Annotated in this window: 55 protein-coding genes and 1 tRNA gene (1 of these 56 running past the window's edge); 28 read left to right on the forward strand and 28 right to left on the reverse strand. The window is 66.3% G+C overall.

Annotated features, from left to right (window positions below):
- Window positions 1-96 precede the first annotated feature (96 nt).
- The 11 genes from ACLBYA_RS20270 (at window position 97) to ACLBYA_RS20320 (ending at window position 10698) form a co-directional block, all read left to right on the forward strand.
- Window positions 97-1428 (forward strand): aromatic ring-hydroxylating oxygenase subunit alpha, encoded by a 1332-nt coding sequence (locus ACLBYA_RS20270; RefSeq protein WP_447711229.1) that lies wholly within the window; start codon window positions 97-99, stop codon window positions 1426-1428.
- Window positions 1421-1750, forward strand: coding sequence for a hypothetical protein (locus ACLBYA_RS20275; protein WP_447711230.1), 330 nt, complete (start codon window positions 1421-1423; stop codon window positions 1748-1750). The genes ACLBYA_RS20270 and ACLBYA_RS20275 overlap by 8 nt, the downstream gene beginning before the upstream one ends.
- A 3-nt stretch (window positions 1751-1753) precedes the next feature.
- The gene (locus ACLBYA_RS20280; protein ID WP_447711231.1) at window positions 1754-3013 is read left to right on the forward strand and encodes an amidohydrolase family protein; all 1260 of its coding nucleotides are present in this window, start codon (window positions 1754-1756) and stop codon (window positions 3011-3013) included.
- The gene (locus ACLBYA_RS20285; RefSeq protein WP_447711232.1) at window positions 3003-3431 is read left to right on the forward strand and encodes a nuclear transport factor 2 family protein; all 429 of its coding nucleotides are present in this window, start codon (window positions 3003-3005) and stop codon (window positions 3429-3431) included. The genes ACLBYA_RS20280 and ACLBYA_RS20285 overlap by 11 nt, the downstream gene beginning before the upstream one ends.
- The gene (locus ACLBYA_RS20290) at window positions 3428-4567 is read left to right on the forward strand and encodes an acyl-CoA dehydrogenase family protein (protein ID WP_447711233.1); all 1140 of its coding nucleotides are present in this window, start codon (window positions 3428-3430) and stop codon (window positions 4565-4567) included. Before ACLBYA_RS20285 ends, ACLBYA_RS20290 begins: the two co-directional genes overlap by 4 nt.
- Before the next feature lie 53 nt (window positions 4568-4620).
- Window positions 4621-5397 carry an acyl-CoA dehydrogenase family protein gene (locus ACLBYA_RS20295; RefSeq protein ID WP_447711319.1) on the forward strand — a complete coding sequence of 259 codons (777 nt, stop codon included), beginning with the start codon at window positions 4621-4623 and terminating at the stop codon, window positions 5395-5397.
- A gap of 198 nt (window positions 5398-5595) precedes the next feature.
- On the forward strand, window positions 5596-6306 hold the full coding sequence (locus tag ACLBYA_RS20300) for a TetR/AcrR family transcriptional regulator (RefSeq protein ID WP_447711234.1): 711 nt from the start codon (window positions 5596-5598) through the stop codon (window positions 6304-6306).
- 221 nt (window positions 6307-6527) lie between these two features.
- Window positions 6528-7373, forward strand: coding sequence for a mycofactocin-coupled SDR family oxidoreductase (locus ACLBYA_RS20305; RefSeq protein ID WP_447711235.1), 846 nt, complete (start codon window positions 6528-6530; stop codon window positions 7371-7373).
- A 3-nt stretch (window positions 7374-7376) separates the two neighbouring features.
- Entirely contained in the window at window positions 7377-8447 is a 1071-nt protein-coding gene (locus ACLBYA_RS20310; RefSeq protein WP_447711236.1) for an NAD-dependent epimerase/dehydratase family protein, read from the forward strand.
- On the forward strand, window positions 8444-9424 hold the full coding sequence (locus ACLBYA_RS20315; protein WP_447711237.1) for an NAD-dependent epimerase/dehydratase family protein: 981 nt from the start codon (window positions 8444-8446) through the stop codon (window positions 9422-9424). The genes ACLBYA_RS20310 and ACLBYA_RS20315 overlap by 4 nt, the downstream gene beginning before the upstream one ends.
- Entirely contained in the window at window positions 9421-10698 is a 1278-nt protein-coding gene (locus tag ACLBYA_RS20320) for a hypothetical protein (RefSeq protein ID WP_447711238.1), read from the forward strand. The genes ACLBYA_RS20315 and ACLBYA_RS20320 overlap by 4 nt, the downstream gene beginning before the upstream one ends.
- Here the strand turns inward: ACLBYA_RS20320 and ACLBYA_RS20325 are convergent.
- From ACLBYA_RS20325 to ACLBYA_RS20405, 17 genes are all read right to left on the reverse strand, one after another.
- Window positions 10695-13082: a CaiB/BaiF CoA transferase family protein gene (locus ACLBYA_RS20325; protein WP_447711239.1), complete on the reverse strand. Its 2388-nt coding sequence runs from the start codon at window positions 13080-13082 to the stop codon at window positions 10695-10697. The genes ACLBYA_RS20320 and ACLBYA_RS20325 overlap by 4 nt on opposite strands.
- Before the next feature lie 2 nt (window positions 13083-13084).
- Window positions 13085-14044, reverse strand: coding sequence for an enoyl-CoA hydratase/isomerase family protein (locus ACLBYA_RS20330; RefSeq protein WP_447711240.1), 960 nt, complete (start codon window positions 14042-14044; stop codon window positions 13085-13087).
- Window positions 14045-14087: 43 nt separating this feature from the next.
- Window positions 14088-15218 carry a M24 family metallopeptidase gene (locus ACLBYA_RS20335; protein WP_447711241.1) on the reverse strand — a complete coding sequence of 377 codons (1131 nt, stop codon included), beginning with the start codon at window positions 15216-15218 and terminating at the stop codon, window positions 14088-14090.
- Entirely contained in the window at window positions 15208-16476 is a 1269-nt protein-coding gene (locus tag ACLBYA_RS20340; protein WP_447711242.1) for a M24 family metallopeptidase, read from the reverse strand. Before ACLBYA_RS20340 ends, ACLBYA_RS20335 begins: the two co-directional genes overlap by 11 nt.
- A complete protein-coding gene (locus ACLBYA_RS20345) occupies window positions 16473-17648 on the reverse strand; it encodes an amidohydrolase family protein (protein ID WP_447711243.1) in 1176 nt (391 codons plus the stop codon). The genes ACLBYA_RS20340 and ACLBYA_RS20345 overlap by 4 nt, the downstream gene beginning before the upstream one ends.
- Window positions 17649-17691: 43 nt before the next feature.
- Window positions 17692-18909, reverse strand: a complete 1218-nt coding sequence (locus ACLBYA_RS20350; RefSeq protein WP_447711244.1) for a cytochrome P450 — start codon at window positions 18907-18909, stop codon at window positions 17692-17694.
- Between the two features lie 11 nt (window positions 18910-18920).
- Window positions 18921-19115: a ferredoxin gene (locus ACLBYA_RS20355; RefSeq protein WP_447711245.1), complete on the reverse strand. Its 195-nt coding sequence runs from the start codon at window positions 19113-19115 to the stop codon at window positions 18921-18923.
- Window positions 19112-19762 (reverse strand): TetR/AcrR family transcriptional regulator, encoded by a 651-nt coding sequence (locus ACLBYA_RS20360; protein WP_447711246.1) that lies wholly within the window; start codon window positions 19760-19762, stop codon window positions 19112-19114. Before ACLBYA_RS20360 ends, ACLBYA_RS20355 begins: the two co-directional genes overlap by 4 nt.
- Before the next feature lie 120 nt (window positions 19763-19882).
- A complete protein-coding gene (locus ACLBYA_RS20365) occupies window positions 19883-20686 on the reverse strand; it encodes an SDR family NAD(P)-dependent oxidoreductase (protein WP_447711247.1) in 804 nt (267 codons plus the stop codon).
- On the reverse strand, window positions 20683-21507 hold the full coding sequence (locus ACLBYA_RS20370; RefSeq protein ID WP_447711248.1) for an alpha/beta fold hydrolase: 825 nt from the start codon (window positions 21505-21507) through the stop codon (window positions 20683-20685). The genes ACLBYA_RS20365 and ACLBYA_RS20370 overlap by 4 nt, the downstream gene beginning before the upstream one ends.
- Window positions 21504-22490: a cyclase family protein gene (locus ACLBYA_RS20375; protein ID WP_447711320.1), complete on the reverse strand. Its 987-nt coding sequence runs from the start codon at window positions 22488-22490 to the stop codon at window positions 21504-21506. Before ACLBYA_RS20375 ends, ACLBYA_RS20370 begins: the two co-directional genes overlap by 4 nt.
- A gap of 9 nt (window positions 22491-22499) precedes the next feature.
- On the reverse strand, window positions 22500-23336 hold the full coding sequence (locus tag ACLBYA_RS20380) for a coniferyl-alcohol dehydrogenase (protein ID WP_447711249.1): 837 nt from the start codon (window positions 23334-23336) through the stop codon (window positions 22500-22502).
- Window positions 23337-23338: 2 nt separating this feature from the next.
- The gene (locus ACLBYA_RS20385; protein ID WP_447711250.1) at window positions 23339-24649 is read right to left on the reverse strand and encodes an LLM class flavin-dependent oxidoreductase; all 1311 of its coding nucleotides are present in this window, start codon (window positions 24647-24649) and stop codon (window positions 23339-23341) included.
- A complete protein-coding gene (locus tag ACLBYA_RS20390) occupies window positions 24646-26397 on the reverse strand; it encodes an FAD-binding protein (protein WP_447711251.1) in 1752 nt (583 codons plus the stop codon). The genes ACLBYA_RS20385 and ACLBYA_RS20390 overlap by 4 nt, the downstream gene beginning before the upstream one ends.
- A complete protein-coding gene (locus tag ACLBYA_RS20395; protein ID WP_447711252.1) occupies window positions 26394-27332 on the reverse strand; it encodes a 3-carboxyethylcatechol 2,3-dioxygenase in 939 nt (312 codons plus the stop codon). The genes ACLBYA_RS20390 and ACLBYA_RS20395 overlap by 4 nt, the downstream gene beginning before the upstream one ends.
- Entirely contained in the window at window positions 27286-28941 is a 1656-nt protein-coding gene (locus ACLBYA_RS20400; RefSeq protein WP_447711253.1) for a bifunctional 3-(3-hydroxy-phenyl)propionate/3-hydroxycinnamic acid hydroxylase, read from the reverse strand. Before ACLBYA_RS20400 ends, ACLBYA_RS20395 begins: the two co-directional genes overlap by 47 nt.
- Window positions 28938-29813 carry an alpha/beta fold hydrolase gene (locus ACLBYA_RS20405; RefSeq protein WP_447711254.1) on the reverse strand — a complete coding sequence of 292 codons (876 nt, stop codon included), beginning with the start codon at window positions 29811-29813 and terminating at the stop codon, window positions 28938-28940. The genes ACLBYA_RS20400 and ACLBYA_RS20405 overlap by 4 nt, the downstream gene beginning before the upstream one ends.
- A gap of 110 nt (window positions 29814-29923) precedes the next feature.
- Here ACLBYA_RS20405 and ACLBYA_RS20410 point away from each other — a divergent pair, with 110 nt between their 5' ends.
- Window positions 29924-30646 carry an IclR family transcriptional regulator gene (locus ACLBYA_RS20410; RefSeq protein WP_447711255.1) on the forward strand — a complete coding sequence of 241 codons (723 nt, stop codon included), beginning with the start codon at window positions 29924-29926 and terminating at the stop codon, window positions 30644-30646.
- Between the two features lie 21 nt (window positions 30647-30667).
- Window positions 30668-32290 carry an FAD-dependent oxidoreductase gene (locus ACLBYA_RS20415; RefSeq protein ID WP_447711256.1) on the forward strand — a complete coding sequence of 541 codons (1623 nt, stop codon included), beginning with the start codon at window positions 30668-30670 and terminating at the stop codon, window positions 32288-32290.
- Window positions 32291-32352: 62 nt separating this feature from the next.
- Here ACLBYA_RS20415 and ACLBYA_RS20420 read toward each other — a convergent pair whose 3' ends face one another.
- The 3 genes from ACLBYA_RS20420 to ACLBYA_RS20430 form a co-directional block, all read right to left on the reverse strand.
- A complete protein-coding gene (locus ACLBYA_RS20420) occupies window positions 32353-33261 on the reverse strand; it encodes an enoyl-CoA hydratase (protein WP_447711257.1) in 909 nt (302 codons plus the stop codon).
- Between the two features lie 89 nt (window positions 33262-33350).
- A complete protein-coding gene (locus tag ACLBYA_RS20425) occupies window positions 33351-34496 on the reverse strand; it encodes a thiolase family protein (RefSeq protein ID WP_447711258.1) in 1146 nt (381 codons plus the stop codon).
- A gap of 17 nt (window positions 34497-34513) precedes the next feature.
- Window positions 34514-34927 (reverse strand): Zn-ribbon domain-containing OB-fold protein, encoded by a 414-nt coding sequence (locus tag ACLBYA_RS20430; RefSeq protein ID WP_447711259.1) that lies wholly within the window; start codon window positions 34925-34927, stop codon window positions 34514-34516.
- A gap of 185 nt (window positions 34928-35112) precedes the next feature.
- Here ACLBYA_RS20430 and ACLBYA_RS20435 point away from each other — a divergent pair, with 185 nt between their 5' ends.
- The gene (locus ACLBYA_RS20435; RefSeq protein WP_447711260.1) at window positions 35113-35877 is read left to right on the forward strand and encodes an SDR family NAD(P)-dependent oxidoreductase; all 765 of its coding nucleotides are present in this window, start codon (window positions 35113-35115) and stop codon (window positions 35875-35877) included.
- Window positions 35874-36608 (forward strand): SDR family NAD(P)-dependent oxidoreductase, encoded by a 735-nt coding sequence (locus ACLBYA_RS20440; RefSeq protein WP_447711261.1) that lies wholly within the window; start codon window positions 35874-35876, stop codon window positions 36606-36608. Before ACLBYA_RS20435 ends, ACLBYA_RS20440 begins: the two co-directional genes overlap by 4 nt.
- Here ACLBYA_RS20440 and ACLBYA_RS20445 read toward each other — a convergent pair.
- On the reverse strand, window positions 36594-37970 hold the full coding sequence (locus ACLBYA_RS20445; RefSeq protein ID WP_447711262.1) for a class I adenylate-forming enzyme family protein: 1377 nt from the start codon (window positions 37968-37970) through the stop codon (window positions 36594-36596). The two genes, ACLBYA_RS20440 and ACLBYA_RS20445, sit on opposite strands and share 15 nt — an antisense overlap.
- A 72-nt stretch (window positions 37971-38042) precedes the next feature.
- On the opposite strand from ACLBYA_RS20445, the gene ACLBYA_RS20450 reads away from it, so the two are divergent.
- Complete coding sequence (locus ACLBYA_RS20450; protein WP_447711263.1) at window positions 38043-38342, forward strand: 2Fe-2S iron-sulfur cluster-binding protein; 300 nt, start codon at window positions 38043-38045, stop codon at window positions 38340-38342.
- 34 nt (window positions 38343-38376) lie between these two features.
- On the opposite strand, the gene ACLBYA_RS20455 is transcribed toward ACLBYA_RS20450, so the two are convergent.
- Window positions 38377-39333, reverse strand: a complete 957-nt coding sequence (locus tag ACLBYA_RS20455; protein WP_447711264.1) for an LLM class F420-dependent oxidoreductase — start codon at window positions 39331-39333, stop codon at window positions 38377-38379.
- Window positions 39334-39604: 271 nt separating this feature from the next.
- On the opposite strand from ACLBYA_RS20455, the gene ACLBYA_RS20460 reads away from it, so the two are divergent.
- From ACLBYA_RS20460 to ACLBYA_RS20475, 4 genes are read left to right on the forward strand one after another with little or no spacing between them, the layout of a single operon-like run.
- Window positions 39605-40468, forward strand: coding sequence for an SDR family oxidoreductase (locus ACLBYA_RS20460; protein ID WP_447711265.1), 864 nt, complete (start codon window positions 39605-39607; stop codon window positions 40466-40468).
- Window positions 40465-41958, forward strand: coding sequence for a class I adenylate-forming enzyme family protein (locus ACLBYA_RS20465; protein WP_447711266.1), 1494 nt, complete (start codon window positions 40465-40467; stop codon window positions 41956-41958). Before ACLBYA_RS20460 ends, ACLBYA_RS20465 begins: the two co-directional genes overlap by 4 nt.
- Entirely contained in the window at window positions 41955-42257 is a 303-nt protein-coding gene (locus tag ACLBYA_RS20470) for a hypothetical protein (RefSeq protein WP_447711267.1), read from the forward strand. Before ACLBYA_RS20465 ends, ACLBYA_RS20470 begins: the two co-directional genes overlap by 4 nt.
- Window positions 42258-42284: 27 nt before the next feature.
- Entirely contained in the window at window positions 42285-43166 is an 882-nt protein-coding gene (locus ACLBYA_RS20475; protein ID WP_447711268.1) for a DUF1295 domain-containing protein, read from the forward strand.
- Between the two features lie 66 nt (window positions 43167-43232).
- Here ACLBYA_RS20475 and ACLBYA_RS20480 read toward each other — a convergent pair whose 3' ends face one another.
- Entirely contained in the window at window positions 43233-43496 is a 264-nt protein-coding gene (locus ACLBYA_RS20480; RefSeq protein WP_447711269.1) for a hypothetical protein, read from the reverse strand.
- Between the two features lie 158 nt (window positions 43497-43654).
- Here ACLBYA_RS20480 and ACLBYA_RS20485 point away from each other — a divergent pair, with 158 nt between their 5' ends.
- Window positions 43655-44233, forward strand: a complete 579-nt coding sequence (locus tag ACLBYA_RS20485; RefSeq protein ID WP_447711270.1) for a TetR/AcrR family transcriptional regulator — start codon at window positions 43655-43657, stop codon at window positions 44231-44233.
- Here ACLBYA_RS20485 and ACLBYA_RS20490 read toward each other — a convergent pair.
- Together ACLBYA_RS20490 and ACLBYA_RS20495 are read right to left on the reverse strand one after the other, a co-directional pair.
- Window positions 44224-44949, reverse strand: a complete 726-nt coding sequence (locus tag ACLBYA_RS20490) for an SDR family NAD(P)-dependent oxidoreductase (protein ID WP_447711271.1) — start codon at window positions 44947-44949, stop codon at window positions 44224-44226. The genes ACLBYA_RS20485 and ACLBYA_RS20490 overlap by 10 nt on opposite strands.
- A 16-nt stretch (window positions 44950-44965) precedes the next feature.
- A complete protein-coding gene (locus ACLBYA_RS20495) occupies window positions 44966-45733 on the reverse strand; it encodes a FadR/GntR family transcriptional regulator (protein WP_447711272.1) in 768 nt (255 codons plus the stop codon).
- 48 nt (window positions 45734-45781) lie between these two features.
- Here ACLBYA_RS20495 and ACLBYA_RS20500 point away from each other — a divergent pair, with 48 nt between their 5' ends.
- The 7 genes from ACLBYA_RS20500 to ACLBYA_RS20530 all read left to right on the forward strand — a co-directional run bounded on the left by ACLBYA_RS20500 (window position 45782) and on the right by ACLBYA_RS20530 (window position 54691).
- Window positions 45782-46939, forward strand: a complete 1158-nt coding sequence (locus ACLBYA_RS20500) for an acyl-CoA dehydrogenase family protein (RefSeq protein ID WP_447711273.1) — start codon at window positions 45782-45784, stop codon at window positions 46937-46939.
- Window positions 46936-47856 carry an acyl-CoA dehydrogenase family protein gene (locus ACLBYA_RS20505; protein WP_447711274.1) on the forward strand — a complete coding sequence of 307 codons (921 nt, stop codon included), beginning with the start codon at window positions 46936-46938 and terminating at the stop codon, window positions 47854-47856. The genes ACLBYA_RS20500 and ACLBYA_RS20505 overlap by 4 nt, the downstream gene beginning before the upstream one ends.
- Complete coding sequence (locus tag ACLBYA_RS20510; RefSeq protein ID WP_447711275.1) at window positions 47853-49022, forward strand: acyl-CoA dehydrogenase family protein; 1170 nt, start codon at window positions 47853-47855, stop codon at window positions 49020-49022. The genes ACLBYA_RS20505 and ACLBYA_RS20510 overlap by 4 nt, the downstream gene beginning before the upstream one ends.
- Window positions 49022-50047 carry an acyl-CoA dehydrogenase family protein gene (locus ACLBYA_RS20515; RefSeq protein WP_447711276.1) on the forward strand — a complete coding sequence of 342 codons (1026 nt, stop codon included), beginning with the start codon at window positions 49022-49024 and terminating at the stop codon, window positions 50045-50047. The genes ACLBYA_RS20510 and ACLBYA_RS20515 overlap by 1 nt, the downstream gene beginning before the upstream one ends.
- A 47-nt stretch (window positions 50048-50094) precedes the next feature.
- Entirely contained in the window at window positions 50095-51546 is a 1452-nt protein-coding gene (locus ACLBYA_RS20520) for a neutral zinc metallopeptidase (RefSeq protein WP_447711277.1), read from the forward strand.
- Window positions 51547-51553: 7 nt separating this feature from the next.
- The gene (locus ACLBYA_RS20525; protein ID WP_447711278.1) at window positions 51554-52174 is read left to right on the forward strand and encodes a DUF4333 domain-containing protein; all 621 of its coding nucleotides are present in this window, start codon (window positions 51554-51556) and stop codon (window positions 52172-52174) included.
- Window positions 52175-52408: 234 nt separating this feature from the next.
- Entirely contained in the window at window positions 52409-54691 is a 2283-nt protein-coding gene (locus tag ACLBYA_RS20530) for a hypothetical protein (protein WP_447711279.1), read from the forward strand.
- Between the two features lie 521 nt (window positions 54692-55212).
- Here the strand turns inward: ACLBYA_RS20530 and ACLBYA_RS20535 are convergent.
- The 3 genes from ACLBYA_RS20535 to ACLBYA_RS20545 form a co-directional block, all read right to left on the reverse strand.
- Entirely contained in the window at window positions 55213-55644 is a 432-nt protein-coding gene (locus tag ACLBYA_RS20535; RefSeq protein ID WP_447711280.1) for a hypothetical protein, read from the reverse strand.
- A 243-nt stretch (window positions 55645-55887) separates the two neighbouring features.
- Entirely contained in the window at window positions 55888-56061 is a 174-nt protein-coding gene (locus tag ACLBYA_RS20540) for a hypothetical protein (protein ID WP_447711281.1), read from the reverse strand.
- 161 nt (window positions 56062-56222) lie between these two features.
- Window positions 56223-56306 (reverse strand) — tRNA-Leu (locus tag ACLBYA_RS20545); it runs 3 nt beyond the window's last position.

Below are 56306 nucleotides of genomic sequence, written 5' to 3' on the forward strand. Positions count from 1 at the left end.
TAGTCAGATATGAGAATATGATTCTCGTAGCGGAGAAGACGACCTCGGGAGCACCCGGGGCTCGTCCCGGCCCATCGCACACAGGAGAGGTACACCGTGGCATTTTTCCCGAAACCGGCTGCCGGCAGCTGGACCGAGAACTGGCCCGAGCTCGGGACCGCCCCAGTCAATTACGAGGACTCGATCGACCCCGAGCACTGGAAGCTGGAGCAGCAGGCCATCTTCCGCAAGACCTGGCTGCAGATGGGGCGCATCGAGCTGATCCCCAAGAAGGGCCGGTACGTCACCCGCGAGCTGCCGTCCGTCGGACCCGGCGTGTCCATCATCATCGTCAACGACGGCGACCAGGTCCGTGCGTTCTACAACCTGTGCCGCCACCGCGGCAACAAGCTGGTGTGGAACGACTACCCGGGCGAGGAGGTCTCCGGCAGCTGCCGCCAGTTCGTCTGCAAGTACCACGCCTGGCGCTACGACCTCAAGGGCGATCTGACCTTCGTCCAGCAGGAGAGCGAGTTCTTCGACCTCGACAAGCAGGACTATCCGCTCAAGCCGGTGCGCTGCGAGGTGTGGGAAGGCTTCATCTTCGTCAACTTCGACGATGACGCGGTGTCCCTCGAGGAGTACCTGGGCGACTTCGGCCAAGGCCTGAAGGGCTACCCGTTCCACGAGATGACCGAGCACTACAGCTACCGCTCGGAGATCAAGGCCAACTGGAAGCTGTTCATCGACGCCTTCACCGAGTTTTACCACGCGCCGATCCTGCACATGAAGCAGGCGGAAAAGGCCGAAGCCGAGAAATTGGCCAACTTCGGTTTCGAGGCGCTGGCCTATGACATCAAGGGTGACCACTCGATGGTGTCGTCGTGGGGCGGCATGTCGCCGCCGAAGGATCTCAACATGGTCAAGCCCATCGAGCAGATTCTGCACAGCGGGCTGTTCGGGCCGTGGGACCGGCCCGACATCGACGGCATCCTGCCCGACGAGCTGCCGCCGGCCATCAACCCCGGTCGCCACAAGACCTGGGGTACCGACTCTTTCGAGTTCTTCCCGAACTGGACGCTGCTGTTCTGGGTGCCGGGCTGGTACCTGACCTACAACTACTGGCCCACCGGTGTGGACAGCCATATCTTTGAGGCCGACCTGTACTTCGTGCCGCCGAAGAACCTGCGCGAGCGGTTGTCGCAGGAGCTGGCCGCGGTGACGTTCAAGGAGTACGCATTCCAGGACGCCAACACCCTGGAGGCCACCCAGACTCAGATCGGCACCCGGGCCGTCCTCGACTTCCCGCTGTGCGATCAGGAGATCCTGCTGCGTCACCTGCATATGACCGCGCACCAGTACGTCGATCGGTATAAAGAAGCCAAGGCGGCCGGCAACGGGGCCTCGAACGGATCTGCCGGAACCAAGAAGGAATCCGCAAATGTCTAAATTGCCAGAGGAATTCGCCGACCTCGAGCGGTTCGCGGACTGGTGCCTGCCCACCGAGGAGGAGCGCTACCAGAAGCGGCTCAACTCCACGATGGACGAGATGCAGGAGCTCTACGACGCGGGAATGGCCCGCCTCGAGGAGATCATGGTGTACGTCGACGCCCGGTTCCCGCTCAAGGGCATGCCCGAGGACGCCAAGGCGCTGGTGCATCTGGGGCAGTCGATCGTGATGGTGAGCTTCCCCATCGAGGTGTGGAAGCAGCCGCGTGTGCTGGACAGCGGCGCGGCGTATATCAACCTCATCAAGGAGCCGGTGGTCTAGGCCGTGAGTGACGTACTGACCCTCAAAGCCGCGGGTCTGGTCGACGTCGATGCCGGGGCGATCATTCGCCCCGGCATCGTCCGTGTCCAGGGTGACCGGATCGTTGCCGTCGGAAGCGAAGCTGAATCATTCATCGGCTCCGCCGATGCCGGCGACATCATCGACCTGGGCGACGCCATTCTGCTGCCCGGCCTGATGGACATGGAGGTCAATCTGCTGATGGGCGGCCGGGGCGAGAACCCCGGACTGTCCCAGGTGCAGGACGATCCCCCGACCCGGGTGCTGCGCGCGGTCGGCAATGCCCGCCGCACCCTGCGGGCCGGGTTCACCACGGTGCGCAACCTGGGATTGTTCGTCAAGACCGGTGGTTATCTGCTGGACGTCGCACTCGGCAAGGCGATCGACGCCGGCTGGGTGGAGGGGCCGCGCATCGTCCCGGCCGGACACGCGATCACCCCGACCGGCGGCCATCTGGACCCGACGATGTTCGCCGCGTTCATGCCCGGCGCACTCGAGCTGACGGTCGAGGAGGGCATCGCCAACGGCGTCGACGAGATCCGCAAGGCCGTGCGCTATCAGATCAAGCACGGCGCCCAGTTGATCAAGGTCTGCGTCTCCGGCGGCGTCATGTCACTGACCGGTGAGGCCGGGGCGCAACACTATTCGGACGAGGAACTGCGGGCGATCGTCGACGAGGCGCACCGGCGCGGCCTGCGGGTGGCCGCCCACACGCACGGCGCCGAGGCGGTCAAACACGCGGTCGCCTGCGGTATCGATTGCATCGAGCACGGATTCCTGATGGACGACGAGGCCATCGCGATGCTCGTCGAACACGACCGGTTCCTGGTGACCACCCGCCGGCTCGCCCAGGCGATGGACGTCTCCAAGGCACCGAAGGTGCTGCAGGACAAGGCTGCCGAGATGTTCCCCAAGGCCGAGACCTCCATCAAGGCGGCCTACGAGGCCGGCGTCAAGATCGCCGTCGGCACCGATGCCCCGGCGATCCCGCACGGCAAGAACGCCGACGAGCTGGTCACACTGGTCGAGTGGGGTATGCCGCCGGCCGCGGTGCTGCGGTCGGCCACCACGATCGCCGCCGATCTGATCAACGCCAAGGATCTCGGACGGTTGACCGAGGGCTACCTCGCCGACATCATCGCCGTGCCCGGCGACCCCCTGCAGGACATCACCGTTACACGAGCGGTTACATTTGTAATGAAGGGCGGTAAGGTCTACAAGAATGAGTACGCCGATGGCTCCTAGCCGAACTGATGACCTGGTCGAAATCCAGCAGCTGCTGGCCAAATATGCGGTCACCATCACCCAGGGTGACGTAGAGGGATTGGTCAGCGTGTTCACTCCGGACGGCACCTACAGCGCGTTCGGTGATACGTATGCGCTGGAACGCTTTCCGGTGCTTGTCGACGCCGCGCCCAAGGGACTGTTCATGACCGGCACGGCGCTCGTCGAGCTGGAGGAGGGCGCCGATACCGCAAGCGGCACCCAGCCGCTGTGCTTCATCGAGCATTCCGCGCACGATATGCGGATCGGTTACTACCGCGACACCTACCTGCGCACCGAGGACGGTTGGCGGCTGCGGACCAGGGCGATGACCTTCATCCGCCGCAGCGGTGCGCACGACCACGGCAAACCACACGCGATCGGACGGCCTTCTGCGTGACCGAGCTACACGACCCCACGCAGTTCCGGGCAGCGCTCCAGGAGTGGCTCGGCGCAAACGATCTGACCGCGCCCGACGACGATTCATTGGAAGGTCACATCCGCCAGTTCGCGCGGGTGCAGAAGGCCCTCTACGACGCCGGCTGGAGCCGCTACGGGTGGCCCGAGCACGCCGGCGGACTGGGTGGCCCCGAGATGCTGCGAGCCATCGTCGGCGAAGAGGTGGTCGGCCGGCGCCTCGCCGAGCCCGGCCCGTACTCCATGCTCGAGGTGCTGGCACCGACCATGATCGATTACGCCTCCCCCGAGCTCGCCGCCGAGATGGTGCCCAAACTGCTCTCCGGCGAGGAGCAGTGGTGCCAGGGATTCTCCGAACCCGGTTCCGGAAGTGACCTGGCGTCGTTGACCACCCGCGCCGTCCAAGACGGCGACCGCTGGATAATCAATGGCCAGAAGGTCTGGACCAGCTTCGCGCAGTTCTCGCACCGGTGCATCCTTTTGACCCGCACGGGTGGCCACTCTGCTGAATCCCCGTCGCTTCGCTCGCCCCACCAGGGGATCACGGCGTTCTTCGTCGATACCGACACCCCGGGAATCTCCATCCGCCCGTTGCACACCATGCATGGTGTGGACGAATTCTGCGAGGTCTATTTCGACGATGTCGTGGTCGACGCCGGCCGCATGCTCGGAAAGCCCGGCGATGGCTGGCAATTGGCGATGGATCTGTTGCCCTACGAGCGCTCGACCTGCTTCTGGCAGCGCATCGCCTACCTGTACTCGCGGTTCGACGTGCTCATCGACGATGTGAAACGTCAGGGCCAGGCAGCGGATACCGACCTGGGCGAGGCCTATCTGGCACTGCACACCCTGCGCTGCCGCTCCCGGGCCACCCAGCATCGACTCGCGGACGGGCACAAGCTCGGCCCCGACACCTCGATCGACAAGGTCCTGCTGGCCGGTGCCGAACAACGCCTCTACGACACGGTCCGCGATCTGCAGCCCGGACTGATCGAACTCGACGACAACGAGTGGCGCACCGAGTTCCTGTACTCGCGGGCCGCCACCATCTACGGCGGAACGGCCGAGGTGCAGCGCAACATCATCGCGCGCCGCCTGCTGGACCTCGGTAAGGAGTGAACGTGGCGGGAAACTCGGACCTCGATCTGCTCGAAGACGGCCTGCGCAGGACCATGCTCACGAAGTCCGGCCCGGATCTCGATGTGGCGCTGGTGGAACTGGGCTGGGCCGACATGCTTGCCGACGCACCTGACCAGGCGATCGCCCTGGTGTTCCGGTTGCTGGGCGAAACCGGTTCGCACGCATCGATTCTCAACGACGTCGTGCTGCAGTCCTCGCGACGCCCGCCGGGCGGTCTCCCGGTGCTCCCGTACGCCGGCGGGATCCAGGTGGTGTGGGAGCGACCTGTCACCGATGAAATCGACAAGTGGGTGCTCGACAATTCCACGGCACTCGACGTCCTGGGCGGACTGCCGCTGCGGCGGGTGGACGAGGGCGAACTGCTGCGCTTGGCTGAGGCCCGCGTCGCGGTGTCCTGGTGGTTGGTCGGCTCCGCGCGAGCGATGCTCAGCCTCGCACGTCAGCATGCCCTCGACCGCGTCCAGTTCGGCAAGCCCATCGCCGGCTTCCAGGCGGTACGACACAGGCTCGCCGAGACCCTTGTCGCCATCGAGGGTGCCGAGGCGACGCTGCTGCTGCCCGGTGCCGACAACCCCGACCTGACCGCACTGCTGGCCAAGGCTGCCGCAGGCAAGGCCGCACTGACCGCGGCCAAGCATTGCCAGCAGGTGCTCGGCGGTATCGGGTTCACCGAAGAACATGATCTGCACCACCATGTGAAGCGGGTGATGGTCCTCGACGGACTGCTCGGAAACTCCCGCGAACTCACCCGTAAGGCCGGCGCCGGCCTGCGTGCCCGCGGCTCCGCTCCGCGCCTCGCACAGCTCTAGATCTCATCGCCGACGCTACGGTTTGTGCTGCTCCGCACCTGTTTTCGTGCCACAAATCGTAGTCTCGGCAGGAATCGCAGTTCAGGGAAAGCCGGTTTTCCGGTAGGTCTTCTGAAACTGCGGAAATGAGAATAGTATTCTCGTCATGAGAAAGCTAGAGTCTCCGACACGTACGTCGCGAGGGGGTGGAGCGAAGCAATGCCCAGGCATTCTCCGGTACAGTCCATTCATGTTCTCCCCACTGGTGAGGCGCCGGTGACCAGCGCAAGCGAGGAACCCGCCTGGAAGCAGCGTGCCGTCGAACGGTCCATCAAGACCGCGAAGCTGCGTGCTGCCCAACGCGTTCAGCGCTTCCTCGACGCCGCCCAGTCGATCATCATCGAGAAGGGCAGCACGGACTTCACCGTGCAAGAGGTCGTCGACCGTTCCCGGCAGTCGCTGCGCAGCTTTTACCTTCAGTTCGACGGTAAGCACGAGTTGCTGCTGGCGCTCTTCGAGGACGCGCTGAGTCGCTCGGCGGATCAGATCCGTGCCGCCACTGCGAGCCAGACCGATCCGATCGAACGTCTCAAGGTGGCCATTGAGTTGCTGTTCGAGTCGTCCCGGCCGGATCCGACGGCGAAGCGGCCACTGTTCACCGATTTCGCGCCGCGCCTGCTGGTATCGCATCCGTCGGAGGTGAAGGTGGCCCACGCACCCCTGTTGGTGCTGCTAACCGAGCTGATGGAAGATGCCTCCGAGGCCGGCCGGTTGCGGCCGACGATCAACCCGCGCCGGATGGCGGCGATGACCATGCAGACCGTCATGTTCGTCGCACAGTCCAGCGGTAGCGATGACGCCACCAACAAGCCCATCACCGCCGACGAGGTCTGGGATTTCGTGGCGCACGGCTTCACCACCGAGGACTGATCCTCACTTTCGTCGCACAACGCGGACGGATGCCGGACGATGATCCGGCGCCCGTCCGCGTTTTGTGTGCTCTCGGTGACACTCTCCGAGAATCATGTTCTTGTAAACAGAGAGTATAAATATCCCGATTTGAGTCTGTCGTTGACACGGGTACCCACCCGGTGACAGAGTGCTGAGCGAGTGCCAAGCAGGCCGCAGAACACGCTGAGAATCGAGGAACGATGGCAGGTCGGGTAGAAGGCAAGGTCGCATTCGTCACCGGCGCGGCACGCGGACAGGGTCGCAGCCACGCCGTCCGGCTGGCCGAAGAGGGCGCCGACATCATCGCCATCGACATCGCGGGACCGATCCGGCCCGGCGTGGAGACCGCCATCCCGGCCTCCACCCCGGATGACCTGGCCGAGACCGCCAACCTGGTCAAGGGCCTGAACCGCCGCATCGTCACCGCCGAGGTCGACGTGCGCGACGCCGCCGCGCTCAAGGCCGCCGTCGACAGCGGTGTCGAACAGCTCGGCCGCCTCGACATCGTGGTTGCCAACGCCGGCATCGGCAACGGTGGCGACCCGCTGCACGAGACCAGCGAGCTGGACTGGGACGAGATGATCGACATCAACCTGTCGGGTGTCTGGAAGTCCGTCAAAGCCGCTGTGCCGCATATCATCGCCGGTGGCCGCGGCGGCTCCATCATCCTGACCAGCTCGGTCGGCGGGCTGAAGGCCTACCCGCACTGCGGTAACTACGTCTCGGCCAAGCACGGCGTCGTCGGCCTGATGCGCGGCTTCGCGGTCGAACTCGGCCACCACAACATCCGCGCCAACACCGTGCACCCCACGCACGTCAACACGGACATGCTGCACAACGAGGGCACGTTCAAGATGTTCCGTCCCGACCTGGAGAACCCGGGCCCCGACGACATGGCACCCATCTGCCAGATGTTCCACACCCTGCCGATCCCGTGGGTCAACGCCGTCGACATCAGCAACGCCGTGCTGTTCCTGGCCTCCGACGAGGCCCGCTACATCACCGGTGTCACCCTGCCGGTGGATGCCGGTAGCTGCCTGAAGTAGCCGATGTCCGACACCGTCCTGGTCACCGGGGCGTTCGGTCTGGTCGGCTCGGCCACGGTGCGGGCACTGGCCGCGGAGGGGCGCTCTGTCGTGGCCACCGACCTCGGCACCGACGCGAATCGTGCCAAGGCCCAGTCACTTCCGGCCGGCGCACGCGCGCACTGGGCCGACCTGACCAGACCCGACGACGTCACCCGCCTGATCGCCGAGGTGGCACCCGACGCGATCGTGCACCTGGCCGCCGTCATCCCGCCGCCGATCTATCGATCCCGCGGGCTGGCGCGCAAGGTCAACGTCGACGCCACGAAGACACTGGTGGACACCGCCGCGGCAGCAGCCCGGCCACCACGCTTCGTACAGGCCTCCAGCAACGCGGTGTACGGGTCCCGCAACCCGCACCGCAATCCCGATCCGGTGCGGGCGGATACTCCCCCTCGGCCCACCGAGCTCTACGGTCAGCACAAGCTGGAGTCCGAGGTCTACGTCCGTGCCTCCGCCCTGGACTGGGTGGTGCTACGCCTCGGTGGTGTCATGAGCACCGACCTGTCGGCCCTGCCGTTCACGATGGATGCGCTGTACTTCGAGAGCGCACTACCGGTCGACAACCGCATCCACATGGTCGACGTCCGCGATGTCGCAAGTGCTTTCGCCACCGCGACGGTCGCCGATGTCGTCGGTGAGATCCTGCTGATCGCCGGCGATGACACCCACCGGATGCGGCAAGGTGACGTCGGGGCAGCGCTGGCCGCGGCCCGCGGTCTGCCCGGTGTACTGCCGCCGGGCCGGCCCGGCAACCCGGACAGCGATGACGACTGGTTCATCACCGACTGGATGGACACCACCCGCGCCCAGGAAGCACTGAGGTTCCAGCACCACTCCTGGCCGGACATGCTCGACGAGATCCGGGCGCAGACCGGTTGGAAGCGTCATCCATCCCGGCTGATCGCCCCGCTGGCGCGTGCCTTCGTGAAACGTCAGGGCGCATACCGCAATGCCTCCTGCCGGTACGCCGACCCCTGGGGCGCGCTGAGCGCCCGACTCGGTGACACCGGATTGGACACCGTGCCGGCATGACGGTACTCGTGATGGGAGCCAGCGGATTCCTCGGCTCGCACGTCACCCGCCAGCTGGTCGCGCGCGGCGACGATGTCCGGGTCATGCTGCGCAAGACCAGCGACACCCGCGGTATCGACGATCTCCACGTACAACGTTGTTACGGCGACCTTTTCGACGACGAGGCCCTGCGGTCGGCGATGTCCGGGGTCGACGTCGTCTACTACTGCGTCGTCGATGCCCGGATGTGGCTGCGTGATCCCGGCGCGTTGTTCTCCACCAACGTCGAGGGCCTGCGACACGTCCTGGACGCCGCGCTGGCCACCGGCATCGGCAAGTTCGTCTTCACCAGCACGGTGGGCACCCTGGCCGCGTCCCGGCCCGAGCGGGCCGTCACCGAGGACGACGCAGCCGACTGGGACGGCGGCGGACCGTATATCGAATCGCGGCGCGCCGCCGAGAATCTCGTGCTGGACTACGCCCACTATCGCGGGCTGCCGGCCGTGGCGTTGTGCATCTCCACCACCTACGGCCCGGGCGATTGGCAGCCCACCCCACACGGCGGGGCACTGGCGATGGTCGCCGCGGGGCGGTTCCCGTTCTATTTCGACTATGCGCTCGAAGTGGTGGGCATCGAGGACGCTGCGCGAGCGATGCTGCTGGCAGCCGAACGTGGCCGCGACGGTGAGCGATACATCATCTCCGACCGTTTCATGAGCTCCCAGGAACTGCACGCGGTGGCAGCGGATGCGGCCGGGGTGCGGGCCCCACGGATCGGGGTCCCGCTGCCGGTGCTCTATATCGGGGCGCATATCAATGATCTGGCGGCCCGCGTGCTCGATCGTGACCTCCCGTTTGCCGCGGTCGGCATGCGCATCGTGACCAACATGGGACGGCTCGACCATTCCAAGGCGGTGCGCGAACTCGGTTGGAAACCCGAACCGGTGCGTGATTCCATCCAGCGCGCCGTCCGGTTCTTCGCCGATCAACGTTCGTGACACGCTGGGCGACCGCGGAATCCGGGCTGTTGTTCCCGGCCGAACCGGACTCGCTACGTGATGCCGGCGCGGAGTTTCTGACCACTGCGATGCGTCAGTTCGGCACGCTGTCGCCCGACAACTCGGTCACCGCGGTCACCGGGTTTCGCGAATGCGGCGGCGGTAGCACCGGTCGCAAGGCGGCGCTGGAGGTCAGTTATGCCCGACCCGGCCCGCCGACGGACCTGTTCGTCAAGTTCTCCCGCGACTTCGACGATCCCCGTCGGGACCGCGGCCGGTGGCAGATGGATCTCGAAGTCCGATTCGGCGTGCTGTCGGCACGCACAGCACTGCCGGTTGCGGTCCCCGCCTGTGTATTCGCCGCCTATCAAGAGGACACCGGCACCGGCATCCTCATCACCGAGCGCATCGGTTACGGGTCCGATGGCATCGAACCCCATTACGAAAAATGCCTCGATTACGCGATGCCTGATGACGTCGGTCACTATGAGGCACTGCTCAGCAGCGTCGCCCGGCTCGCAGGTGCGCACCGCGGCGGTCGGTTACCGGCATCGGTGGACGTCGAATTCCGTTTCGATGCGGACAAGGTGGGCGTCAGCCATCGGGCTCGTCCGAATCACGCCACCCTCGTCGATCGTGTGGGCAGGCTCGCGGAGTTCGCCGCCGACCACCCGGGCCTACTACCGGATGTGTTGCACAACAGCATCTTCGTCGACCGCATGGTTGCCGACGTCGGACGGATCGCCGCCGCCGAGGACGACATCATGGCCTGGCTGCACGACTCGAGCGCTCATAATGCGCTGTGCCACTGGAACGCCAATGTGGACAATGCGTGGTTCTGGCGCGATACCGACGACGTATTGCAGTGCGGACTGATGGACTGGGGCTGCGTCAGCGCGATGAATGTGTCGATGGCGCTCTGGGGTGCGCTGTGCAGCGCCGAGACGCGGCTGTGGGCCGATCACCTCGACCGACTGCTGGACCATTTCGCCGTCGAGTTCGCCACGGCCGGCGGCCCGCCGCTGGACCTCGAGGTGCTGCGCACCCAACTGATGCTCTACATCGCGGTCATGGCGACGGCCTGGCTGCTCGACGTTCCCGAGGTCATCCGTTCCGCGGTGCCGGATCTGCAGCCGGTGACCGACCGCCACGACCCGCGGATCAGCGATGTCGAGCGGGTACGCGCGCCCTTGTTGATGCTGTCGAATGCGCTGTATCTTTGGGACACCGAGGATTTCGGTGCGTTGGTTGACCGGCTACCGACGGGCCACTAGCGGACGGCTTTCTTGTGCCCGCCCACACCCGGTTCGGTACCGATCACGCCGTCTTCTTCGAGGTCGTCGATCTCCTCGTCGGTCAGGCCCAGCGCAGAGAGCAGCTCCCGGTTGTGCTCCCCCAACATCGGCGCCGGCCTGCGGTGCAACTCCGAAGGTCCGTTGGCCAACGTGATCGGCAGCGTGCTGTGCGGTGCCGCCGGATTCACCGGGTGCCCGACGAACTCGAAGAACCTGCGGTGTCGCAACTGGGGCAGTTCGGTCTGCCGGTGCGGTTGCATCACCTTGGCCACCGGGACGCCGGCCGGCCACAGTGCCTCGACGATCTCGTCGCCGCCGCGGGTCGCACACCAGCTTTCCAGATGCTCGTCGAGCAGGTCGTGCTGCGCCTGCCGGCCCGCGTGCGTCGACAACACCGGATCGGTGGCCCAGGCCGGGTTGCCCAGCGCCGTGCGCAAGGCAGTCCACTGTTCGTCGGTCGTCACGGCGATCGCGACCCAACTGTCGGCCCGGCCGAACTCGTCGATATCGGCGCAGCGGTAGATGTTCTGCGGCGCCGCACCCGGTCCGCGATTGCCCGCCCGCTGCAGCAGTGCACCGTAAGCGGAGTGCTCGATCACCTGCTCGGCGGCGATGTTCAGGGCGGCATCGGCCATCGCCGACTCGACCAGCACGGCCTCGCCGGTCAGTCGGCGGTGCTCGAGTGCCAGCAGCAGCGCATTGAGCGCGTGGATTCCGGCGTTCGGATCGCCCACCGAATACGGCTCGAACGGGGTGCGGTCCGGGAATCCGGTGAGCCAGCTCAAGCCGGTGGCGTCCTCGATGATGTAGGCGAAGGCCGGGTTGTCCCGCCACGGACCGTCGAGGCCGAACCCGGGCATCCTCAGCATGATCACACCGTCGCGCAGGCCGCGCACGGTCTCGAAGTCCAGTCCGATCTGATCGATGACCCGCGGCGTGAAGTTCTCGACCACCACGTCGCAAGTGGCGATCAGCCTGCGCAGCAGATCGCGGCCGGCCTCGGTCTGGAAGTCCAGCGTCAGACACTTCTTGTTGGTGTTGAGCGCCGAGAAGATCGGCGAACGTTCCCACCACAGTTCCTCGGTCGCCGGTATGCCGGCGATCAGCCGGGTTCCATCGGGACGCGCGGTCGACTCCAGGTGGATGACATCGGCGCCGAGCATCCCCAGCACGTGGGTGCACGACGGACCGGCCCAGAAGGTGGTCATGTCCAAGACCCGAAGACCGCTGAACGGCAACCGGTCCCGATCCGGCGGTCCCTCCGGCGCCGGTTTCGGTGCCGGCACAGCGGTGGCCGTCATGGCGGTATGTTCGCCCAGCGCCGGTGCCGGTTGCGGGTCGCGCAGGGAGACCCCGCCGATGCGGTAGGGATGCCCCGGCTGGACGAAACCCGCCGGATTACCGACGAACGCGCCGCGTTCGACAAAATGGTCCATGGCGGTGACGTTCTCGCCGTTGCCGACCGGGGAGTTCGGTATCCGGAAGGCAGAGGCCAGGTCCCGGACGTCGTCGATCTTCTGGTCCCGCAACCAGTCGTACAGTTCCTCGGCGTGCAGATTGGCCTGCTCGGTGATGGTCAGTGAGGTGGTCTCGTCGATCCACTCGTCGTGACCGGACATCGCGCACAGGTCATGCCATTGCTGAGCGGTACCGCAACCCAGGGCCACCAGACCGTCGGCGGCCTCGGCCACCCCGGGCACCGTCGGCCGCCGCTCGGTGCGCCACGGCCTGCCCAGCATGTCGAAATATGTGACCGGATAGTAGGTGAGGCACAGGATCTGCGCCTCCAACGACGACAGGTCGATCAGTTCCCCGTGCCCGTCACGCAAGGCGCGCATCCGGAACGCCTGGATCATCGCGGCCGCGTAGGCACCGGTGACCCAGTCCCCCACTTGGCCGCCGACGTGCACGGGCGCGCGGTCCTGGGATCCGCGCCCGATCCCGATCGCGCCGCCGGACCAGGCCTGCAGGGTGAATTCGGTGGCCGCCCGGTCGTGCCACGGCCCGTCCAGACCGAACGGAGTGATCGCGGTGACGATCAGGTGCGGGTACCGGGAGTGCAGATCCTGCGGTGACACCGGCGACCCCGGTGACCAGATGACCGCATCTGCCGATGCCAGCAGCCGTTCCAACAGCTCGGGGTCGGCGACCACGCTGCGCTTCCCGCCGGCCAGGTACGTGAACAGGGCACCGTCGCCGTCGAATTCGGCCCCCGACGCCGACCAACGGCGCAGTGGGTCGCCCTCGGATGACTCGATCTTGACGACGTCGGCGCCGCCATCGGCCAGGATTCTGCCGCAGTACGCGCCGGCGATACCGCTGGACAGGTCGATGACGGTGTATCCAGACAGTGGTGCGCTCATGACTACTCGGGCTTCGCCCGGTTCTTCTTCGACAACCGGAACTCGGGTGGGAACTTGCTGTCGTTGTCGTTCACCGCGGCCGACAGCCCCGAGTCGATCGATTCGAACATGTCGAGATCGTCATCGCTGTCGTTGGCGACACCATTGCCCATCGACTCGAAGAATGCCGACAACAGGCTGCCCATGTACTCGCCCTGCTGCTGCTTGAAGATCTCGAAGAACATCTTCTGTTGAAACACCGTGTCCACCGGTCGGTTCCGGGCACAGGCCAACGCGTACTTCTCGGTCTCGGCCTCCAGCGCATCGCGGGCGACGACCTTGTTCAGGAAATTGCAGTCGTACATCTCGGCGGCGGTGAACGGACGGCCGGTGAACACCATCTCCTGGAACTTGCGCAGGCCCATCATCTGCACCCAGGTCCACATCCGGGGTCCCCAACCGTGATACCGGAACGACGGATGCCCGAACAGGGCGTCGTCGCTGGAGATCACCATGTCCGCGTCGGCGCACTGATAGAAGTGCCAGCCGTAGCAGTAACCCTTGGCCTCGACGATGCTGATCTTCTTGAAATCCTGCAGTGCCCGGTTGCCGGCCTGCGAGTTCGCGTACCAGGAACTGATGGTCGCGCCGTTGCGGAAGGTGCCCTTCGGCGGGTAGGTCACCTCACCGACACCGTCATCCTCCAACCGGAGCTCGGCGAGCCGGGCCGCCGGATTGTCGTTGCCCTCCATGAACTCCGGCAGATCGGCACCGCTGCCCAGGTTGTCCCCCACCCCGCGGATGATGACGACCTTGACATCGTTGTCGGCGTTGGCCGCACGCAGGATGTCGGCGTACCGCAGCCGGGCCATCGAGGTCGGCGCGTTGAGGAACTCCGGCCGGTTGAAGGTGATGGTCGCGATCTTGGTCTTGCGGTCCTTCTCGTAGAGGATGATCTCTTCGGGGGTGGGGCGATCCGCCATCAACAGGCTCCTTTGCAGCAGTGACGAATTCGGGTGGAACGGGTCAGCCGACGGCGGCGCCGGCGACCGGGGTGTGAGTCAGTACCTGTGGTCCGTCCGCACCCATCAGGACGGCGTCACGGGTGAACACCGCACCCACCCCGGATTCCCACACGTAGCTGGTCAAGGCCAGCACGACGCCCTCTTCGAGGACATCCTGCTCGGCGGTGGCGCGCAGGCTCGGTGACACCACGGGCGGGTCGAATCCGAGCCCGAGGCCGTGCGCGACCGGAATGGCCGGCAGCGGTTCGCCCGCCAGCTGATACGCGTCGAGTAGCGCACTGGTCCGGTTCCCCGGGAGACAGGCGTCGATGAGCCTGCCCCACAGGTCATCCCGGCGCCGGAACAGCGCCGCTGCGGCATCGGTGGGCTCGCCGACATGAAACGTGCGTGCCACCTCGCCGACATAGCCGTCGGCCAGGACACCGGCCGACAGTGCGACCAGGTCGCCGTCGCGCACCCGTCCGTCGCCGGGGTCGCGTCGCCACGGGTGTTCCCTGGACGTCACCCACGCCGCGTCCTGGGTCGCCGGGGTGCTCACCCCGCCGGCGGCCTCGGCCTCCAGGATCACCCCGGCGAGATGCTGCTCGGTGGTACCCGCCCTGACCTCGGCAGCGCCCTTGGCCAGGCCCTGCTCGGCGACAGCCAGTGCGCGGCGCAGCGCCGTGATCTCTTCGGGCGTCTTGACCCGTCGGGCGGCCCGCATGGCGGGTTCGGCGTCGACCAGTTCGGCGTTGGGGAACACCATCGGCAGCAGCTTGGCGAACATCGGTGTGAGCGCGTCGGTTCCGACCCGCCGGGCGGTGTCGGCACCCTTCATCTTCGACATGATGCCCACCAGGGTCATCGGGTTCCAGGCGAACCCGTAGAGATTCTCGTGCGGGATCTCCTCGGGGATGCCCTCGTCCCAGGTGCTGTTCAGATGGATCTCCCCGGTGGCCCGGACGTACGAGCAGATCGGTCCGAAGGGCCGGGTGCCCACTACCCACAGCTGTGGCGCGCCGGAAATGTAGCGCACGTTGGCCTGGCGACCGAGGACCAGGATGTCCAGGTCGTGGGCCTCCATCTGCGCGATGGCGCGCTCCCGGCGGCTGACCCGCAGCGCGCGGCCGTCGGCCTCGATCTCAGTTCCCACCGGACACCTCGTACGGATCGTAGGGATATGCGGTCAGCGGCATCCAGCCGTCCTCGGTGACCACCACGATCTCCTCACCGCGGTAGCCGCCGGTGCCGTCCTCCCACACCACCGGTTCGAACACCAGCAACATGCCGGCCGGGAAGACGAAGTTGTCGTCCCATTCCTGGCCGAGATCAGTTCCGATCATCGGCATTTCGGCCGCGCTGGTGCCGATACCGTGGCCCAGATAGAAGTGCGGCAGCCAGGGTTTCGCACCGCCGGCGGCGGCCGTCGCCGCCCGCCCCAGATCACCGCAGCTGGCACCGGCCTTGGTCACCGACAGTACGGCGTCGACGATGGTGCGCCACTTGTCGAACTGTGCCTGCTGCGCCGCGGTCGGGTCCTGACCGACGATCCAAGTACGGCCGTGGTCGGAACAGTAGCCGTGGTAGGCGATGGACACATCGGTCCACAGCACATCCCCTCCGGCCACCTCACGTTCGGTGGTCAGCAACGGCAACGCGAGATCGCCGGTGGTGGTCCACGTTCCGGCGGCCTTCGAGGTGGGCATCACCTGCCAGATGGAATCGAACATGTTGGTGGTGGCGCCGAGTTCGAAGGTGCGCCGGACGAATTCGGCGGACAGATCGATCTGGCGCACCCCGGGGGCCAGCGACTTCTGGATCTCGGCGACGGCCTGTTCGGTGATCTGGCAGGCCCGCCGGATGCAGGCGATCTGGTCGATCGTCTTGACCAGTTTCGCCGCACCGATCACCGGGGCGGCATCCACCGGGGCGCTCGGGAACAGCGCACTGCCGGCCCGGCGCATCGAGCCGGTCAGCTCGTCGACCCCGATGGTCGCCCCGGCGGGCAGCAGGGCGGCGAGTAACTTCGCGAATTCGGTGACGCCCTCGTCGAATTCCAGATAGACGGGGCCGTTCAGGTGGTCGTCGGGCAGCCCGGACTCGCTCGCCGATCCCTCGCGGAACGGCAGGAACAGGTGCGGATGCGCGTCGCCGGCCAGCACGACCGCAACCGGCCGTTCGATATGCGACAGCCCGGCATCGGCCAGCGGCCAACTGATTCCGGTGGCGTACATGACGTTGCTGTTGCCCAGCAGCACCAGGGCGTCCACGCCCTGCTCGGCCATCGCCGCCTGCAGCCGCACGCTGACCTCGCGACGTAACCGGCCGAGATCGGGTTCGGCGGGGATGTCCAGCCAGCTGTATCCGGTCCGTGCGATCTGAGTGACCCCGGATTCCGTCGACGTCGTCATGACGTCAGACCGAGGAACTTCTGCACATTGGTCGACACGATCTTGACGGCCGCCTCCGGACCCACCGCGTCGACGACGGTCGCCAGGGACTTCTCCGAGTAGCCGAAGGTGGATTCGTTGTGCGGGTAGTCACTGGACCACATCACGTTGTCGACGCCGATATCGTCGATCAGCCGCAGGCCCAACGGGTCCACCATGAACGACGCGCTCATGTGGTGGTCCCAGTAGTGCCGCACCGGGTGCTGCAACTCGTGGTTGAACATGTGCCGGTAGGAGGCCAGCATGTGTTCGGCATCCTGCAGGGCGGTCGGCACCCAGGCGATACCGCCCTCGAACCAGCCGAGCCGCAGTGACGGGTGGCGGTCCAGGATGCCGGAGAACACGTACTTGGCGAACTGTTCGCGGAACGAGTCGACGTTGACCATCATGCCCACCACGACGCTGTTGTTCTGGCACGGGGTCTTGGGCGGGGTTTCGCCGATGTGGTGGCTGATCGGCAGGCCGGCGGCCTCGATCTCGTCCCACACGGCATCCATCTCGGTGCTGCCGTAGTCGTAGATGTTGCCCTCGTCATCCTTACCGGGATTCAAAGGCAGCAGGAAGGTCTTGAGGCCCAACGACTTGAGCTGCTCGAGCGTGCTGCGGGTCCCCTTGGGGTCCCACCAGTTGATCAGCCCGACTCCGTAGAAATGCCCGCCGGAGCTCTCCTGTAGTTCGGCCATCACCTCGTTGTAGATCCGGAAGACCCGCTCACGGATTCCCTTGTCCGGGTAGTGGAACAGTGCGAGCACCGCATTCGGGAACGCCAGCTCCTTGTCGATGCCGTCCTCTTTGAGCTCGCGGACGCGGGCCGCGATGTTGTTCGACGCCGCACCGGCCAGATCGTCGTACTGCATGAGGACCCGGCCGAAATCGCCGCCGGTCCAGGCCTTGCCCTTCATCCCGACCATATAGGCGCCGTCCTCGTACCAGATCCGCGGCGCGGCACCCTTGAGCTCCTCGGGGAAGCGGTCGTAGAAGATGTCATCGGCCACCGAGATGTGGTTGTCGGCGGAGAAGATCTCGGTTCCCTTGGGAAGCCCTGCCAGTCCGTCCTTGGAGGCGTGGCCTCGGCGGTTCTTGGGGGCGCCGAACCCCTCGGGCGGATACAGAGTGGCGGTTTGAGTCGACATTTTGGGTCTCCAATTGGGCTGTGGGAATGGAGTTCTAGGTGCGCTACCAGCGCACCGGAAGTTCGTAGACGCCGTAGGCCAGTCGGTCGTGCTTGAACGGGACCTCGTCGAAAGGAATTGCCAGCTCCATGGTCGGGATGCGCCGCAGCAGGGTGTGGAACACGATCTGCAGTTCGGCGCGGGCCAGCTGCTGGCCGACGCACTGGTGGCGGCCGTAGCCGAAGCCCAGCTGCTGGCCCGCCTCGCGGCTGAGGTCCAGTTTGTCGGGGTCCGGGTAGGCCTTGGCGTCCCAGTTGGCCGGGGCAAGGTCGATGATGACGCCCTCACCGGCCTTGATGGTCTCACCACTGATCTCGATATCCTCGATCGCGACGCGGCGCTGGCCGTTCTGGATGATCGACAGGTAGCGCATCAGCTCCTCGACCGCGTTGGCGATCACCTTGGGGTCGTTGGCATTACGCAGGAAGTCGGCCTGCTCGGGGTTCTCCAGCAGGGCCAGCACGCCGATGCCGATGACGTTGGCGGTGGTCTCGTGCCCGGCGATCAGCAGGCCGGTGCCCAGCTGGGCGGCCTCCTTGACGCTGATCTCGCCGGCGTTCACCCGCTCGGCCAGATCCGACACCGCATCCTCGGCGGGCTCGGACTGCTTCTTCTCGATCAGGTTGATCAGGTATTGGTGCAGGCTCATCGCGCCCTTCTGCATGGCGTCGGCCGCGGCGTAGCGGGCCAGACCGGCATTGGCGTGCTCCTGGAAGAACTCATGGTCCTCGTAAGGAACGCCGAGCATTTCGCTGATCACCACGGTGGGTACCGGGAGCGCGAGCTTGTCGACGATATCGGCGGGCTGGGGTCCGGCCAGGATCTCGTCGATGCACTCGTCGGTGATCTTCTGGATGACCGGGCGCAGCCCCTCGACACGGCGGAAGGTGAACGGTTTGGACAGCATCCGCCGAAACCGGGTGTGCTCCTCGGCATCGGCGGTGAACACCGAGCGCGGTCGCTTGTCGACGGTGGAGAGCATGTGTTCGTTCCAGTGCGGGAAGCCGTTCCGGCGGTCGTCGACACTGATCCGCTGATCGGCGAACAGGGCTCGGGCCTCTTCGTAGCCGGTGATCAACCATGGTGTGTCGCCGTTCCAGATCTTCACCCGGGACAGCCCTTTGGCGTTGCCGAGCATCTGTGGCGGCGGCGCGAACGGGCAGCGCAGATCACGCTCCATGGGATAGTCAGGAGTCTGGGTTTCGGTCAGCGCTTCGGTCATGGGCGGATATCTCATTCCTCGATGTCGATGGCAAGGGCTGGGCAGGCGGCCGCGGCGGCGCGGGCGTTGTCGGCCTGGTCGAGACCCGGGCTCGGTTCCAGCAGGACCACCACACCGTCCTCGTCGCGCTGGTCGAACACGTCCATGGCGTTCAGGACGCACTGTCCCGACGACACACATTTGTCCTGGTGCACGGAGACTTTCATGCGTCACCTTCGGTCACGGGTGCCAGCCAGAGCCCGACGATGGCATCGATCAGCCCGGCGCCGACAGCGCTCCACGGCCGCACCCGGGGCACGGAGGTCTGCGCCCGCTCCCGGTCGGCACAGCTGTGCATCAACAGGTTTCGGGCCATGATGTTGCGCTCATAGGTGATCTCGGCGGGCAGGTCGGGCAGCGCACGGTTGATCCCGTCGATGACCTGCACCAGCGATGGTGAGCTCAGCGCGTCCCGGACGACGATGCCGTGGTAAGCGGGATCGGTCATCGCCTGCGCGGCGAACCGGGCGTACCAGGTCTGCTCTCCCAGTTCGGCGAGATGGTCGGTGAGCGGCCGGACCAGGCACCGCACCCAGCCGCGCAGGTCGGTGTGCTCATCGGTGCGGTCCACCAGTCGCTCGCGGATCAGTTCGATCGGCTGACGATGACGCTGCTCGATGGCGCGCACCAGATCGGTCTTGGTGCCGAAGTGGTAGCCGACGGCGGCGTTGTTGCCCTGCCCGGCGGCCTCGCTCACCTGCCGGTTGGACACCGCGAAGACACCGTGTTCGGCATAGAGCCGTTCGGCGGCGGTCAGGATGGCCTCACGGGTGATACTGGCCCGCTCGGTCCGCAGAGGTCTGGCTGCGGTCACCGTTACAGTCAACGCCTCTCCTGTAATTAAGTCAAGCAGTTGATTTAATTCTCGCCCAATCGAACAAACGGGCCGAGAAGTGCGAGAAAAATCCGCCCGAACGTTCGTCTCGACGGTTGGTCAGCCCTTGCGGACGAGCACCTTGCCGGCCACCGTGCCGCCATCGATGGGCAGCACCGTTCCGGTCACGTAGCGCGACTTGTCGGTGGCGAAGTACAGGGCCGCCTCGGCGACGTCGTCGACGGTGCCCTCCCGCTTGAGTGGCCGGTCGTTGCGCATCTGGGCACGGATCTTGGCCTCGAACTCCTCGAGCCGTTCTCGGTCCTCCCCCGAGGCCGATTTCGCGACGATCGCGGTGCGGATGTTGCCGGGGGCGATCGCGTTGACCCGCACCTCATGGTGGGCCAGTTCGATCGCCGCGGACTTGGTGAACTGGATGACCGCGGCCTTGGAGGCGCGATAGGTCATCACCCCGCCGCCGGCCTGGATGCCGCCGATCGAGGTCAGGTTGATCACCGATCCGCCGCCGTGCTCGGCCATGTGCCGGGCGGCGTCGCGGGTGCCCGCCATCACCGCGCGGACATTGACACGCATCACCGCATCGAAATCGGCCAGATCGTCGTCGAGGAACCGACGATGCATGGTCCCCGATACCCCGGCGTTGTTGACCATGATGTGCAGCCCGCCGAATTCTTCGACGGCAGTGGCGATCAGCGTGGCGATCTGCGCGATATCGGTGACATCGGTGGTGACGAACCGGGTGGTGTCACCGAGTTCGGCCGCCAGGGCCTTACCGCGTTCGGCATCGACGTCACCGAAGACCACCCGGGCGCCCTCGGCCGCGAAGCGGCGCACCAGTCCCTCGCCGAGCCCGCCGGCGCCGCCGGTGATGACGGCGACCCTGCCATCCAGTTCCATGCTCATGGCGCACCTTTCAGGAAGTCCAACAGCACCTGCGCCACCGCGTCGGGTTGTTCGATCTGCGGGCAGTGCCCGGCGCCGTCGATCACCGCGGACGACCCGTCGGAGATCTGTGCAGCGATCTCTGCCGCCCATCCGGACGGTAGCAGTTTGTCGCCCGCACCCTCGACGATCAGGGCAGGGACGTCGATGCGCTCGTAGGCCCGCTGCGATGACGGCAGTGGCGGTGTCGGTGCCCCGGGCCGTCGGAATCTGGCTGCCGCCAGCGTCTCCCACGCCCCCGGCGCGATACTCGACTCGTAGCGGCGCTGCACGTAGGCATCGTCGGCGGCATAGGCCGGATCGAAGAACAAGGCGGTGACGATGCGGCGCATGGCCTCCGGTGTCGCGTCGTAGTCGTACAACGCGGCGGTGTGTTCGTTGCGCTGGATCTCGCCGCCACCGCAGATCGCCACCAGGCTGCGCACCGGCAACACGGAATTCTCGGAAGTCGTGTCGACCAGCAGGTTGATCGCGCCCATCGAGTTCCCGACGAAATGCGCGGGGCCGGTCCCCAGCACCTCACAGAACCGGGCGATATGCCGGATCCGCATCCCGCGGCCGTCGTTGAAATCGATCACCTTGGCGCTGCCGCCGAAGCCGAGCATGTCCGGTGCCAGCACCCGGTAGTGCGCGGACAAAGCGCCGATCAGCCGTTCCCAGCCCAGTTCGGCACTGACACCGAACTCGCCACCGTGCAACAGCACCACCGGATCACCGGCCCCGGCCTCCAGGTAGCTGGTGGTCAGTCCGTCGACGGTGATCGTCTTGCGCTCGAAACTCATTTGATCGCAATCGGACTGACGGGTGCACCGACGGCCCCGACCACCTTCAGCGGTGGCGCGATCAGCTGGAAGTCGTAGACCCCGTCGGCTCGGCAATCGGCGGCGATGCCGGTCAGATCCCAGTACTCCCCGAACATCAAGCCCATATCGCGCAGGCACAGCATGTGCATCGGCAGGAAGGTGCCCTCGACACCGTTCTCCGGATCCGGGTCCTCGACCATCAGGTTGTCGGCCGCCACCGCGGCCACCTCGTGATCGTGCAGCCAGGACGCACACGTCCAATCCAGCCCGGAACCAGCCTCCTGCCCGTCACCGGTGGACAGGAAGCGCGTCCACCACCCGGTGTGTACGACGACGATGTCACCGCTGCGGATCTGTACCCCCTGCTTGGCGGCGATATCGTCGAGTTCGGCGGGGGTGATCGGGTTTCCGGGCTGACAGAAGACCTCTTCACCGCGGTGGGCCACCACGTCGAGCAGCACCCCGCGCGACACGATGCCCTTGCCGTCGACGGTCTCGATACCGAGGTGACGCGCTCCGAAACTGGTCACCGAGTCCGCCGGGAACCCGTTGTAGAGCTTGTCCTCGTAGTAGACATGGGACAGCGCATCCCACTGGGTGGCGGCCTGCAGCGACATGGTGATCATGTCGTCGTTGAACCGGAAGATGTTGTCGACGAAGAACGAACTGAGTTCCTGTGCCACCGATTTGCGGGCCCATTCCGGGGCGTGTTTGACCAGTGTCTGGGCATCACCGCCGTCGACGGTCATCACGTGGATGGGGTTGAAGCGGAACTTGAACGCGCCCTGCGGGCCGTTGGATCCGAAGTCACCGCCCAGCGAGATGACCTTGCCCTTTTTCACCAGGGCGGCCGCCTCGGCGACCTTGTCGTCGGTGATGAGGTTGAGGGTGCCGAGTTCGTCGTCGTCACCCCAGCGGCCCCAGTTGCGCACATCGTCGGCGACCCGGCGGAAATCGGTCATGGTGGCCATCTAGTCACGTCCTTTCTGAGGCAGATCGGCCGTTCCCGACGGCAGTGTGGCGACGAACCGGTTGGCGACACTGCCGCCGTCCACCCAGATCACCTGGCCCGAAATGTAGCTTGCCGCCGGGCTGTTCAGAAAAGCCAGCACCGAGGCCTGCTCGATCGGTTCGCACACGTGCCCGAGCAGGGTCGGGAACGAGTCGAGGTAGTCCTGTCCGTAGGCCGAGCGCAGCTGATCGAGGATCGGCGTCTCGGTGACACCCGGCCCGGTGCAGTTGATCCTGATGCCACGCTCACCGAGGTCGAGCGCGCGTGTCATGCCGTAGAGGATGATCGCCTCCTTCGACAGCCGGTACCCGCCGTCGGCGAGTGCCTCCGGATGACTTTCGCACCAGTCGATTCCGTCCACCATCGACGTGGTCGACAGCAGCCCGGCGGTCACCGATGCGCTCTCGCGATAGTTGGCCGCGGCAAGTGAGGACACGTTGGCGATCGCCGAACCGGGCGCCATCCTGGGCAGCAGGGCCTCGGTGAAATGCCGCATGCCCAGGAAGTTGATCGTCACCACCAGCAGCGGTTTGCCGATGCCCGAGGACACCCCGGCCACGTTGAACAGCGCGTCGACCGGGCCCTCGATGCCCGCGACCGCAGCGTCGATGGAGCCGCTGTCGGCGAAGTCCACTTCGATGAAGTGATCCGGAAGCTGTTCCGGGCGACGCAGATCCAGCCCGGTGACATACGCCCCCAGGCCGCCCAGTTGTGCGGCGAGGTGCGCACCGATCCCGGACGCGCACCCCGTCACCACGACCCGGCGTCCGTCGTAACGCCAGAGTTCGCCACCCATGGTCAGCTTGCGGCCCCGCGCTGTTCCTTCTCCAGCTGCGCGGCCTTCACGCGACCTTCGTTGATCTCGGCCATCGCCTCGGGGATCTCGCCCGCGGTGAACTTACCACCGCGGCCGGTCGGCAGCCCACCGAAGGAGTAGGTCTCGTCGAACATCGGTGCGTCCCAGGACTGCCGGCGCGCCTCGACCTTCTCGATCACCGGCTCCAGGCGCTTGGCCTTGGCGGCCCGGGCCTTTTCGTCACGCTCGATGAACTCGGGCAGGATGTCCTTGCCCATGATCTCGATGGACTCCATGGTGCCCTCGTGGCTGCGCGGGTTGAGCAGCAGGATGATCTCGTCGACACCGCTGGCCTCATAACCGCGCAGGAACTCCCGCACCGTCTCCGGCCCACCGATGGCACCGCGGCCGGGACCGTAGGCGAGCGTCGGATCATCCTTGACGGCCTGCTCGTAGAGGTCCCACACGCCGGTGCGTCCGGGGGTGTGCATACCGGTCAGGTAGTAATGCATGATGCCGAACGAGAAGAACCCGCCGCCGATACCGAGCCGCTTGATCGCCTCATCGTCACTCTTGGCGACCATCATCGACAGATCCCCGCCGATGGCCAGGATGTTCGGGTTGATCGCCGGGGTGATCGGGGTGCCCTGCTCCTCGAAATCCCGGTAGTAGCCGTCCACCCGGTCCTTCAGTGCCTCCGGACCCGTGTAGGCAAAACTCAGTGCGCCGATGGCCTTCTGGGCGGCCATCTGTACCGACGAGGGCCGGGTACAGGCGACCCACACCGGCGGGTGCGGATCCTGCAGCGGCTTGGGGATGACGTTGCGGGCGGCCATCTCGACGTGCTCACCCTTGAAACCGGTGAATGGCGCCTCGGTCATACAGCGGATCGAGACCTCGAGGGCCTCCTCCCACATGGTGCGCTTATCGGCCGGGTCGATGTTGAACCCGCCGAGTTCGGCCACCGAGGAACCCTCGCCGGTGCCGAATTCGACACGGCCTCCTGAGATCAGGTCCAGGGTCGACACCCGCTCGGCGATGCGGGCCGGATGATTGATCGGGGGCGGCAGATGCATGACGCCGAAGCCGAGGCGAATGTCCTTGGTGCGCTGACTCGCCGCGGCCAGGAACATCTCCGGCGCCGTGGCGTGGCAGTACTCCTCCAGGAAGTGATGTTCGGTGAGCCAGACGGTGGAGAAGCCGGCCTTGTCGGCGGCCTCGACCTCGTCGAGGCCGTCGAGGAACATCTGGTGCTCGTCATCGTCGGACCACGGCCGCGGCAGCGCGAACTCGTAGAACAGCGAGATCTTCATGCGGTTACCTCTCTATTGGAGTTCTCAGAAATATGTTGTGCCGCAACGTAGCCGAACGTCATGGCTGGTCCGATGGTGGCGCCGGCCCCCGCATAACTGCGGCCCATGACCGCGGCCGAGGTGTTGCCGGTGGCATAGAGCCCGGCGATGACGGTGCCGTCGTCACGCAGCACCCGGGCGTGCTCGTCGGTGACCAGCCCGCCCGAGGTACCCAGATCACCGAGGATGATCTGAAAGGCCAGGTACGGCCCCTTGCCCAGCGGCGCCAGATTCGGATTGGGCAGAGTCTGGTCCCCGTAGTAGTTGTCGTAGGCACTGTCACCGCGATTGAAGTCGTCGTCATGGCCGGCCAGCGCCAGCGTGTTGAACCGGTCGGCGGTGGCGCGTAACCCCTGCGGCGGGACGCCGATCTGGGTGGCCAACTCCTCGAAGCTGTCGGCGGATTTCACGATGCCCGAATCCAGCCAGGCCTGCGGGATCTTCCGACCGGTCGGTACCGGGGCGAAGGGCACCTTCGGGATCGGCAGGTGGCCGCCGACGACGTAGCGGTGGAAGGATCCGATATCGGTGACCAGCCAGCACGGCACATGGGGTGAAGCCCTCTCCCCCTCGCTTCGCTCGTCCAGCCATCTGCGGTGCCCGTCGATCATGGCGTGCGCGAAGTCCATGTACGGGGCGGCCTCGTTGATGAAGCGCTCGCCCGCCCCGTTGACCACGAACTGTGCCGGCATCATCCGCTCGTTGAGCATGAACTGCAGTCGTCCGTCCGGCCAGCACATCGCCGGGAACCACCAGGCCTCATCCAGCAGATCGGTGGCCGCGCCGACCTTCTCACCGGCTCGGATACCGTCGCCCATCGACGCGGGGTTGCCGAAGCTCCAGTCCTTGTCCAGCAGCGGCAGGTACTGCCGCCGCCAGGTCATGTCATGGTCGAAACCGCCGGTGGCCAGCACGACACCGCCGCGGGCCGCGACGCGCAGCGATGTGCCGTCGCGCTCGACGACGGCGCCGACGACACGGCCGTCGACATCGGTGATCAGTTCGGTCATCGGCGCCGACAGCCACAGCGGGATGCCGTGCTCGGCGAGCGCGAGCCGCATCCGTGCCATCAGCGATTGGCCGATGGCCGCCATCCGGTCACCGAACACGTGTGCGCGGACCATCCGCCAGATCAGCTTGAGCAGCACAGCCTTGCCGCGCCAGTTCTGCCGCACCTGGTAGAACAACCGAAGATCCTTGGGGGCAAACCAGATCCCCTTCGGCGCGAGCGCCAGCGGCGCCAGCAGGTGCTGTTCCTCGGCGCCGAGCGTGCGCAGGTCGATCTCGGGCACGTTGATGGTGCTGCCCCGCTCCGACCCGCCCGGCAGCTCCGGGTAGTAGTCGGCATAACCGGGCTTCCAGACGAATTCGAACCAGTCGCTGGACCGTTCGAGAAAGTCCATCATCTGTGGGGCCACGTCGACGTAGGTACGCAACCGGGCGTCGCTGACCAGACCGTCGGTGATCGTCTTGAGGTACTCGAACACCCCGTCGGGATCCGGCGTGTATCCGGCGCGGCGTTGCGACGGCGCACCGGGAACCCAGATCCCACCACCGGACAATGCGGTGGAACCACCGAATTTGGCCGACTTCTCGATCACCAGGGTGTCCAGCCCGGCGGCGTCGGCCTTCAGCGCAGCCGTCATACCGCCACCGCCGGATCCGATCACCAGGACATCGACGGTGTGGTCGAAGCGATTGTCTGTCACGTGGGTACCGCCGTCCGGATCGCGTAGCCCGCGATCAGTTCTGGAGCGGCGCGGTAGTAGCGCTGCTCGGTCTGATAACCGCCATGGGCCGCCAGCGCGGCGAAGGCCGCCACCCAGGTGCGTACCTCGTGGGCCGAGTTGCCGGCCTCGGCGGCGATCCACTCGTTGCGCCAGCCATCGACCTCGGCCAACCGGTTGCCGTCGAGCAGATCCAGGAATGCCGCATCCCAGTCCGGGTTGAGCGGCTGCAACGGACTCTCGCCGTGCGCAAAGTCGTGTGCAGCGGCGATCACCGCCTGCTGTCGCGCCGCCCGGCCCTCCGGGGTCATCGGCGCGCCGCCGACGATCCGTTCCAGCGCCGCGGGTGGCGCGGTCGCCAGCGTCGGCACCGGCGGGTCGTGGGACAGGCCACCGGAACCCAGCAGCAGCACCCGCTTGTCGAGGCCGGACAGATACGCGCCGATGGCACTGCCCAGGGCCCGGACCCGCTTGAGCGGTCCGAGCGGGGTCGCCACCGAATTGATGAACACCGGCACGATCGGTGGGGTGTCGTCGCCGAAGAGGATGTCCAGCGGCTGCACCGTTCCGTGGTCGACATCCATTGCCGCCGAGAGGGATACGTCGACGTCGGAATCCCAGACCGCGGCGGCCATCGCCGCGGCGGTCTCGGCGGCCACCGGCAAGGGGCCGGACCGGGTGCCGTAATCGCCGACCCCGCTCGCGGCGGTACCGATGCAGAAGGGGGGCATCAGCCGGTAGAAGAAGCCGTTGTAGTGGTCCGGGGAGAACACCACGACGAGTTCCGGATCGAATTCTGCGACAAAGGCCTTGGCCCGTTCCAGCTGTGCGTGGATATCGTCGAGCAGCTCGGCTCCCGGCCCGGGCAGACTAAGCAGGGGGCTGTGCGACATGCAGCACAGGGCGATCTGGGACATCGATTTCACCTCCCTCGGTCAGCGCCAGCACCTCGAACAGTTTGCTGCTGGTCTCGTCCGACAACTGGGCGATGCACGCGGCAGCGATACACCGATCCGGTCGCAGGAACAGCACCGACTCGGCGTGCGCGTCGAAGAACTTCTTCAGCGCTCCGGTCCGGTCACCGACGACGGTCACATCGGGATCGTCGTGCCCGGTCCAGTGCAGTTGGGTGTTCGGCCGGGCCTCGATGAGATTGGCACCGAGCGCCTTCCATCGGGCGTGGGTCGCCTCGGAGAGCAGCGCGCGCGGATTGTTGTTCCACGCCAGCACCGCGAAACCGGTTCCCAGGACCTCGTCGAGCAGGATGTTCTGCACCGACCGGGTGTCGACATGCGGTTGGATGAACAGTGTGCCCACCGGCGGTACGGCTGAGCGAGATTCGGTGTGGACCACCGCACCGGTGTCGTAACGCGGCATCGGTTTGAACCGCATCTCCAGCACGTACCGCTTCAGGGTCGGCACCACCGACGCCGCACGGATGACCTTGTCGCGCAGGGCGGCCACCCGCCGGTCGGTCGGCGAGATGACCCTGCCGACCAGTGTGGACAGATCGATCATGGCGCGGGCGTGTTTGCGGCGCTCGGCGTCATAACTGTCCAGTAGTGCGTCACCGGTCGTCCCGTTGACCACCGCGGCCAGCTTCCAGCCGAGGTTCGCCGCATCGCGGATACCGCTGTTGTAGCCCTGGCCCTGCCAGACCGGCATCAGGTGGGCGGCATCACCACCGAGCAGCATCCGGCCCTTTCGGAAGGTGCCCGCGATCCGCGAATGATGTGTGTAGACGCGGTGCCGGATGATGTCCACCCGGTCGGGATGCGGTACGAACGGGGCCAGCATGCGCTGGATGAAGTCCGGCTGGTCGACCTGCTCGTCGGTCTCGTCGGCGTGGATCATGAACTCGAAGCGCCGGATCCCGTGTGCGATCGAGATCGACGCGTACGGCCGATCCGGGTCGGCACCGACCTCACTGTTGGGATGACCGAGCGGGTCGTTGGCCAGATCGACCACCAGCCAGCGGGTCGCCGAGGTGGTGCCCTCGAACGACACGCCCATCAGATGCCTTGTGGCGCTGCGCCCGCCGTCGCAGCCGACGACGTACCGGGCCCGGACGCTGCCGGGTTCACCGGCGGTCAGCAGATCCACCGTCACACTGTCGTCATCGGGGGTGCAGTTCTCCATCCGGGTACTCCAGCGCACCTGCACCTGCTCGAAGCGCTGCAATCCGCGGAGCAACTCGGCATCCACGAGGGGCTGGACGAACCCGTTGCGCTTGGGCCAACCGAATCGGGCGTCCGGTGGCGCCATCTCGGCGAGCAGGCCGCGTTTGGCGTCGTAGAACCGCAGGATCTGGTTGGGCACCGTATGCGGCAGGATCTCCTCGACCAGTCCGATCGATTGGAAGGTCCGCAACGACTCGTCGTCGAGCCCCACCCCGCGGGGATAGTCGATCAGGGTGTCGCGGTCCTCCACAACCAACGTCGAAACACCCTGCAGTCCCAGGATGTTGGCCAGTGTCAGACCGACAGGCCCGGCCCCGACGATGAGGACGTCGACGTCTGCGGTCATGACCGCCCCAGCAGGAAGTCGATGTGCAACTGGTTGAAGGTCTTTGGATCCTCGTACTGGGGCCAGTGGCCGCAGTCGGGCATCACCTCGAACCGCGCCCCGGGGATCATCTCCGAGATACGCCGACCCTCGCTGACATCGGCGGTCGGGTCGTCGCTGGTCCAGAGCACCAGCGTCGGCGCGGTGATCGCGCCGTATTCCCTGGGCCCCAGCAGGTTACGGGCACGGATCTCCGGATCCTGCAGGGCCATGATATCGCTCATCGCCGCGACGAATCCGGGCTGCTGGTAGACCTTCTGCCGGCTCGCGACGATATCGTCGTACCCCTTCGACTTGTCGGCCATCAGCCATTTGATCCGGGCCTGCACGGTGTCCCAGTCGGGGTTCTCGGCCGCTGCCATGGACAGCGTGATGATGCGCTTCATCACCTCGGGATCGGCTTGCGAGCCACCCGCGGTGTTGAGCACCAGGCGTTCGATACGGTCCCCGTGGTCGGATGCCGCCCGCGCGGCGACCCATCCCCCGAGCGACTCACCGGACAGATGCACCCGGTCGGCGCCGATCGCATCGAACACCGCGAGTAGGTGGTCGACATAGTGCGCGACCTCCAGTGGGTGGCCCGGCTTGTCGGTATATCCGTGGCCCAGCATGTCGATCGACCAGGTGGAGAAGTGCTCGGCGTGCGCCTCCAGGTTGCGCACATACGCCTCGGCATGCCCGCCCGATCCGTGCAACAACACCAGGGCGGGCTTGTCCCGATCACCGGCGTGCAGATAGCGGGTCCGCACCCCGCCGGCTATGAGGTATCCCTGCGAGAACCCCACACCCTGCAGGTCGCTCCAGACGCTTTCGTGCACCGGCGTCACTGCCATGCCTCTCCTCACCGAACCAGACCAGCGGAAATATGATTCTCGCTTTAGGGCAATCATCTGTGCTAAAATCGCACATTAATGTGCACTATCTATAGAGCATCACTCTCACGATGACGTCTGTCAAGGGACTTGGCCCCGGCGCCCAGCGCGAATTGACCGACCGCTCCCCGGCCGGCTCACAGACCCTCGCCAGGGGCCTGTCCGCACTCCAAGCCGTCAGCAGCGCACCGTCGGGCGTCACCGCGGCCGAGGTCGCCGATTACGTTGGCGTGCACCGGACAATCGCCTACCGACTGTTGAGCACGCTGGCGCAGGCCCGGTTCATCACCAAGGGTCAGGACGGCAAGTATCGACCCGCCGCCGCACTCGCCGTGCTCGGCGCATCCTTCGACAACAACGTGCGCCAACTCGCGGTGCCGACCCTGCGCCTGCTGGCCGACGATCTGGGCACCACAGTGTCACTGCTCGTCGCCGAGGGTGATCAACAGGTTGCGATCGCGGTGATCGTGCCGACGCTGGTGTTCTACCAACTGTCCTTTCACGAGGGCAGTCGACACCCCCTGGAACGCGGGGCCGCGGGCATCGCGCTGCTGGCCAGCATGCCCGCCCGTCCCGGCGAACGTGACCTGGTCCGCCAAGCGCGCGAGCAGGGTTGGGTCATCACCCATGGGGAGATCGAACCGGACACCTATGGCCTGGCCGTCCCGGTCCGGCGCCGCGCTCCGTCGCCACCGACCTGCATCAATCTCATCTCGCATCGCGAGGATGTCGTGATCAAGGGCCGCGACGCCGTCATCGCCGCGGCCAAGCAACTGTCCGAGATTCTCGGCTGAACATCTGAAAGGACTGAGCCCGTGCCTGATTCATGGGACCGCGAGGTCGACGTCGTCGTACTCGGCAGCGGCGGAGCCGGCCTGTCGGCCGCACTCACCGCAGCGAGCAACGGGGCGAGTGTCGCCCTCTACGAGAAGGCCGACACCGTCGGCGGCACCACCGCGGTGTCCGGCGGTATCGTCTGGATCCCCGCGCACGGTCGGCTCGCCGGCGCCGAACTGTCGGTCGAAGATGCGCTCAAATACCTTGAAGCACAATCGCTCGGGGCCATGGACCGCGATCTGGTCGAGACCTTCGTGCGCACCGGCCCGGCCATGCTGGACCATCTGGAACAACACAGCGACCTGCGTTTCGAGATCGCCGAAGGATTCCCCGACTACAAACCCGAGCTGCCCGGCGGCCGCCCCGGCGGCGGACGTTCGCTCAACGCCAAACCGTTCGACCTGGCCGCCCTCGGCCCCTGGCATGACCGCATCACCGCTTTCCCGGTCGACTTCAGCAATGTCGGCATCGATGCCGAGACCAGGGCGCGCATCCACGCCGCCGTCGACGATCTGGACGGCGACTACTGCGTGGCCGGTACCGCGCTGATCGCGGGCCTGCTCAAAGGTCTGCTCGACCTGGGCATCGAACCGGTCACCGGTGCCCGCGCCGTCGAACTTTACGGATCGGCCGAGGGCATCACCGGCGTGCGGATCCAGCACGGCGGCAGGGATATCCGCGTGCGCGCCGACAAAGCCGTCATCCTGGGTACCGGCGGTTTCGAATGGGACCCGCAACTGGTGGAGGCCTATCTGCGGGGACCGATGCGCGGGCCGGTGTCACCGCCCAACAACACCGGCGACGGACTGCGGATGGCGATGGCCCACGGCGCCGATCTGGCCAATATGGGCGAGGCGTGGTGGGTGCCGATCGTGCAAATTCCGGGCGACACCCTCGGCGGGCAGCCACGCAGTCGCAGTGTCCGACTGGAGCGCACCCGGCCGCGCAGCATCATCGTCAACCGCGCCGGTAAACGCTTCCTCAACGAGGCCGGCGAGTACAACTCGATGGCCGGCCCGTTCCATCACCTGGACCCGCGCGCCGGTTACCTCAACGACCCGGCCTGGATCGTGTTCGACGATCAGCACCTCAAGCGGTACGGCTTCCTGGGCATCGAACCGGGCGGCGAGGCGCCGGACTGGTTCCACAGGTCCGCGACCCTGGCGGATCTCGCCGAGACGCTCGGGATCGACGCCGAGGGATTACGCCGGACCATCGACCAGTGGAACGCCAGTGTCGAGCACGAGCAGGATCCCGATTTCGGCCGCGGCGCTAGCGCATACGACGGGTACTGGGGTGATCCGTCGGCGACGTCGCCGGCGCTGCAGACGCTCGGCCCGCTCGACACCGCGCCGTTCTATGCGGTGCCGGTGGCCATCGGGGCGATGGGCACCAAGGGCGGTCCGCGCACCGACCGCGACGGTCGGGTGCTGCACGTCAACGGTCAGCCGATTCCGGGACTCTTCGCGGCCGGGAACGCGATGGCCGGGGTGACCGGTAAGGCCTACGGCGGGGCGGGCGGCACGCTCGGCCCGGCGATGACCTTTGGCTACCGCAGTGGGTACACCGCCGCAACCGGCGAATCCGCCCCCACCCCATAGCGATTTGTGGAGTCGTACCCGTAACGACTACGGGTACGACTCCACAAATCGCAAGGGAAAGACTAGGGCTGGTCCTTGACCGCCGGTTCCGGTGGGCCTGCGGTGCGCCAGTCCAGCAGGCCATCCTCGGCCAGCCCCACCGGGAACTTGTTCTCGTGCACCTGCGACCAATGGCTGTGGTTGAGCTGATGCATGGTGAAGCAGGCGTTCAGCGAGTTGTAGAACCCCTGGTTGTCCTGGGTCTGGTTCACCGATTCCTTGATCAGCAGCGCCGCCATGGTCGGCACCTGAGCAATCCGCCGGGCGAACTCGACGGTCTTGTCGGCGAGCTCGTCGGCCGGGAAAATCTTGGAGACCATGCCGAGCGCATGCCCCTCCTCGACCGAGAGGGTGTCACCGGTGAGCATCAGCTCCTTGGTCTTGCGGGCACCGAATTCCCATGGATGCGCAAAGTATTCGACGCCGCACATTCCGAGCCGGGTGCCGACGACATCGGTGAACCGGGTGCCCTCCGCGGCGACGATCAGGTCGCAGGACCACATCAGCATCAACGCCGCGGCGTAGACGTCGCCGTGTACCGAGGCGATGGTGATCTTGCGCAGATTGCGCCAGCGCAAGGTGTTCTGAAAGTAGTGATGCCACTCCTGCAGCATCAGCTTCTCCGCACCGTCGCGGGTTCCGCCGTTCACGGCGAAGCTCGGATGCTGATTCGGCCCGGGTGAGTACTCGCCGATCTGCACCTTCGACCCGACGTCGTGACCGGCCGAGAACATCGGCCCGTGCCCGCCGAGGATCACGACGCGCACCGTGTCATCGGCCTCGGCGCGCAGGAAGGCCTCGTGTAGCTCGACGAGCATGCCGCGGTTCTGTGCGTTCCTGGCCTCCGGCCGGTTCAGCATGATCCGGGCGATGGTGCCCTCGTCCAGGGTTTCGTAGGTGACGAAGCGGTACTCAGAATCATCAGCAGACATGAGTGGGACTCTATTCCTATGAGAATGCCGTTACCGTGCGGCCCCTGATATCCCGCGAGCTGGGGGCACCTCCCGTTCGCCGGAAGGGATTACAACGACAAGATGGTCGCCGAGGCGGTCCCCGGCGCGCCGTACACCTGCGCCAGGCCGACCCGCGGGTTCCCGGGGACCTGCCGCTCCCCCGCCTCGCCGCGCAACTGCCGGACCAGCTCGTGCATCTGCCGCAGCCCGGACGCACCGATCGGCTCGCCGTTGGCGATCAGCCCGCCGTCGGTGTTGACCGGAATGGAACCACTGATCTCGGTGGCCCCGTCGAGCAGCATCTTCTCCTGCTCACCATCGGCGCACAGCCCGGTCTCGGCCATGTGGATGACCTCGGCGCCGGCATCGGTGTCCTGCAGCTGCGCGATGTCGACATCCTCGGGCCCGACTCCGGCGGCCTCGTAGGCGGCCTTGGCGGCGAACACCGTCGGGGAGGGATCCTCGTCCAGCGGCGCCGACGTGGCGTGCACCTCGTAGGCACCGAAGGTGCGGGTGCGAATCTCACTGGCCCGCACGTAGACCGGCTTGTCGGTGTACTTGTGCGCGATATCGGCCCGGCACATGATCACCGCGGCCGCACCCTCGTCGGGCGCACAGAACATGTACTGCCGCAACGGGTAGTTGAGCACCGGTGACGCCATGATCTCCTCGACGGAGATCTCCTTGCGGCGGAACGCGTTCGGGTTCAGTTCGCCATTGCGGAAGTTCTTGTTCGCGACGCGCGCCAGCGTCTCCTCGGAGATGCCGTGTTTGTGGATGTAGTGGTTGGCCTTCATCCCGAAGAACTTCGTGGTGACGAACTGGCCGTTGTTGGCGTACCACTGCGGCAGCGCCAGCTTGGCCGGGTCGTCGGTGAAGGCACCGCGCGGATGCTTGTCCAGGCCGACGGCCACACCGATGTCGTACTTGCCCAGCCGGATGGTGTCGGCGGTCTGCTGAATGGCCGACGCCGAGGTGGCACAGGCGTTGAAGACGTTGGTGAAGGTGATCCCGGTCAAGCCGACCAACCGGGTCACCGAGTCGGGGTTGGAGACCTCATAACTGCCGCCGAAGCCGAACTGGATGTCCTTCCATTCGACTCCGGCATCAGCCAGGGCCAACCGGATGGCCTCGGCGCCCATCTGCACGGCCGGCTTGTCGAAGCGCCCGAAGGGATGCAGGCCGACACCGATGATCGCGACGTCATTGCTCATCTGAGTTGCTCCTCTAGCTAGACCGGCTGGAAGGCGAAGGTGACGATCTCGTTGCCGTCAGCATCGGTGGTGAACGGGATCATGGTGAGCTCGACCTCCTGGCCGAAGACCAGCTTGGCCGGGTCGTTCTCGGTGAGGCGCCCTTCGACCCGGATCTCATCGCCGAGTTGGACCAACCCGACACCGAACGGCACGAAGTCCTTGCCGGTGGATCCCGAGTACGGCGCCCCGGGCGGGAAACCCTGCGTCGTCCAGGCGATCACGGTGCCACGCCGTGGCAGCAACACCTCCGACACGTCGGCGCCGCTGCACTTCGGGCAGTGATCCTGCGCCGGAAACGCAGTCGCCGCACAGGTGCCGCATCGACTGCCGATGAGCTGCGGGTTCTCATCGGGCCAGGTGGAGATTTCGGGGGCAAGCGCCTTCTGCATCGGGCTCCTCGGCTACCGGCGGAAGAATTCATTAACGAATTCGTACAGTAGCATTTCTATCAATCGGAAACCATATTCTCATTTGCGCGATGACCTGGACCCGTCCACCGCCCGGGGCCGCCTTCGCGCGATGGAGAGAATGTTATTCTCGCGACCGAGAGTCTCAGTTACGCGAAGGGGAACACATGGATATCGCCGGTAGCTCCGCGCTCGTCGTCGGTGGCGCGGGAGGACTCGGGGAGGCGACCGTGCGCCGCCTGCATGCCGCCGGGGCCAAGGTTGTCGTCGCCGATATGGCCGACGACAAGGGCACCGCACTGGCGAAAGAACTCGGTATCCCCTATGTCCGCACCGACGCCACCTCCGAGGAGTCCGTCAACGCGGCGATCGCCGAGGCCGAATCCCTGGCACCGCTGCGCATTTCGGTGGACACCCACGGCGGCCCCGCAGCCGGCGGCCGGCTGATCGGCAAGGACGGATCACCGCACGGCCTCGAGGGGTTCGAGACCACGGTGAAGTTCTATCTGACGGCCGTGTTCAACGTGATGCGGTTGGCCGCGGCGGCCATCGGCCGCACCGAGCCGCTGGAGGAGGGTGGCCGCGGCGTCATCGTCAACACCGCATCGATCGCCGGATACGAGGGCCAGATCGGCCAGTTGGCCTATGCGGCCGCCAAGGGTGGTGTGCTGGGTATGACCTTGGTCGCCGCACGTGACCTGTCCCCGTTGGGCATTCGCGTCAACACCATCGCGCCGGGCACCATCAACACCCCGGCCTATGGCAAGGCTGCCGACCAGCTCGAGCAGTACTGGGCCCCGCAGATCCCGTTCCCCAAGCGGATGGGCCGCTCGACCGAATACGCCCAGCTGGCGCAGAGCATCATCGAGAACGACTACCTCAACGGCGAGATCATCCGCCTCGACGGGGCGCTGCGCTTCCCGCCCAAGTGAATCTGCACGGCAGGACCGCATTCGTCGCCGGCGCCAGCCGAGGCATCGGCGCGACCATCGCCCAAGCGCTGGCGCATGCGGGTGCCGCGGTGGCGGTCGCCGCCCGCTCCGAGAAGCAGGGCCGACTGCCGGGCACCATCGGGTCGGTGACAGCCGCGATCACCGACAACGGCGGTCGCGCACTGGCGATCCCCTGCGATGTGACCAGCGAGGAATCGGTCAACGACGCTGTCGCGGCGACGGTTTCGGAATTCGGCGGGATCGACATCCTGGTCGCCAACGCCGGCGTGCTGTGGCTTGGACCGATCGAGTCGACCCCGTTGAAGCGTTGGCAGCGCTGCCTCGACGTCAACCTGACCGGAGTGTTCCTGGTGACCAAGGCGGTCATCCCGCATGTCCGCGCCCGTGGCGCCGGATCGTTGATCGCGGTCACCACCACCGGGGTCGGCATGCCCGGATCGAACGCGTACTGGGTGTCCAAGGCCGCAGCCGAACGGCTCTACCTCGGCCTGGCCGAGGACCTGAAGCCGGACAACATCGCGGTGAACTGCCTGAGCCCGTCGCGGGTGGTGCTCACCGAGGGCTGGCAGGCCGGGGGCGGCGGGATCGAGATCCCGGCCGAGATGGTGGAACCTCCCGAGGCGATGGGCCGGGCCGCGGTTCTGTTGGCCGGCCAGGACGGCACCGGGATCACCGGGACGGTGCAGCGCTCGGAGTCACTGACCTTCTGAGCGCGCAGACAACCTGTCCCGCAGCACCCGGCGCAACACCTTGCCCGACGGCAACCGCGGGATCTCGTCGACGAACACCACCCGACGTGGCCGCTTGTACGACGACAGCCGCTCCCCGAGCAGGTCGATGAGTTCGGTGTCGGTAACCCCGTCCGCCGATACCGCGGCGATCACCGATTCACCGTCGACGGCGTCGGGCACCCCGAACACGGCACAGTCGCGCACCGCCGGGTGGCCGTGCAGCACGGCCTCGACCTCGGCCGGCGCCACCTGGAAGCCGCGCACCTTGATCATCTCCTTGAGCCGGTCGGTGATGCGCAGCCAGCCCTCGTCGTCGAGTTCGCCGATGTCCCCGGTGCGGTACCACCCGTCGTCGAACGCGGCGGCCGTGTCAGCGACGGGAAGGTACCCCGACATCGCCGAATCCGATTGCACCTGGATCTCACCGGATGCCGCGATGCGTACGCGCACGCCGGGTACCGGTTTGCCGACGGTGTCCAACCGCGCCTCACCGAGCGGGCAACAGGCGATCACCGGCAGTTCGCTGGCCCCGTAGGCCGACACCCACTGCACGCCGATCCGCTCGGTCACGGCATCGGCCACACTCTGGGTCACCGGGGTGGCGCACCACATGATGTAGCGCAGTGACGTCAGGTCGTAGCTCTCCAGGTCGGGGTGCGCCGCGATCGCCAGCGCGATGGGGGCGACGGCCATCTCGATGGTGATGCCGTCGTCCTGGATGTGGCGCAGCATGCGGTCGATGTCGAATCGGGGGTGCAGGCGCATCCACGCCCCGGTATCGAGGACGGTGGCGATGTTGAGCAGGCCCAGAATATGGCTGGGCGGCGTCATGATCTGCATGCGGTCGGCCGCCGTCAGCCCGAGCGCGGTCCGCCAATGCCGCACCGCGGCAGCGAAACCCGCGTGGGTGTGGCGGACGGCCTTGGGCAGGCCGGTGGTCCCGGAGCTGAACACGAACAGCGCATCGGCCCCGTCGTCCACCGCATCCCAGTCGCCGGCCCCCGCGGTGATCGGGTCGTCGAGATGCAGCATCGGAAGCAACTCCCCCAGCATCGCGACATCACCGACGCCGAGCACCGGGTCGGTCAGCGCCAGCGCGTGCGCGACTTCGGCGCGCTTCCACCCCGAACTCACCAGCACCACCGCGGCGCCCAGGCGCCACACCGCGTGCAGGGCGATGACGAACTCGGGCCGGTTCGTCGACATCAGCGCCACCCGGTCACCGGCGCCGACGCCGCGGGCACGCATGGTCGCCGCCATCCCGTCGGCGAGTGCGTCGATGTCGGCCAGCGTGTAGCTGCGGTCCTCGAAGGCGAGTACCGGCTTGTTCTCGGGTGCCATCAAGCCGCTATCTTATCCGCTTCGGAGAATGATATTCTCCAATAGTCAGAATCCCTTGCCCAGGAGAACTCGATGACGGCCGAACCAGTGCCCGCCGACGAAGTCACGATCCTGCTCGACGGCGCCAGCACCACGGTGCTGCCCACGCCCGGTGACACGCTGCTGGAGACGGCACGGCGGGCCGGACTGACACCGCCGTTCGCCTGCGAGGCCGGCAACTGCGGCACCTGCATCGCCAAGCTCACCGAGGGCAGCGCCACCATGAAGGTCAACGACGCACTCGACGATGACGAGGTCGAAGAGGGTTATGTGCTGACCTGCCAGGCGATTCCCGAGCCGGGCCCGCTGACCGTCGACTACGACGACACCTGATCCGCGCGATGACACAGACGACGGGTGCGGCAGGTCAGTTGACCTGCTTGGCCAACTCGGCGATGACCTCACGGGTCCGATACTTAGAAGCGATCAGCTCGTCACGGGTGTCGCCGATGGGCAGCAGACGCACCGACAGGTCCGTCACACCGGCATCGGCAAACTGCTTGAACCGCTTCAGGATCGACTCCTCGTCACCGGCGGCGCACAGGTCACCGACGGTGCGGGCATCCCCACGGTCGAGCAGGCGCTGATAGTTCGGCGAGGTCTCGGCCTCTGCCAGGATGCGGTTGGCGCGCTCCTTGGCCGACTCGATCTCGGAGTTGGCGCACAACGTGACCGGGATGCCGGCGACGATGCGCGGGGCCGGCTTGCCCGCATCGGCGGCAGCCTTGTTGATCTTCGGCGCGATGTGCTCGCCGATGGCCTTCTCGTCGGCCATCCACAACGAGGTGCCGTCGGCATACTGACCGGCGATCTGCAGCATGACCGGCCCCAGTGCGGCCACCAGCACCGGCATCGGGGTCTCGGCACCCAGCGCGGTCGGATTGCGCACGGTGAAATGGTCGTTCTGCACATCGACGGGGCCGGGCCCGGCGATCGCGGCGTTGAACACCTGCAGATAGTCGCGGGTGTAGGCGGCCGGCTTGTCGTACGGCAGGCCCAGCATGTCCCGGATGATCCAGTGGTGTGACGGGCCGACGCCGAGTGCGAGCCGGCCGCCACTGATCGCGTGCACCGACAACGCCTGCCGGGCCAGCGCAATGGGGTGCTGCGCCTGCAACGGCACCACCGCAGTCCCCAGTTCGATCCGGGTGCTGTGCGATGCCATCAACGCCACCATGCTCAGCAGGTCGAAATCGTCGGGCACCTGCGGCATCCACGCAGTGGCAAGGCTCGCCGAATCAGCCCACTCGATATCGGAGATCAGCTTCTTGACCTTGCGGGCCATATCGCCACGCTCGGCACCGATCATCACGCCTAATCTCATCAGCCGGGCACCTCGCCTCTCGGGGACATCGCAGCCGATACCGCGTTGCCCATCACCGGATAACGTACTTCTAAACAATGAGAATACCAATACCGCTAGCGGAAATCGTGCACCCTGGGAGCCTCGGCAGCATGATCATCACGGACTCCCGAGCGCCCCAACCCGCCCCCGCCGCGCCGTCGTCGCTGGCCATGCGCGATTATGACACTTGCCGAAAATGAGAATGCCAATACCATCAAGAGGGTACGGCCCCTTCGTCCAAGGAGTCACTATGTCCAGCGAGCAACGTCCGCTTGCCGATCGCACGCTGCTGGTGTCCGGCGGCAGCCGCGGTATCGGACTGGCCATCGCGCTCGGCGCCGCCAAGCAGGGCGCCAATGTGGTGCTGCTGGCCAAGACCGCCGAACCGCACCCCAAGCTGCCCGGCACCGTGCACACGGCCGTCGCCGATGTCGAGGCCGTCGGCGCCAAGGGCGTCGCCGTCGTCGGCGATGTCCGCAAGGAAGAGGACGTCCAGCGCGCGGTGGACACCGCGGTCGAGTCCTTCGGCGGTATCGACATCGTGATCAACAACGCCAGCGCCATCGCCACCGAAACGACCGAACAGCTGTCGGCCAAGAAGTACGACCTGATGATGGACATCAACGTGCGCGGCACATTCCTGCTCACCAAGGCCGCGCTGCCGCACCTACAGAAGTCGTCAGCGCGCACGCGAGGAGCACAAAAGGCAGGAGCACACGTCGTCACCCTGGCACCGCCGCTGAACCTCAACCCGTACTGGCTGGGCGCTCATCCCACTTACACCGTCTCCAAGTACGGCATGACACTGCTGTCGCTGGGCTGGGCCGAAGAATACAAAGATGCCGGCATTGGCTTCAGCTGCCTGTGGCCGCAGACTTATATCGCCACCTCCGCGGTGACCAATCTCGCCGACGGTGACCACCTGGCGTCCTCGTCGCGCAGCCCGGAGATCATGGCCGATGCCGCGGTACAGATCTTGACCGGCCCGGCCAAGGACGCCAACGGCAAGACCTATATCGACGCCGATGTGCTCGCCGATGCCGGGATCACCGACCTGACCCGTTACGGCGGTGGGGAGGACCCCATCTGGGATATCTTCGTGGACAAGTCATGAGTATCTCGCTGCTGCTGGAGATGGCATCGTCGGCCAATCCGGATGCCACCGCGATCGTGTCGGGTGAGCTCCGGTTGACCGTCGCGGAATTGAGCGCGCTGGCAGAGGGTGGCGCCGGTGTGGTGGCCGCCTCCGGCGCCGGCCACGTCGCCTATGTCGGCACCGGGGGCGCCCTGCTGCCGCTGCTGTTGTTCTCGGCCGCGCGCGCCGGGGTGGCCGTCACGCCGCTGAACTACCGACTCTCGGCCGACGGCCTGCGGGCGCTGATCGACCGGCTACCCGACCCGCTCGTCGTCGTCGACGACGAGTACCGCGCCGCCGTCGGCGACGGTTACCGGGTGATGAGCTCACAAGAGTTCCTCGCCGCCGCCGGCACCGCCGAACCGGCTGCCGAATTCCCCGATCCCGACTCGGTCGGCGTCGTCCTGTTCACCTCGGGTACCACCTCGGCCCCGAAAGCCGTTGAGCTCACCCACAACAACCTCACCAGCTATATCACCGGCACCGTCGAGTTCGCCTCGGCCCAAGACGGTGACGCGGCGTTGATCTGCGTGCCCCCGTACCACATCGCCGGCGTCTCGGCTGCGCTGTCGAACCTCTACGCGGGCCGAAAGATGGTGTACCTGAGGCACTTCGACGCCCGCGAGTGGGTACGCCTGGTCGAGAGCGAGGGCGTCACCTCGGCCACCGTGGTACCGACCATGCTGGACCGCATCGTCACCGTGCTCGAAGACCAGAACACCGGGCTGCCCACGTTGCGTACCCTGGCCTACGGCGGATCCAAGGTGGCGCTGCCGCTGGTCCGCAAGGCACTGGAACTGCTGCCCGACGTCGGATTCGTCAACGCCTACGGCCTCACCGAGACCAGTTCGACGATCGCGGTGCTGACCCCCGACGACCATCGTGTCGCGCTGGGCTCCGAGGACTCCGCGGTAGCCAAGCGCCTCGGTTCGGTCGGCCAGCCCGTGCCCAGTATCGAGGTACAGATCCGCGGCGAGGACGGAACCGTCTTGGCCGCAGGCGAAACCGGCGAGCTGTTCGTCCGCGGCGAGCAGGTCTCCGGGCGCTACACCGGAATCGGATCGGTTCTGGACGCCCAGGGCTGGTTCCCGACCAAGGATGTCGCCACCCTCGACGAGGACGGTTACCTCTACATCGGCGGCCGTTCCGACGACACCATCATCCGCGGCGGTGAGAACATCGCGCCGGCCGAGATCGAGGACGTCCTGGTCGAGCACCCCGCCGTGCGCGACTGTGCGGTCGTGGGTGCCGAGGACCCCGAGTGGGGTCAGATCATCGTCGCCGTCGTCGTCCCGGTGTCGGGTGCCGCGCCGGAGCCCGAGGAGCTGCGCGACTTCGTGCGCGCCCAGCTGCGCGGTTCCCGCACACCGGATCGTGTCGTCTTCCGTGATGAGTTGCCCACCAACGCGACCGGCAAAGTGCTACGCCGGGAGCTTGTCAGCGAACTGAACGATAAGGAGCCCGCATGATCAAGAACGGCACCCGCCTGCAGAGCCAGGTCTGCGACACCCAGGTCATCGTGGTGCGCAGCTCCGATGCCCTCGACGATCTGCGTGCGGGGGGCGCACCGCTGATCCCGGTCGGCGGCGAGGCCACCGCGGGCCTGACGCTGGATCCGGCACTGTCCGACGGCAATCTGATGGGTAAGCGCTATGTCGACGACAGCGGCGCGGAGATCCTGGTGACCAAGGCCGGCGCAGGCACCCTGAGCATCGGCACCACCGCGCTGAACATCAAGGAAGCCAAGCCGCTGCCCGCCAGCGACTGAACAATGGAGCTTGTCTAAGCTCCAGAGATGACGACGGTCAGCAAAGCGCGTTCCCTCTGGTTGGTCAGCGCGGCGTACATCGTCGCGATCGCGGTCGCCGTGGTATGGCTGTGGTGGGGGCCGGCGACCGGACGACTGTGGCTGGACACCCTGATCGCCGACATCCTGGCGACGCTGGTGATCTTCGTGTTCAGTCGGGTCTACCGCAATTCCAGCTTCTACGACGCCTACTGGAGCGTCATCCCGCCACTGCTGCTGTTGTACTGGTGGTATCGCAGCGCACCGGATGTGGACCCGTTGCGGGCCTGGCTGATCACCGCGGTGATGCTGGCCTGGGCGATCCGCCTGACGGCCAACTGGGTGTACGCGTTCCCGGGTTTGCACCACGAGGATTGGCGCTACCCGATGTTCAAGGCTCGCGCCGGCCGTTTCGAGATCGTGGCCGATCTGGTGGCCATCCATCTGGTGCCCACGCTGCAGGTGTTCCTGGCGATGGTGCCGGTGTACATCGCAATCACCCACCCGGCTCCCGGTGTGGTGTGGCTGAGTTGGATCGCGTTCGTCATCGGGCTGGCCGCAGTGGCGCTCGAACTCGTCGCCGATGTGCAGATGCACCGTTTTGTCGCCGAACGCACCGAGGGACAGGCCATGGACCGCGGGCTGTGGGGATGGTCGCGACACCCGAATTACTTCGGCGAGTTCAGCTTCTGGGCCGCGCTGGCCCTGTTCGGCATCGCCGCCGCACCCGAGCTGTGGTGGCTGTCCTGCCTCGGCGCGCTGGCGATCCTGGCGATGTTCCTCGGTGCGAGCATCCCGATGATGGAGCAGCGCAGTCTGCAGCGGCGTCCCGCCTATCAAGAGGTGGTGGATCGGGTGTCGCGGTTCGTGCCCCGGCCGCCCGGACGCTGAACCTCCCACACTCTGAAACGCAGAATGGCTGCCCCCGAGGGAGCAGCCATTCGCGAATCCGGTGGATCAGTAGGTCGGCACGAAGACGTCGTTGATCCACACGCCCCAGTGATTCCAGCCGTTGTCCCACACCTGTGCATTGCCCTGCGCCCAGGCCGGGTCGACGGGCTTGGGCGGGGCCCAGGCCGGTGCGGTGCCCACGGACGGACCGGCCGGCGGCGCCGGCGGCATCGGGGCGGGCTCGGCGGTCGCCATCCCCGCCGCGGCAATCGGCGCGACGATCAGGCCACCGGCCACAGCGGCGCCGGCAATCAGCTTCTTGACATTCATCTTCCGTGATCCTCTTCTCTGAGCACCTACCTGAACTGCTGCTTGGTACCGCGTTCCTGCGTCCGGCAAACATGATGTGACCTGACTCATAACCACCCGAGGTGGGCCACGTCTTCACGAAACGGCGCCACCGCTAGCCGCACGGCTACCCTGACGAGGTGAGCACCGCGGGCAGACTGACACCGACCACCTACAGCGCGGCACAGCAACGTGTCATCACCGCCGCGCTCGATCTGTTCGGGACCCACGGCGTCAGCGGCACCTCGCTGCAGATGATCGCCGACGCCATCGGTGTCACGAAAGCGGCTGTCTACCACCAGTTCAAGAGCAAGGACGATGTTGTGATCGCGGTCGCCGAGACCGAGCTCGCCGCCCTGCAGGACGCTGTCGACGCGGCACAGGCCGAACCGGACCAGGTCGCCGCCCGCGACGTCCTGCTGACCCGTGTGGTCGATATGGCCGTCACCCGCCGCCAGTTGACCGGTGTGCTGCAGTTCGACCCCGTGGTGGTGCGCCTGCTCGCCGAGCACCGACCCTTCGCCGAGTTCATCGAACGGCTCTACCAGGTGCTGCTGGGCGAGGGCGCCGGTGTGGAGGCTCGGGTCAACGCCGCCGTGATGTCCGGGGCGCTCAGCGCGGCCGTGATGCACCCGTTGGTCACCGACGTCGACGATGACACGCTGCGCACCCAGATCCTCAAGGTCACCCGGCGCATCCTGGATCTGCCTCAGGGGTGACGGCTGGTCACTCCCCCGTCAACCACCAGGTAGGTCCCGGTGATGAACGACGCCTTGGGCGACATCAGGAACGCAACGGCCGCCGCCACCTCCTCGGGGTTGCCGATCCGGCCCAGCGGGGCGGCCTGCTCGAACCCTTCGCGCACCTCGTCGATATCGAGGGCGATCTGCAGCATCGGGGTCCGGATGAAACCCGGGCACACGGCGTTGATCCGGATGCCCGCCGGGCCGAGCTGGGCGGCCATCGACCGTGTCAGACCGAGCAGGCCCGCCTTGGATGCGCAGTAGGCCGGGATGAACGGATTGGCCGTCAGCCCTTCGATACTCGATATCCCGACCACCGCTGGGGCGCCGCCGGCCCGCGCCGCCGCCTCCAAGTACGGCAGCAGCAGCTGGACCAGCAGGGCGTGGGCGCGCAGGTTGACGTCGAGCACCGCGTCCCAGGATTCCTGGGTGTAGGCGCCGACGGGTTCGGGGGCGACCCGGCCCGCAGCGTGCACCAGTCCGTCGACATCGTCGAGCCCGGCCAGCTCCGCGGCCGCCGCTGCAGTATCGGTGACATCGACGACCGCACCCGGCATTCCGAGTGTGGCGGCGACGTCGAGGACCTCAGGCGCGATGTCCCACAACACGACTCGCCGCCCGTCAGCGACCAGCGCCTGGGCACTCGCCCGTCCGATACCCGATGCCGCACCCGTGACCACCACAGCTCCCATGGTGGGAGAACTTAGGTCAGCAACCGCGTCGCTGGTGTGGCTTTGCGCCACGCGCTGCCCGAACCACGTCATCGGTGAAGCGTTCCAGCAGGACGGCCTGGGCAGCGGCGAGATGCTTGCGCGCGATGCGCTCGGCCTCGGCGGCATCACCGGACGCGATGACCTCAATCATGCGCCGGTGGGTGCGTACCGCGCCGCGCGCCTGCGCCGGGGACGGATACTCGCCCCGTTTGACGCGGGCGTCGGCCCATTTCTCCTCCTGCACCGACCACAGCGCGACGAGGCTGCCCACGACGTGGCGCACCGTCGCGTTCGGCGTGAATTCGACTATCAGATCGTGGAACTCGCGTGCGATGCGGGTGAAGGCCGCCCCGTCCGCGACGACCTCGGCGCAGGCGTCGACATTGGCGGTCAGCGCGGGCACCGCGGTGCGCAGCCGGTCGGGCCGACGGGCGACCTCGGCCGCGCACAGCGGCTCGAGTAGTTGCAGGCCGGCCGCCAGATCGCCCAGCGATACCGCGGACCCCTGTAGTGCCAGACCCAGGTGATAGGCGGCCGACGACTCGTCGGGCCGGTGCACCTCGGCACCGCCGACGCTGCCGCGCCGCACCGTGACCAGTCCCTCGGTCTCCAGGATGCGCAGCGCCTCGCGCACCGACGGGTAGCTGACACCGAACTCGGTGACCAGCTGGTCCTGGGTCGGCAGCCGGTCGGCCCCGGCCAGGATCCGGCCCCGCAATTCTCCGGCCACCGTCTCGGCGATGCGTTGCTGCGGAATTCGCATGACACAAATACTAGCAATCCTTATGAGGATTGACCTACGATCGCCGATGTGGACTTCGGAATGGGCCCGGATGCCGCCGCCTTGCGCGGCGAACTTCGCGACCTGGTGAAAACGCATATCGCCGAGGACTATCTGGGTGCCTTCACGCACAACCCGGATGACCTCGAAGTGGCACAGGCGTTCTGCCGACTGCTGGCCCAGCGGGGCCTGCTGTGCATGTCCTGGCCCGAGGAGTTCGGCGGCCGGGCCTCCTCGCCGTGGGAACAGACAGTGGTCCGGGAGGAGATGTGGGCGCATCACGAGCCGCGCGGCGCCCAGTACATGGGCGTCAACTGGGTGGGGCCGATCATCATGCGCCACGGCACCCCCGAGCAGCAGCAGACCCACCTGCCACCCATCGCCGCCGGCGAGGTGATCTGGTGTCAGGGATTCTCCGAACCGGAAGCAGGTTCGGATCTGGCGTCGCTGCGCACGTCGGCGGTGCGCGACGGTGACGGGTGGGTGATCAACGGCCAGAAGATCTGGACCTCCTACGCGACCATGGCGCAGTGGTGCTTCCTGCTGGCGCGCACATCGAAGATGGGAGAGGAATCGGCTCGAAAAAAACAGCACGGCCTGACGATCTTCCTGGTGCCCATGTCGGATCCGGCGATCACCGTGCGGCCCATCCAGACGATGATGGGCCCGCACCACCTCAACGAGGTGTTCTTCGACGACCTGCGCGTCACCGACGCCGACGTCCTGGGCACCGTCGACGACGGGTGGACGGTGGTGCAGAGTGTGCTGGCGCTTGAACGCGTCGGCATCGCCCGCTACGCCCGCTGCGAACGACTGCTGCACCTGACGCCCGAGGCCCTCGGCGAACGGTGGGATTCGTTGCCCGATGAATTGCGCGGCCGGTGGGCGCGGATGCTACTGCACTGCCGCCGCGCCCGGCTGATGGCATACCGGCTGGTGGCCATGCAAGCCGAAGGCCAAGTGCGACCGACGGATTCGGCCGCCTACCGCATCGCGGTCACCAAACTGGATCAGGACAGCGCAGAGGTGCTCATGGAGATCGCTGCGGCCCTGCCCGCCGGGCAGGCCCAGACCTTCGCGGCCGAGGTCGAGGACCACTGGCGGTACTCGCAACCGTCGACGGTGTCCTCCGGCAGCATCGAGATGCAACGCATCCTGCTGGCCCGGACCCTGCTGACAGCATCATGAACATCGATCTGAGCCCGGAGGCTCGCGAGTACGGCGAGCAGGCCGCACGCGCCTTCGAATCCGCCGGTGGTGACACCCTGCTGCAGCGCGCCGAGGCGGACCCGACCACCCGGACATCGCTCGTGGCAGCGGTGTTGGACGGTCTGGGTGCCTGGGACCTGGAACCGCGCGCCGACGTCGACTCGGCCGAAGCGGCCGCCGCGCTGTGCCGCAGCGCCGGATACTGGGGGCTGCCCTACCCACTGGCCGAACGACTTGCCCGCCCGTCCGATATCGCGGCCGACGGGCTGGTCGTGGTCGCCGGGCCCGCCCCGGCAGCTACCCTCGCCGGCATCGACGGCGACTGGGCGGCAGTCACTTTGGACGGTCATCGGTCTCGGATAACGGTCACCTCGGATCCCCGGACCGCCTTCGTCACGTCACTGCAGTTGACCGACCTCGACGATGCGGGGGCATCCGATATCGCGCTCGCGCTGGTGCTGCCGTGTTGGACACTGTTGGGCATGCTGGATCGTGCCCTCGATCTGACCGTCGCGCATGTGAAACTGCGCAAGCAGTTCGGGCAACCGCTGTCCGGATTCCAGGGTGTGCAGTTCCAGCTCACCGACGCCGAGGTGGAGCGCAGCGGGTTGGAGATGCTGGCCCGCTACGCGTTGTCCACGGTCGCCGGCCCGGACGGTTTGGCCGATGCCATGGCGTTGCGGCTGGCGGCGATCGAGGCCGCCGAGGTGGTGTTCCGGGTGACCCACCAATTGCACGGGGCGGTGGGCTTCTGCGACGAGACCGTGCTGTCCTGGCTGTCCCGGTACAGCCAGCCGTTGCGGCGACTGCCGCTGGGGTTGTCGGCGACGCGGGCCGAACTGACCGAACTGTTGGGCACCCGCGGCCTGACCGGACTGTACAGCGCCGCAACGTGACCGGGGATCTGGACGAGTTCCGCAGTCAGGTCCGCGCCTGGTGCGCCGAACATGTGCCCGCCGACTGGCGCACCGCGCAGACCGGGGTGGGTGACGAGGAGTACGTGCGTTTCCAGAAGTCCTGGTTCGCCGAGTTGCATGCAGCCGGATACGCAGTACCCCATTGGCCCGCCGAATGGGGCGGCGGCATGTCCGTCGCCGAACAGATCGTGCTGTACTCTGAACTTGCCGCGCACGACGCACCGCGCCTGGTCCTGGCGTTCGTCGGGATCCATCACGCCGCCTCGACTCTGCTGGCCGCCGGCACCGAGGAACAGCGCCGTCGTCATCTGCCGGCGATCCTGGACGGCGAGATCTGGGTGCAGGGCTTCTCCGAACCGGAGGCCGGGTCCGATCTGGCCGCACTGCGCACCACCGCCCGACGTGACGGTGATGACTACGTGGTCAACGGACAGAAGGTATGGGCCAGCGGCGGACTACATGCCGACTGGTGTCTGCTGCTGGCGCGTACCGATCCGGATGCCAAGAAACGCCATGGCATCTCGTACTTCCTGATGGACATGACCAGCCCTGGCATCGAAGTCCGGCCGATCAAACAGGCCACCGGCGAGTCGCACTTCTGCGAAGTGTTCCTCAACGATGTACGCATCCCCGCGGCGAATCTGATCGGCCCGGAGAACAAGGGCTGGCAGGTGGCGCAGGAGACGCTGGGCGCCGAGCGCGGTATGACGATGCTGGAACTCGCCGAACGCCTCGGCAACGCCGGATTCCGTTGGCTCGTCGAGGAATGCGCACGTGCCGGCATCCTCGGCGATACGCTGGTCGGAGATCGGCTGGCGCAGCTCGAGATCGAGATCTCCGGGTTGCGGGGCCTGTGCCGGGATCTGGTCGAGGGACGATCCACCGGACCCGCCGACGCCTCGGTGATCAAGCTGTTCTACAGCGAACTGCTGCAGCGGATGACCGACTTCGGCGCACAGATCACTGGATTGGCGGGACACACGGTGCTCGCCAAACCGATCTCCAGCGGGTGGGAGTCCGGCGCGTGGGTACTGGATTTCATCGGATCCTGGGAGTGGACCATTCCAGGCGGCGCCAGCGAGATCCAGCGCACCATCATCGGTGAGCGCGGGCTGGGCATGGCCCGCGAACCGGCGGGAGCATGATGGCACGCGAGTTTGCCGACCTTCACCCCGAACTTCGTTCGGTGGCACGAGATCTGCTGGCGACCGGTGAGCCGGACTGGGCGCTGGTCACCCAGGCAGGGTGGCCGGGGCTGGAGATCCCCGAGTCGCTCGGCGGCTCCGGGGTGTCCTTCGCCGAGACCGCGGTGGTCACCGAAGAAATCGGACGGGCCGCCGCGTACAGCCCCTATCTGGGTGTGACTCTCGGGGTGGGCGCGCTGCTGGGGCTGCCGGCCGACGATGCCCGCGACGCGCTCCTGGCGGGTACCGTCGACGGATCCGGCGTTCCGGTGGCGGTCCTGCCCACCGGCGAGGATCCGGACATCACCTTCACGCTGGGCCACGATGAACTGCTCAGCGGCCGCGCGGAGTTCGTCCCGGACGCCGCCACGGCGACCAGGCTGCTGGTGGTGGCCCGCGATGCCGATGGCGCTGCGGTGTTGGCCGAAACCGCACCGGAAAGCCTCGTCGTCACGCCGCAACCCGTGCTCGACGAGACCCACCGCCTCGCGACCGTCACTGCCGATGGCAACCGCCCGGATCGGGTCTGGCGGTTTCCCAGCGATGCCGCCCTGCACGCGGTACTCGACCGGGCCGCGGTCGCGGTGGCCGCAGACAGTCTCGGCGTGGCCGAGGCGATGCTGCAGGGCACCGTCGACTACGTCGGCATGCGCCGCCAGTTCGACCGCCCCATCGGCTCGTTCCAGGCCGTCAAACACGCCTGCGCCGACATGCTGGTGCAGATCAGGGTGACCAGACAGCTCGTCGATGCCGCCGTCGACGCGGTGGCCGGCGGGGGTGACGCAGGCGTCGACGCCCAGATGGCCAAGGCGTACGCCACCGACACCGCGGTGGCCGTCGCCGGTAAGGCGATGCAGCTACACGGTGGAATCGGCTACACCTGGGAGAGCGGAATCCACGTCCATCTCAAGCGTGCGACGCTCAATCGCGCCCTGTTCGGCAGTCCGGCGAGGCACCGGAAAGCGCTGGCCACCCGGTACGGCTGACAATCTCGGTCGCCGGTCGGCGGCCGTTGCTTGTTAGCCTTTCGACTATGTATCGACGGGCCGGACGCCGCACCGCCTGGCTCGGCGCAGTGCTGAGCATCGTCCTGATCGTTGCCGGATGTTCGACAACGGTGCTCGACGGGCAGGCGGTGTCCATGCTGTACGACCCGCAGAAGGCCGGCGGGCTGCCCGCCCACGATGGTCCCAGCGGACCCCGCCCGGACGCACCGCCGCCCACCCGTATCGCCGAGAACAGCGACAACGGCCCGGTCGATCAGTTGGTGATGCATGCCGTCGACGACCTCGAGGAGTTCTGGTCGCAGAACTGGGAGGGCGCACTCGCCGGGAGCAGCTTCACGCCGGTTTCCGGTCTGGTGTCCTATGACGCCTATGACCCGGACGGACCGGTCGTCTGCGGTAACGACCTCTACGAACTGGCCAACGCCTTCTACTGTTTCGACGACGATGTGATGGCCTGGGATCGCAGCGAGTTCATTCCTGGTGCGGCACAGTACTTCGGCGACATGGGTGTGGTCGGGGTGATCGCCCACGAGTTCGGCCACGCGGTGCAGTGGAAGGCGCACCTGATCGAGAAGTCCACCCCGGTTCTGGTGAAGGAGCAGCAGGCCGACTGCTTTGCGGGTGTGTACCTGCACTGGGTGGCCTCCGGGCAGTCCAAGCGCTTCGACCTGAGCACCGGTGACGGCCTCAATCACGTTCTGGCCGGGGCCATTTACATCCGCGACCCGCTGATGACCCAGGAAGAGGCGATCTTGACCGGCGATGCGCACGGCTCCGCGCTCGACCGAATCAGTGCGTTCCAGATCGGTTTCGCCGGCAATGCCGACCAGTGCGCCGCCATCGATATGGCCGAGATCACGGAGCGCCAGGGCGATCTGCCGCAGTTTCTCTCATACGACTCCTATGGCGATCCCTCGGCCGGTGACAGCCCGGTCGACGAACGGCTGCTGACCAATCTGATGGACACCTTGGCTACGGTGTACAACCCGAACGATCCCCCGTCACTCAATCTGAAGATGACGATTTGCCCTGACGCGCAGACGATCTCACCCGCGTCGTACTGCCCGGCCACCAATACCGTCAACGTGAATCTTCCTGCGCTGCAGGAGCTCGGCACCCCCAGGGCCGAAGATCAGGGCGTGCTGCTGCAGGGTGACAACACCGCGCTGTCGATCGTGACGTCCCGGTACGCGCTGGCGGTGCAGAAGGAACAGGGCTACCCGCTGGAGTCGGCGAAGACCGCGCTGCGCACTGCGTGTCTGACCGGTGTGGCGCAAGGGCAGATGGCCGAGCCCGGCAGCTCCCTGATGCTGTCGGCCGGTGACACCGACGAGGCGATCTCGGGGCTGCTGACCAACGGGCTGACCGCCAGCGATGTCAACGGTGCGACGGCACCGGCCGGGTTCACCCGGATTCTGGCCTACCGTGCCGGGCTGCGTGGTGAGGCAGACGCCTGCTATCAGAGGTTCGGCGAATGAGCGACTCGTGACACGGCCGCCCGATCCGAATCAGCCACCCGGGCAGGCACAACCGTGGTGGGCGCGACCGGGTGGTGCGACACCGCCGCCGGGCGCCTATCCCCCGCAGCCACCGCGACCGGTGTACCCACAGCCGCCGCAGGCCCGGCCGCCGTATCCACCACCGCCGCAGCAGCGGTCGCCATATCCGCCGCCGACACCGCCGGTCGCACCGCCGCGCCCGCAGCAGGTCGACCCGCACCGCTACACGCTACGCCCCGAGCAACAGCCCGCCGGCCACCGTAAGCAGTCCGGAAAATCCACCAACCGGCGCACGCTGATCATCGCCGGAATCGGGGTCCTGGCGGCGGTGGTCATCGGCGTCGGCGTCTGGCAGGTGGCGTTCCACCAGAGCGCGGTCATCAAGGTCGAAACGGCCGAGGCCGGGGTGCGCACGATCCTGTCCGACCCGATCAACGGCTACGGGGCCAACGCCATCAGCGCCATGCGGTGCAATGGCGGAAAAGATCCGTCGGCGGTCAAGGGCGACAGCTTCACCTGCGAGGTCGAGATCGACGGCACCATCCGGCAGGTGTACGTCGAGTTCACCGACGACAACGGTACTTTCGCCGTCGACGGACCTCGCTGAGGATCGGACCGCCCACTGCAGCGGCCACGACACTCAATTGCCCGATTTAGCCAAGGCTCGGCATCGACGTGGCAAAGTCGAGTATCCGATGCAATATTTGCGTTGTGAATCTTTGCTGAATGTTAATCCGTAGCGGACTTACGCTTTTGACCTGCGCATTGCCAGCAAATCTGCGTATCCTTTGCTCGCTTGCAAGATTTAACGCAAGCGTCAATCTACGATCGGAAGCAATCGGTGACGGTGGACGGAACGCAGGAGGCGCATCCCGTGTGCCCAGGCTCGGAGAGGCGTGCCCAGCAGGTGCGCCTCTGGCTCGGCGCGGGTGCGATGACCCTCGGCATGGGGGCCGCCATGCTCGGCGGCGCGGCCATCGCGGTCGCCGATCCCGGCGAGTCGACATCGGGATCGTCACGGGACGGCACCAGCGACAGTTCCGACTCACCGTCATCGAATTCGGGTTCGGCCGCCGGTGCCAACGGCCGGGACAGTGCCGACGGCGCCGTCCGGCAGCGGCCAAACGTCCGGACCGCCGGGACATCTGAGGATGACGACTCGGATGCCGCATCGGAATCCACGGACACGTCCGACGACTCGACGGGTGGCTCCGATGACAGGACGCCAGACGATAACGACACCGAACAGACTGATTCCGAAACTGTTTCGCCCGTTGACGAGGATCAGCACGAAGCAGAGACCGAACCGGAAGCGTCTCCGTCGTTCGCCGAAAATGCTTCATCGGCCAACACCAGCAGTTCGTCGACGTCCGAGACGTCGCCCGTCATCGACGAATCGCCGTCCGACAACGGTACATCCCCTGCTGCGCAGCTGATCTCAGAGAACTCGTCGGATACCGAAACAGACGCCACCCAGCCGGTGACGTCCACTGCGTCCACGGTCGGCACAAAAACGACCACCGCGGCCGTGTCAGCGACCGCTGTTCCGTCCGCCGTGGCCACCGCGGCGCGCGCGCCCTTCGATCTGCCGACTCCCAGTCAATTGCTGCGCGGGCTACAGGAACTCGGCGCCAATCTGTACGTCACCATGATGAACCAATTCTATGGGCTGCAGCGCAGCCTCACCGCGCTGCGCGACGACGTGCGCGGCATTCTCGGGTTCACCCAGCAGGTGATCACCCGAGCGCTGCCGTTCGGTGATCCGACCGCGACCATGCAGTACTTCGCGACTGCCGGCAACTACGTCACCGGGGCGCTTGCCACCGTCGCGATGGCCTACGGGCAACTGACCAAGACCGTCGTCGATCTGCAGGGCTTCCTCGACGCCGCCGCGAACACCGACAGCATCGTCACGCTCGGCAGCAAGGTCCTGGGCCCGTCCACTCGCATCGTCTACTGGCCCGACAGCTACGAAGTGCTGCAGGACAAGGACGTTCGCATCATCATGCGTAGCTACGGCAGAGATCAGTGGAGCAATGCATTCAACGACCTGACCAACGGCCTGCAGGATCCGACCAAGGTGATGATCGTGGGGATCAGGGGACTTGTGGACGGTCACACCAGCCCGCTGGTCAAGTCGGTCGTCGTCCTCGGCGTCGACAACGTCAATGGCACCGTCACCGTCAACGACCCGACCCGCGCCGACGGCCAGGGCCTGGCGATGAGCTACGACGATTTCATGGGCGCATGGGCGGATCAGGGTTATCAGCTGGTCACCACCCAATTGGCAAGTTCACCGAACGTGGCGCCTGCGGACTCCAAGTCCAAATGGGTGTGGAAGTTGCCGTCGGCTCAGCACGTCGCGGCGGGCGTCGCGGCGGCCTTCGTGCACCAGGTTCAGATCTTCTCCGAGAACATCACCGACCTCGGCAACGATCTGTCGCGCACATTCGGCGTGGCCCGGCCGGAGCCTATCGACCCGCCGAGCATCGGTGACATCGAATACGGCAACTACCTTGCCAACTACCAGTATTGGAAGTACCAGGGCCACTTCGGCACCTGCGCCTTGATGTCCACCGCCGCGGTCATTGCGCAGTTGACCGGCAACGGCCTACCGGTCGACATGGACACGCTGGCAGCGGAAGTCCAGAAGCTTGCCGAGACATTGCCGAGCGGTATCAAGGTCGGCCAGTCGATGTACACCGAAGGTCTCGGCGGCACGTATCTATCCGATGTCGTCACGCTGCTCAACAAGTTCGGTATCAACGCCGACCACACCACCTACCTCAAGACCGAGGGGTCGCTGGCGCTCGACAACATGACCGCGGCGTTGAGTCAGAAGCAGTCGGTGATCGTCACCGTGAACAACAAGCTCATCTATGACGCGTGGAACAAGCAGTACTTCGGTGAGAACTGGGGGTGGTACGACGGAGTGAGCGACAAGGCCAACCACGCCGTCACCGTGCTCAGCGTCAACATGACCAAGGGTGTCGTCTACATCAATGACAGTGCGCCCCGGCAGGGACAGGGTCTCGCCGTGCCGCTCGACCAGTTCATGAAGGCTTGGCAGGTCGCCTCGTTCGATCTCACCACCGCCGAACTCCGTGGCGGCGCCGCGGGCTGACACCGAACACGCACCCGGCGGGTGGCGCAGCAGAGGATGCTGCGTCACCCGTTTGCTTTTGGTACACGGCAGCAGTCACCGATTTGAGTGCGGGTGCTGCAGTCTTACTGCAATCACAAATCCGCAGCTCAACGCCTCGGTCATTCCGCGGATCTTGGTGTTCACCCCACGACTGTGACTGCCACCCTCACGCGGGCTGGCGTTGAGCTACACCAACGCGGTCTCACGGTCGGGTAGATCGACGAAGCCGAGAAGCTCTACGCAGCAGGCTAATCGGTCGCTCGCATCGGCCAAACACGTCGGCGTTGACCAACGCACCGTCTGGCATCAGCTCGAGAAGCGCGGAGATAAGACGCGCGAAACACACGACCGCGAAACCTAGGCCGCATATTTGTCCGCTGCTGCTCTCCTTTGCTCCTTGCGGACAACTCCTTCGCCAGTGCAGGCAAGGCTTGCGCCATCTTGGTTGCATTCGGTCTATGACTTACGTCCTGAACTCTCTCCGCGCGATTCTGCGCAGGCTAGCGGCTTGCGCGTCTCACGGCATGCACGGCGCGTTCTACGTCTCGTATGAAGTAATGGCAGATCGTCCCCGCCGGAATCAGCGATCCATCGGGCACTCTGATGGCTGGTCCGTAGACGGTCAATACGTCAAACACGCCGCCGCGCAAGTTGGCTTGTTGCCACGGGAATACGGTTTTCCGCTTGACGGTCACCGTCGCCATGAGGGCTCCGTCGGTGAGCACGGTTTGATCCGTATTGACCTCAATGACTTCCCAATCAGAGTGGCGCACTGTGAATTCCTCATTCACCCACCTGACGACTTGTAGGCGACGGTGCTTGTCATGGTTGACCAACGTGGCCAAAATTGCGAGCGGGGCGTGCGGCGGCGGAACTCGACTCTGGCTGAACGGCTGGGTCTTCTCGATCGCGGTCAGTACCTTGGCGCTCACGAATGGCGCGAGCTTGTCGCGCTTGCTCTCGATTTTCGCGCTAGGTGGGGCCGTAGGTGTGGCTGGCACGGCAGGGGCACCGAACCAGTTCCTGGCATCGATGACGACTGGGTACTGGAGCTGACTTTCCTGCTTCTCAGTCAGCGTCTGTCTGCTCTCCACATGATTGAATAGCGCGTGATCAAGGGCTGCTCTGAGGTTGGTGAGTATGTCGCCGATGATTAGGCACCACTCGTCGGTGAACTAACTCTTTACGCAGGCTCTGACTTCATACTTGGCCAGGCTGGGATGGGGTGGCGGCTCAACTTCGTGGAAGGTCCAGTCGTACGGATTAGCAGCGTCGAACGCCTTGACCGCCTCGGCGAAGCGCTCACGGTGAACCTTGGCGCGACTGAGCTCAGCGAAGGCGCTATCCATGTCCAGATGCTAGGACGGCATTCCGACAGGCCCGTCCTGCGTTCCTCGGACGTCCTATTCGCCACACAATTTGACCGTCAGTCACTTGAACGAACAGGCCTCTGCGCGCAGATGACGCAGAAGCACGAATCTATCTCGTGACGATTGCAGTAAGCAATCGATGGTGCGGGCGGTGGGACTCGAACCCACACGTTCTTTCGAACACCGGCACCTAAAGCCGGCGCGTCAGCCAATTGCGCCACGCC

The organism is Mycobacterium sp. C31M (assembly GCF_053345865.1).

Excerpts from the sequence above, each read along its gene's own strand:
- ACLBYA_RS20275 (WP_447711230.1), top strand. The coding sequence starts at position 1,421 with ATGTCTAAATTGCCAGAGGAATTCGCCGACCTCGAGCGGTTCGCGGAC.
- ACLBYA_RS20285 (WP_447711232.1), top strand. The coding sequence starts at position 3,003 with ATGGCTCCTAGCCGAACTGATGACCTGGTCGAAATCCAGCAGCTGCTG.
- ACLBYA_RS20295 (WP_447711319.1), top strand. The coding sequence starts at position 4,621 with ATGCTCACGAAGTCCGGCCCGGATCTCGATGTGGCGCTGGTGGAACTG.
- ACLBYA_RS20300 (WP_447711234.1), top strand. The coding sequence starts at position 5,596 with ATGCCCAGGCATTCTCCGGTACAGTCCATTCATGTTCTCCCCACTGGT.
- ACLBYA_RS20305 (WP_447711235.1), top strand. The coding sequence starts at position 6,528 with ATGGCAGGTCGGGTAGAAGGCAAGGTCGCATTCGTCACCGGCGCGGCA.
- ACLBYA_RS20310 (WP_447711236.1), top strand. The coding sequence starts at position 7,377 with ATGTCCGACACCGTCCTGGTCACCGGGGCGTTCGGTCTGGTCGGCTCG.
- ACLBYA_RS20315 (WP_447711237.1), top strand. The coding sequence starts at position 8,444 with ATGACGGTACTCGTGATGGGAGCCAGCGGATTCCTCGGCTCGCACGTC.
- ACLBYA_RS20325 (WP_447711239.1), bottom strand. The coding sequence starts at position 13,082 with ATGAGCGCACCACTGTCTGGATACACCGTCATCGACCTGTCCAGCGGT.
- ACLBYA_RS20330 (WP_447711240.1), bottom strand. The coding sequence starts at position 14,044 with ATGGCGGATCGCCCCACCCCCGAAGAGATCATCCTCTACGAGAAGGAC.
- ACLBYA_RS20340 (WP_447711242.1), bottom strand. The coding sequence starts at position 16,476 with ATGACGACGTCGACGGAATCCGGGGTCACTCAGATCGCACGGACCGGA.
- ACLBYA_RS20345 (WP_447711243.1), bottom strand. The coding sequence starts at position 17,648 with ATGTCGACTCAAACCGCCACTCTGTATCCGCCCGAGGGGTTCGGCGCC.
- ACLBYA_RS20350 (WP_447711244.1), bottom strand. The coding sequence starts at position 18,909 with ATGACCGAAGCGCTGACCGAAACCCAGACTCCTGACTATCCCATGGAG.
- ACLBYA_RS20355 (WP_447711245.1), bottom strand. The coding sequence starts at position 19,115 with ATGAAAGTCTCCGTGCACCAGGACAAATGTGTGTCGTCGGGACAGTGC.
- ACLBYA_RS20365 (WP_447711247.1), bottom strand. The coding sequence starts at position 20,686 with ATGAGCATGGAACTGGATGGCAGGGTCGCCGTCATCACCGGCGGCGCC.
- ACLBYA_RS20370 (WP_447711248.1), bottom strand. The coding sequence starts at position 21,507 with ATGAGTTTCGAGCGCAAGACGATCACCGTCGACGGACTGACCACCAGC.
- ACLBYA_RS20375 (WP_447711320.1), bottom strand. The coding sequence starts at position 22,490 with ATGACCGATTTCCGCCGGGTCGCCGACGATGTGCGCAACTGGGGCCGC.
- ACLBYA_RS20380 (WP_447711249.1), bottom strand. The coding sequence starts at position 23,336 with ATGGGTGGCGAACTCTGGCGTTACGACGGACGCCGGGTCGTGGTGACG.
- ACLBYA_RS20385 (WP_447711250.1), bottom strand. The coding sequence starts at position 24,649 with ATGAAGATCTCGCTGTTCTACGAGTTCGCGCTGCCGCGGCCGTGGTCC.
- ACLBYA_RS20395 (WP_447711252.1), bottom strand. The coding sequence starts at position 27,332 with ATGTCCCAGATCGCCCTGTGCTGCATGTCGCACAGCCCCCTGCTTAGT.
- ACLBYA_RS20400 (WP_447711253.1), bottom strand. The coding sequence starts at position 28,941 with ATGACCGCAGACGTCGACGTCCTCATCGTCGGGGCCGGGCCTGTCGGT.
- ACLBYA_RS20405 (WP_447711254.1), bottom strand. The coding sequence starts at position 29,813 with ATGGCAGTGACGCCGGTGCACGAAAGCGTCTGGAGCGACCTGCAGGGT.
- ACLBYA_RS20410 (WP_447711255.1), top strand. The coding sequence starts at position 29,924 with ATGACGTCTGTCAAGGGACTTGGCCCCGGCGCCCAGCGCGAATTGACC.
- ACLBYA_RS20420 (WP_447711257.1), bottom strand. The coding sequence starts at position 33,261 with ATGTCTGCTGATGATTCTGAGTACCGCTTCGTCACCTACGAAACCCTG.
- ACLBYA_RS20425 (WP_447711258.1), bottom strand. The coding sequence starts at position 34,496 with ATGAGCAATGACGTCGCGATCATCGGTGTCGGCCTGCATCCCTTCGGG.
- ACLBYA_RS20430 (WP_447711259.1), bottom strand. The coding sequence starts at position 34,927 with ATGCAGAAGGCGCTTGCCCCCGAAATCTCCACCTGGCCCGATGAGAAC.
- ACLBYA_RS20435 (WP_447711260.1), top strand. The coding sequence starts at position 35,113 with ATGGATATCGCCGGTAGCTCCGCGCTCGTCGTCGGTGGCGCGGGAGGA.
- ACLBYA_RS20445 (WP_447711262.1), bottom strand. The coding sequence starts at position 37,970 with ATGGCACCCGAGAACAAGCCGGTACTCGCCTTCGAGGACCGCAGCTAC.
- ACLBYA_RS20450 (WP_447711263.1), top strand. The coding sequence starts at position 38,043 with ATGACGGCCGAACCAGTGCCCGCCGACGAAGTCACGATCCTGCTCGAC.
- ACLBYA_RS20455 (WP_447711264.1), bottom strand. The coding sequence starts at position 39,333 with ATGAGATTAGGCGTGATGATCGGTGCCGAGCGTGGCGATATGGCCCGC.
- ACLBYA_RS20460 (WP_447711265.1), top strand. The coding sequence starts at position 39,605 with ATGTCCAGCGAGCAACGTCCGCTTGCCGATCGCACGCTGCTGGTGTCC.
- ACLBYA_RS20465 (WP_447711266.1), top strand. The coding sequence starts at position 40,465 with ATGAGTATCTCGCTGCTGCTGGAGATGGCATCGTCGGCCAATCCGGAT.
- ACLBYA_RS20470 (WP_447711267.1), top strand. The coding sequence starts at position 41,955 with ATGATCAAGAACGGCACCCGCCTGCAGAGCCAGGTCTGCGACACCCAG.
- ACLBYA_RS20475 (WP_447711268.1), top strand. The coding sequence starts at position 42,285 with ATGACGACGGTCAGCAAAGCGCGTTCCCTCTGGTTGGTCAGCGCGGCG.
- ACLBYA_RS20480 (WP_447711269.1), bottom strand. The coding sequence starts at position 43,496 with ATGAATGTCAAGAAGCTGATTGCCGGCGCCGCTGTGGCCGGTGGCCTG.
- ACLBYA_RS20490 (WP_447711271.1), bottom strand. The coding sequence starts at position 44,949 with ATGGGAGCTGTGGTGGTCACGGGTGCGGCATCGGGTATCGGACGGGCG.
- ACLBYA_RS20495 (WP_447711272.1), bottom strand. The coding sequence starts at position 45,733 with ATGCGAATTCCGCAGCAACGCATCGCCGAGACGGTGGCCGGAGAATTG.
- ACLBYA_RS20505 (WP_447711274.1), top strand. The coding sequence starts at position 46,936 with ATGAACATCGATCTGAGCCCGGAGGCTCGCGAGTACGGCGAGCAGGCC.
- ACLBYA_RS20515 (WP_447711276.1), top strand. The coding sequence starts at position 49,022 with ATGGCACGCGAGTTTGCCGACCTTCACCCCGAACTTCGTTCGGTGGCA.
- ACLBYA_RS20520 (WP_447711277.1), top strand. The coding sequence starts at position 50,095 with ATGTATCGACGGGCCGGACGCCGCACCGCCTGGCTCGGCGCAGTGCTG.
- ACLBYA_RS20540 (WP_447711281.1), bottom strand. The coding sequence starts at position 56,061 with ATGGATAGCGCCTTCGCTGAGCTCAGTCGCGCCAAGGTTCACCGTGAG.